Origin of the sequence: Streptococcus parasanguinis (assembly GCF_001074805.1) — a bacterium.
GTDB lineage: Bacteria > Bacillota > Bacilli > Lactobacillales > Streptococcaceae > Streptococcus > Streptococcus parasanguinis_A.
In genome coordinates this window covers 1-57,671 of the sequence record NZ_JUPI01000007.1, presented here as the reverse complement: position 1 = coordinate 57,671, position 57,671 = coordinate 1, and the positions used below count along the sequence as shown (strand labels likewise).

The 57,671-nt window shown below is 43.5% G+C and carries 54 protein-coding genes and 1 pseudogene (1 of these 55 running past the window's edge); 4 read left to right on the top strand and 51 right to left on the bottom strand.

Translation table 11 applies throughout. The features are described from left to right. From groES to ADI76_RS00390, 14 genes are all read right to left on the bottom strand, one after another. Positions 1–243 carry the 5' portion of a co-chaperone GroES gene (gene groES, locus ADI76_RS00455; RefSeq protein ID WP_041818410.1) on the bottom strand. 39 nt of this gene lie to the left of the window's left edge, so 243 of the gene's 282 nt are visible here — the first part of the coding sequence; the start codon lies at positions 241–243; the stop codon falls past the left edge of the window. 129 nt (positions 244–372) lie between these two features. Continuing rightward, on the bottom strand, positions 373–666 hold the full coding sequence (locus ADI76_RS00450) for a hypothetical protein (protein WP_031572673.1): 294 nt from the start codon (positions 664–666) through the stop codon (positions 373–375). 101 nt (positions 667–767) lie between these two features. Then, positions 768–1,622 (bottom strand): PTS system mannose/fructose/sorbose family transporter subunit IID, encoded by an 855-nt coding sequence (locus ADI76_RS00445; RefSeq protein ID WP_037617561.1) that lies wholly within the window; start codon positions 1,620–1,622, stop codon positions 768–770. Then, positions 1,606–2,448 carry a PTS mannose/fructose/sorbose/N-acetylgalactosamine transporter subunit IIC gene (locus ADI76_RS00440; protein ID WP_049513889.1) on the bottom strand — a complete coding sequence of 281 codons (843 nt, stop codon included), beginning with the start codon at positions 2,446–2,448 and terminating at the stop codon, positions 1,606–1,608. The genes ADI76_RS00445 and ADI76_RS00440 overlap by 17 nt, the downstream gene beginning before the upstream one ends. Before the next feature lie 62 nt (positions 2,449–2,510). Beyond that, complete coding sequence (locus ADI76_RS00435) at positions 2,511–3,005, bottom strand: PTS system mannose/fructose/N-acetylgalactosamine-transporter subunit IIB (protein WP_000261775.1); 495 nt, start codon at positions 3,003–3,005, stop codon at positions 2,511–2,513. A 14-nt stretch (positions 3,006–3,019) separates the two neighbouring features. Then, positions 3,020–3,457, bottom strand: coding sequence for a PTS sugar transporter subunit IIA (locus tag ADI76_RS00430; RefSeq protein WP_023919629.1), 438 nt, complete (start codon positions 3,455–3,457; stop codon positions 3,020–3,022). Between the two features lie 140 nt (positions 3,458–3,597). Continuing rightward, positions 3,598–4,896 carry an ABC transporter substrate-binding protein gene (locus ADI76_RS00425; protein WP_049513887.1) on the bottom strand — a complete coding sequence of 433 codons (1,299 nt, stop codon included), beginning with the start codon at positions 4,894–4,896 and terminating at the stop codon, positions 3,598–3,600. Further along, positions 4,893–5,576 (bottom strand): response regulator transcription factor, encoded by a 684-nt coding sequence (locus ADI76_RS00420; RefSeq protein ID WP_049513896.1) that lies wholly within the window; start codon positions 5,574–5,576, stop codon positions 4,893–4,895. The genes ADI76_RS00425 and ADI76_RS00420 overlap by 4 nt, the downstream gene beginning before the upstream one ends. Before the next feature lie 5 nt (positions 5,577–5,581). Next, positions 5,582–6,898 carry a sensor histidine kinase gene (locus tag ADI76_RS00415; protein ID WP_049513885.1) on the bottom strand — a complete coding sequence of 439 codons (1,317 nt, stop codon included), beginning with the start codon at positions 6,896–6,898 and terminating at the stop codon, positions 5,582–5,584. Continuing rightward, positions 6,898–7,881, bottom strand: coding sequence for a substrate-binding domain-containing protein (locus tag ADI76_RS00410; RefSeq protein WP_049513883.1), 984 nt, complete (start codon positions 7,879–7,881; stop codon positions 6,898–6,900). The genes ADI76_RS00415 and ADI76_RS00410 overlap by 1 nt, the downstream gene beginning before the upstream one ends. 188 nt (positions 7,882–8,069) lie before the next feature. Then, on the bottom strand, positions 8,070–8,465 hold the full coding sequence (locus ADI76_RS00405) for a single-stranded DNA-binding protein (RefSeq protein ID WP_003004675.1): 396 nt from the start codon (positions 8,463–8,465) through the stop codon (positions 8,070–8,072). Positions 8,466–8,565: 100 nt separating this feature from the next. Then, entirely contained in the window at positions 8,566–9,192 is a 627-nt protein-coding gene (gene ytpR, locus ADI76_RS00400) for a YtpR family tRNA-binding protein (RefSeq protein WP_049513880.1), read from the bottom strand. A gap of 9 nt (positions 9,193–9,201) precedes the next feature. Then, positions 9,202–9,519: a thioredoxin family protein gene (locus ADI76_RS00395; RefSeq protein WP_049513879.1), complete on the bottom strand. Its 318-nt coding sequence runs from the start codon at positions 9,517–9,519 to the stop codon at positions 9,202–9,204. Continuing rightward, entirely contained in the window at positions 9,516–9,806 is a 291-nt protein-coding gene (locus tag ADI76_RS00390; protein ID WP_003004245.1) for a DUF4651 domain-containing protein, read from the bottom strand. Before ADI76_RS00390 ends, ADI76_RS00395 begins: the two co-directional genes overlap by 4 nt. A gap of 142 nt (positions 9,807–9,948) precedes the next feature. Here ADI76_RS00390 and pepA point away from each other — a divergent pair, with 142 nt between their 5' ends. After that, a complete protein-coding gene (gene pepA / locus ADI76_RS00385; RefSeq protein ID WP_014712788.1) occupies positions 9,949–11,013 on the top strand; it encodes a glutamyl aminopeptidase in 1,065 nt (354 codons plus the stop codon). Between the two features lie 446 nt (positions 11,014–11,459). Then, complete coding sequence (locus ADI76_RS00380) at positions 11,460–12,944, top strand: DUF1846 domain-containing protein (protein WP_021154294.1); 1,485 nt, start codon at positions 11,460–11,462, stop codon at positions 12,942–12,944. A gap of 64 nt (positions 12,945–13,008) precedes the next feature. Here ADI76_RS00380 and folK read toward each other — a convergent pair whose 3' ends face one another. The 23 genes from folK to pbp1b form a co-directional block, all read right to left on the bottom strand. Beyond that, positions 13,009–13,818 carry a 2-amino-4-hydroxy-6-hydroxymethyldihydropteridine diphosphokinase gene (gene folK / locus ADI76_RS00375; RefSeq protein ID WP_049513878.1) on the bottom strand — a complete coding sequence of 270 codons (810 nt, stop codon included), beginning with the start codon at positions 13,816–13,818 and terminating at the stop codon, positions 13,009–13,011. A gap of 25 nt (positions 13,819–13,843) precedes the next feature. After that, the gene (gene folE / locus ADI76_RS00370; protein WP_031572633.1) at positions 13,844–14,398 is read right to left on the bottom strand and encodes a GTP cyclohydrolase I FolE; all 555 of its coding nucleotides are present in this window, start codon (positions 14,396–14,398) and stop codon (positions 13,844–13,846) included. An 8-nt stretch (positions 14,399–14,406) separates the two neighbouring features. Continuing rightward, entirely contained in the window at positions 14,407–15,717 is a 1,311-nt protein-coding gene (locus ADI76_RS00365; protein ID WP_049513875.1) for a bifunctional folylpolyglutamate synthase/dihydrofolate synthase, read from the bottom strand. Continuing rightward, a complete protein-coding gene (folP, locus tag ADI76_RS00360; RefSeq protein WP_049513872.1) occupies positions 15,718–16,668 on the bottom strand; it encodes a dihydropteroate synthase in 951 nt (316 codons plus the stop codon). 162 nt (positions 16,669–16,830) lie between these two features. Continuing rightward, entirely contained in the window at positions 16,831–17,562 is a 732-nt protein-coding gene (locus ADI76_RS00355; RefSeq protein ID WP_049513870.1) for a CPBP family intramembrane glutamic endopeptidase, read from the bottom strand. Between the two features lie 72 nt (positions 17,563–17,634). Continuing rightward, positions 17,635–18,828, bottom strand: coding sequence for an acetate kinase (locus ADI76_RS00350; protein WP_049513868.1), 1,194 nt, complete (start codon positions 18,826–18,828; stop codon positions 17,635–17,637). A gap of 51 nt (positions 18,829–18,879) precedes the next feature. Further along, complete coding sequence (locus ADI76_RS00345) at positions 18,880–19,833, bottom strand: class I SAM-dependent methyltransferase (protein WP_049513865.1); 954 nt, start codon at positions 19,831–19,833, stop codon at positions 18,880–18,882. A gap of 30 nt (positions 19,834–19,863) precedes the next feature. Continuing rightward, complete coding sequence (comGG, locus tag ADI76_RS00340) at positions 19,864–20,322, bottom strand: competence type IV pilus minor pilin ComGG (protein ID WP_049513863.1); 459 nt, start codon at positions 20,320–20,322, stop codon at positions 19,864–19,866. Next, positions 20,288–20,740, bottom strand: coding sequence for a competence type IV pilus minor pilin ComGF (gene comGF, locus ADI76_RS00335; protein ID WP_049513861.1), 453 nt, complete (start codon positions 20,738–20,740; stop codon positions 20,288–20,290). Before comGF ends, comGG begins: the two co-directional genes overlap by 35 nt. Further along, positions 20,730–21,017 carry a competence type IV pilus minor pilin ComGE gene (gene comGE, locus ADI76_RS00330; protein ID WP_049513859.1) on the bottom strand — a complete coding sequence of 96 codons (288 nt, stop codon included), beginning with the start codon at positions 21,015–21,017 and terminating at the stop codon, positions 20,730–20,732. The genes comGF and comGE overlap by 11 nt, the downstream gene beginning before the upstream one ends. Then, positions 20,983–21,387 carry a competence type IV pilus minor pilin ComGD gene (comGD, locus tag ADI76_RS00325; RefSeq protein ID WP_049513894.1) on the bottom strand — a complete coding sequence of 135 codons (405 nt, stop codon included), beginning with the start codon at positions 21,385–21,387 and terminating at the stop codon, positions 20,983–20,985. Before comGD ends, comGE begins: the two co-directional genes overlap by 35 nt. Then, positions 21,377–21,694 carry a competence type IV pilus major pilin ComGC gene (comGC, locus tag ADI76_RS00320; RefSeq protein ID WP_049513856.1) on the bottom strand — a complete coding sequence of 106 codons (318 nt, stop codon included), beginning with the start codon at positions 21,692–21,694 and terminating at the stop codon, positions 21,377–21,379. Before comGC ends, comGD begins: the two co-directional genes overlap by 11 nt. Beyond that, a complete protein-coding gene (gene comGB, locus ADI76_RS00315; protein WP_193390711.1) occupies positions 21,691–22,722 on the bottom strand; it encodes a competence type IV pilus assembly protein ComGB in 1,032 nt (343 codons plus the stop codon). Before comGB ends, comGC begins: the two co-directional genes overlap by 4 nt. Continuing rightward, positions 22,655–23,596, bottom strand: coding sequence for a competence type IV pilus ATPase ComGA (comGA, locus tag ADI76_RS00310; RefSeq protein ID WP_049513854.1), 942 nt, complete (start codon positions 23,594–23,596; stop codon positions 22,655–22,657). The genes comGB and comGA overlap by 68 nt, the downstream gene beginning before the upstream one ends. 87 nt (positions 23,597–23,683) lie before the next feature. Continuing rightward, positions 23,684–24,073, bottom strand: a complete 390-nt coding sequence (locus tag ADI76_RS00305) for a DUF1033 family protein (protein ID WP_049513852.1) — start codon at positions 24,071–24,073, stop codon at positions 23,684–23,686. A gap of 220 nt (positions 24,074–24,293) precedes the next feature. Next, entirely contained in the window at positions 24,294–25,397 is a 1,104-nt protein-coding gene (locus ADI76_RS00300; protein WP_049513850.1) for a glycosyl hydrolase family 8, read from the bottom strand. Positions 25,398–25,405: 8 nt separating this feature from the next. Next, positions 25,406–26,716: a glycosyltransferase family 2 protein gene (locus tag ADI76_RS00295; protein ID WP_023919655.1), complete on the bottom strand. Its 1,311-nt coding sequence runs from the start codon at positions 26,714–26,716 to the stop codon at positions 25,406–25,408. Beyond that, complete coding sequence (locus ADI76_RS11515; RefSeq protein WP_003004308.1) at positions 26,709–26,849, bottom strand: hypothetical protein; 141 nt, start codon at positions 26,847–26,849, stop codon at positions 26,709–26,711. The genes ADI76_RS00295 and ADI76_RS11515 overlap by 8 nt, the downstream gene beginning before the upstream one ends. Positions 26,850–26,858: 9 nt before the next feature. Continuing rightward, entirely contained in the window at positions 26,859–27,647 is a 789-nt protein-coding gene (locus ADI76_RS00290) for a hypothetical protein (protein ID WP_049513848.1), read from the bottom strand. Further along, entirely contained in the window at positions 27,648–28,802 is a 1,155-nt protein-coding gene (wecB, locus tag ADI76_RS00285) for a non-hydrolyzing UDP-N-acetylglucosamine 2-epimerase (protein WP_049513846.1), read from the bottom strand. Positions 28,803–29,124: 322 nt separating this feature from the next. Continuing rightward, positions 29,125–32,778 (bottom strand): DNA-directed RNA polymerase subunit beta', encoded by a 3,654-nt coding sequence (gene rpoC, locus ADI76_RS00280; RefSeq protein ID WP_049513843.1) that lies wholly within the window; start codon positions 32,776–32,778, stop codon positions 29,125–29,127. Between the two features lie 159 nt (positions 32,779–32,937). After that, positions 32,938–36,507: a DNA-directed RNA polymerase subunit beta gene (gene rpoB, locus ADI76_RS00275; protein WP_049513841.1), complete on the bottom strand. Its 3,570-nt coding sequence runs from the start codon at positions 36,505–36,507 to the stop codon at positions 32,938–32,940. A gap of 351 nt (positions 36,508–36,858) precedes the next feature. Further along, positions 36,859–39,315 carry a penicillin-binding protein PBP1B gene (pbp1b, locus tag ADI76_RS00270; protein WP_049513839.1) on the bottom strand — a complete coding sequence of 819 codons (2,457 nt, stop codon included), beginning with the start codon at positions 39,313–39,315 and terminating at the stop codon, positions 36,859–36,861. 182 nt (positions 39,316–39,497) lie between these two features. On the opposite strand from pbp1b, the gene tyrS reads away from it, so the two are divergent. Further along, positions 39,498–40,754 (top strand): tyrosine--tRNA ligase, encoded by a 1,257-nt coding sequence (gene tyrS / locus ADI76_RS00265; protein ID WP_049513836.1) that lies wholly within the window; start codon positions 39,498–39,500, stop codon positions 40,752–40,754. Between the two features lie 62 nt (positions 40,755–40,816). Here tyrS and ADI76_RS00260 read toward each other — a convergent pair whose 3' ends face one another. The 5 genes and pseudogenes from ADI76_RS00260 to ADI76_RS11810 form a co-directional block, all read right to left on the bottom strand. Then, entirely contained in the window at positions 40,817–41,230 is a 414-nt protein-coding gene (locus ADI76_RS00260) for a DUF3021 domain-containing protein (RefSeq protein ID WP_049513833.1), read from the bottom strand. Positions 41,231–41,239: 9 nt separating this feature from the next. Further along, entirely contained in the window at positions 41,240–41,695 is a 456-nt protein-coding gene (locus tag ADI76_RS00255; RefSeq protein ID WP_049513831.1) for a LytTR family DNA-binding domain-containing protein, read from the bottom strand. 18 nt (positions 41,696–41,713) lie between these two features. Then, complete coding sequence (locus ADI76_RS00250; RefSeq protein ID WP_049513829.1) at positions 41,714–42,556, bottom strand: ABC transporter permease; 843 nt, start codon at positions 42,554–42,556, stop codon at positions 41,714–41,716. Further along, positions 42,556–43,422, bottom strand: a complete 867-nt coding sequence (locus tag ADI76_RS00245; protein ID WP_049513826.1) for an ABC transporter ATP-binding protein — start codon at positions 43,420–43,422, stop codon at positions 42,556–42,558. Before ADI76_RS00245 ends, ADI76_RS00250 begins: the two co-directional genes overlap by 1 nt. 125 nt (positions 43,423–43,547) lie before the next feature. Continuing rightward, a pseudogene (locus tag ADI76_RS11810) lies at positions 43,548–43,688 on the bottom strand (winged helix-turn-helix transcriptional regulator); the annotation flags it as partial. A gap of 43 nt (positions 43,689–43,731) precedes the next feature. Here ADI76_RS11810 and ADI76_RS00235 point away from each other — a divergent pair. Further along, complete coding sequence (locus tag ADI76_RS00235) at positions 43,732–44,586, top strand: putative RNA methyltransferase (RefSeq protein ID WP_049513821.1); 855 nt, start codon at positions 43,732–43,734, stop codon at positions 44,584–44,586. A 40-nt stretch (positions 44,587–44,626) separates the two neighbouring features. Here the strand turns inward: ADI76_RS00235 and ADI76_RS00230 are convergent, their stop codons facing one another. From ADI76_RS00230 to ADI76_RS00190, 9 genes are all read right to left on the bottom strand, one after another. Then, complete coding sequence (locus ADI76_RS00230) at positions 44,627–45,931, bottom strand: response regulator transcription factor (RefSeq protein ID WP_024055441.1); 1,305 nt, start codon at positions 45,929–45,931, stop codon at positions 44,627–44,629. A 10-nt stretch (positions 45,932–45,941) separates the two neighbouring features. After that, a complete protein-coding gene (locus tag ADI76_RS00225) occupies positions 45,942–47,588 on the bottom strand; it encodes a sensor histidine kinase (protein ID WP_049513819.1) in 1,647 nt (548 codons plus the stop codon). Positions 47,589–47,590: 2 nt separating this feature from the next. After that, a complete protein-coding gene (locus tag ADI76_RS00220) occupies positions 47,591–48,202 on the bottom strand; it encodes a DUF624 domain-containing protein (protein WP_049513818.1) in 612 nt (203 codons plus the stop codon). A gap of 171 nt (positions 48,203–48,373) precedes the next feature. Beyond that, entirely contained in the window at positions 48,374–49,855 is a 1,482-nt protein-coding gene (locus ADI76_RS00215) for an ABC transporter substrate-binding protein (RefSeq protein ID WP_049513815.1), read from the bottom strand. A gap of 79 nt (positions 49,856–49,934) precedes the next feature. After that, complete coding sequence (locus ADI76_RS00210; RefSeq protein ID WP_003004100.1) at positions 49,935–50,867, bottom strand: carbohydrate ABC transporter permease; 933 nt, start codon at positions 50,865–50,867, stop codon at positions 49,935–49,937. 13 nt (positions 50,868–50,880) lie between these two features. Next, a complete protein-coding gene (locus ADI76_RS00205; protein ID WP_003009701.1) occupies positions 50,881–51,810 on the bottom strand; it encodes an ABC transporter permease in 930 nt (309 codons plus the stop codon). 226 nt (positions 51,811–52,036) lie between these two features. After that, positions 52,037–53,917: a beta-N-acetylhexosaminidase gene (locus ADI76_RS00200; protein ID WP_049513813.1), complete on the bottom strand. Its 1,881-nt coding sequence runs from the start codon at positions 53,915–53,917 to the stop codon at positions 52,037–52,039. Further along, a complete protein-coding gene (locus ADI76_RS00195) occupies positions 53,911–54,780 on the bottom strand; it encodes an ROK family protein (protein ID WP_003009697.1) in 870 nt (289 codons plus the stop codon). Before ADI76_RS00195 ends, ADI76_RS00200 begins: the two co-directional genes overlap by 7 nt. A 90-nt stretch (positions 54,781–54,870) precedes the next feature. Continuing rightward, complete coding sequence (locus tag ADI76_RS00190; RefSeq protein ID WP_049513811.1) at positions 54,871–57,516, bottom strand: alpha-mannosidase; 2,646 nt, start codon at positions 57,514–57,516, stop codon at positions 54,871–54,873. Positions 57,517–57,671 lie beyond the last annotated feature (155 nt).

Below are 57,671 nucleotides of genomic sequence, written 5' to 3'. Positions count from 1 at the left end.
TGTGTAGGTTTCTTCCCCATCTTTAACTTCAATTCCTGCATGGCTTTCAACCAAAACTTGGTCTCCTGCTTTTACAGCCGGGGCGATGAGTTCACCACTTAGGGTACGCACGCCTTCACCAACAGCCACTACTTCAGCTGTTTTTGTATCGGCCTTGCTCGCACCTGCGAGGACAAAACCTCCAACAGTCTGTTCTTTTTCTTCTACTTTTAAGACCACACGGTCTCCTAATGGTTTTAACATGTTCATTCCTCCATACGTGTTTTTAGCACTCTTCGCACCCAAGTGCTAACTTATGTTTCTATTGTATCACTTGGTCAGAAATAGTCAAGAAAAAAACACCTCAAAAATAGATGAGATGTTTCTAAAATTTCAATTTAAAATTGTCAATTTTTGATTGAAATCATCGATCACTTTTTGAAGATTGATCCGCCCACGGTAGATACCATATCCAAAAACAATCATGCCTAAAATTCCAATCAAGGCTAGTAAAATCCCGAGGATCAAGAGTGGGAGGAAACTTTTGTGAAAGAGATAGATCAAGACCACACCAATACTGGCAATGATAAAGAGTAAGCTAAACCAACGACCAAGATTTTCAAGCATGTGACGTTGGTACTTGATTTCTGTTTCATATCCATTGACAAGTTCTTGTTTTGTAACCATGGGATTCCTCCTGATAAAAATTGAGAATGAAGTGCAAGTAAAGGAGGTCCATTCACTTCATTCTCAAAAACTCCTACTAGCAAATTCGTTTTTTCTTTACCTTAGTATTTAAGATGTGGGTCAAAGATACCAAGGGCAACACCAATCAAAGCAACTACAACGAGAAGTAACATGACTTTGTTTGGTGAAATTTTTTTCTTAGACATCAACCACCAGCAAAGAGTGATGAAGGCCGCTGTCAAGAGACCTGGATAAACACCATCAATCTTTTCTTGGATGTTCAAGAAGACTTTTCCTTCAGAATTCTTGAATTGAAGGGCTGTTGTAACAGATACCCAAGTAGCCGCTACGGCACCGATAACCATACCACCGACAACGCTGATCGCTTTACGAAGAGCTTGTCCTTTTGGTCCTACAAGGAATTCAACGGCTTTATCCCCTAATTGGTAACCTTTGAAGAAGGCAAAGCGCATACCAAAGTAAACCAAGAGATTCCATACGACGATGTAGAAGAGAGCACCAGCGATGTTCCCACCCTTAGAAAGGCCAAGGGCAATCCCTAAAAGAACGGGAATCAAGGTACCAACGACCAACGAGTCACCAATACCAGCGATTGGTCCCATCAAACCGGCACGCATACCGTTGATGGTTTCGCCATCTACTGCATCTCCGTTTGCACGCGCTTCTTCCAAACCAGCTGTGATCCCTACAACAAGAGATCCAAGTTGTGGTTCAGTGTTGAAGAAGGCCGTATAGGTTTGCATCGCATCTTTTTGTTCTTCTTTGGTGTCATACATTTCTTCTACGATTGGAAGCATAGAAGTCAAATACCCGAAGGTTTGCATATGTTCTTGAGAGAAACAAGTCAAATGACCATAATACCAATGATGGAATGCTTTTGCTAATGTTTTCTTTGAAATTTTCTTTCTATCAGCCATTTTAAATATCCTCCTCATCATCGTCTAGGTCCACCACTCCGGCTGGAGCAGCTTTCATCGATTTGATCACTTCAAGTTCATAGTAGATTACTGCAAAGATTAATGAAACAACGGCACTAGCTACCAAGTTCAAACCGAGAGATTTCGCCAAGGTAAATCCAACAAAGAATGGAATAAAGTCAGTTGCTTCTGTAACAATTTGTTTCAACAAGATGGCAATACCGACACATGGGAGGAGAGCACCGACTGTAAAGAGGGCTTTCATCCAGTAACCATCCATAGGAAGGTATTGTTTCATCAAATCAACCATGTTTTCACCATATTTGGTGATAATCATTGTTGGAAGGAAAGAGAAGAGGAAGTGAGAGATCCAAGGGTAAACCCAGTCAACTGCGTAGAGTTTTTTGAAGTTTCCTTCTGCAACGGCTTTCCAACCAATATGTTGCCATACCAAGTTCATAGTAGCGGTACCGTAGAAAAGAACGGTACCGATGGTCCCAACGGCTGCACCGATTGGTGCTGCAGCTGCGGCGATTCCAGCTTCATCTGTGATGTTATTGGCATGCACAAACAAGATAGCAAGAGGAATTCCGATATAAGAGATAGCCCGCACATCGGCAGATACGGTACCACCAGGTGTTACCAAGGCGATATAAACGACTTGAAGGGCAACCCCAACCATAATACCAGTTGTCACATCTCCAAGAATTAAACCTGAAATCAACCCACCGATCAAGGGACGACCGAGTGTATAGTTCCCGATACTGGTACCTCCCATACCAGGCATTGAAGACAAGCTGGCGAAAATACCAAGCAAGATTGCTTGAATCCATGAAATTGTCATAACAAACGCTCCTTTTGTTTGTAAGTATAGTTTAGTGACGAAGAGCTAGGATGCTCTCCCCCCTAGAATCCGAATTTTGATTTAAAATCATCCCAGTAACCGATGGAAACATCTGGCAGCAACTGGAATTTCACCTTGTAGCCTGCTGCTTGAATGGCTTGGAAGGCTTCTGCTTCTTCCTGAGTGATGGATTGGTTATTTCCCAATTTTACAGCTCCAGGACGATCATTTGCAGGGCCAACAATGATTTCTTTAACATCACCTGGGACAAACCCTTGGTCGACCAAAATTTCCTTCATATCGATTGGATTTTTGGTAATCAAGAAGTAACGACTATCTGATTCTGTTACTTTTGCTGATTTTTCTTTAAAAGCTTCCTTTGTCCATACAAAGGTTTTCTTGTCTGATGCGCCTTTGTAAGCTTGGATCAAAACCTTGTTTGATGCTGCCGCATCATTTACGGCAATCAAACCATCACATGGTTTTTCCTTTGCCCAGCGTGTGACTGTTTGACCGTGAATCATGCGGTCATCAATCCGTACAAATGTTACTACCATAAGGTACCTCCCTATTAAATATCGTCATCATCTTCTTCAGCACCAGCGGCTGAAATTTCAAAAGGCTGTAGTGCAGATCGTGCTTCTGATAAGATGGTGGCTGACAAATCGTCTCCATCCAACACATCCTTCATCACAACTGCCGTCAAGGCCATGGTAAGGTTCATCCCACCAAGGATCAAGGCTCCATCGAGCTTTCCAGCTTCTTCTAGAACCGTGGCTGCAGTGGTTAATGGACTACCACCTACGATATCTGCCAAGACCAAAACAGAATCATCAGCTGTCAATCCTGAAATGCTCTCTCTGAAATCAACTGCGAAGTCATCGACCGATTTTCCTTCTTTGAGTCCAACTGCGATGACCTGATCCAGCTTGTCACCAGCAAACATGGCTAGTGATGTTTTTAGACCTTCTGCCAGTCCACCATGACTGACCAAAATGAGGTATTTCATTTTGCTACGCCTCCTTTATTTGACTCTATTGTAGACTATTTGAAAGCGCTTTTACATTGTCAAATGTCACATTCCCAATATGACATTTAGCAATAAAAAAATGACATCTGTCACTTGACAAAATGCCATCTTATTTTACTCTAAACTCCTACCTGTAGACTACTTTCAATCTCCCTCTGAATTTGAGGCAAGCGGTTCTCGACATCCTGATCGCGCAAGGCATTGCCAATCAAGTAGTCCAGCTTTTCTAACACCTCTTTTGAGACATTTTTCGGACTACTTTCAACAGCTTGTTCCATGATGCGGTTCAAGGTCTGATTGGTCAAGGAATCTGTTCCAAAATCATCCACCTGCAGAAGGTTTTTACTAGAGCGACTCTTGACTACCTGTGGCATGACAGAGATCCCTTGGGATTGAGCAAAGAGGGTTTGTTGAATGTCTGGATCCTCTGTCAAAACTTGCATCAGCTCCCAAGCCAACTTGGAATGAGAAGTCCGAGCGGACATAGCAAAAGAAGTCGTCGTGACTAAGGTTGCCTTGGTCGTTTTTGACTTAGCAGGCATCGGGATACAGGTCCAGGTGAAGTTTGAATATTTTGAAACGTGGTAGGGATAAGGTTTATAGGTCCGATATTGGGCCAAGGTCATGGGATAGAAGGCGACTTTTCCCTGGTCAAAATCTTTGGAGCTCACCTTGTAATTTTTATTTAAATCTTCCAATTTTTGAAGAAAAGTCAAAGACTCTTTGACTTTTGGAGCTGTCAGCTTGAGCATGCCTCCTTGGAAGAGATGACCTCCATTTGCCGCCAAGGCTTCTTTCCAGGTGTATTCTGTGCTCCCAAATTGGTCCAATTGCCCATCTCCATTGGTATCTTTGGTTAGTTTCTTGCAAATCGTATAGAACTCTTCAAGGGTCCAACCTTCTTTAGGAACCGCGATGCCTTCTTTATCCAAGAGATCTTTGTTGACACACATCAAAATCGGATTACTTTCATAAGGTAAGGCATAGGTTTGCCCCTGATAGACACCTGATTCAAAGGCAACGGGGTAAAAGGCAGCTTGATCTTTTCGATCCATATAGCCGTTTAACTTTTCTAATACGCCACGCGCCGCTAATAAGGAAAGATCTTGCTCAGAGACCATAAACACATCTGGTGTCTTTCCTGAGACAATCTTTTCAGAGAGCCAGTCTGAATAATCTGACTGCGGGATCCCATTTTCATACTCCACACGAACGTGGGGATGAGACTTTTCAAATTTTTCAATCGCACGATCCAAGGCATGGGAACGTTGACTGGTCGGCACATCCCAACTAGAACCTGCATAAAGGCCGATATGGAGCACAATTGGCTGCTGTTTCCACCAATAGAAACCCGCACTTATACAGAGCACAGAAAGGAGTCCAATTCCCCAAGAAAGATACTTTTGCTTCAATTTCATTCCGAATTTCCTTTTGAAAAATCACGTCTGGTCACTCCTGTTTGGACTGACCAGATCGCTAATTGCGTTCGATCTCTTAGGTTTAATTTCGCCAAAATCGTTGATAAGTAATTGCGCACGGTTCCTTCTGACAAGAAGAGTTTGGCCGCAATTTCTTTATTGGACTCCCCATAGCCAACTTCTTGGATAATGCGCCATTCTGTTGTGCTCAAATCCTTGACATTGTCCTCATCTACAGCAATAGAGAAGTTGGTTTTGGCCATTTGTGAGAAAATTTGAAAGACTTTACTAGCGATATTCGGGTTGATCATTGCTCCGCCTTGATACACCACCTTAATCGCTTCATAGAGTTCCTCTGTCGAGGCTCCCTTTAAAAGATAACCTGAAGCACCATACTTGAGTGCACTATAGATAAATTCATCATCGTCAAAGGTCGTTAAAATAATAATTTTGATATCCGGATAGTGCTCTTTGACTTCTTTTGTTGCCAAAACCCCATCCATGCCTGGCATCCGAATATCCATTAAGATCAGGTCAGGATGTGTCTGTGGAATGCTAGACAAGACGTGATTCCCATCTTCCACTGTGGCCACCACTTCGATATCGGGGTGGGCTGACAAAATAATTTTCAGAGATTCTCGAATCAAGGCCTGGTCATCTGCCACCATTACTTTTATCACCATCTCTATCTCCCTTCTTTATATTTCGGTAAACTGACGTGCGTGAAAAATCCATCGCGGCTTTCAAATTGAATCTGTCCTCCTAGGATAGAAATTCGTTCCATCATCTGCTTGAGCCCATAGCCATAGGTCAAGGTTTCAAACCCACCCCCATTGTCCTGCAACTCGATCAGATAATCTTCTTCGTCCTCAAAAAAATGAAGACTCATCTGACTGGCATGGCCGTGGCGAACCGCATTGGTCATGGACTCTTGGATGACACGAAAGATCGTATCCTCAATCATGACATCCATATCGACATCAATCCATTCATAGTGTAAATCAACCTGCAAGTTTGAAAGCGCCTGATACTCGCGGATCGTCTTTTCTAAAGCATCTTTGAGGGTCCGTCCCTCAAGAGCTCCCGGTCTAAGACGGTTGAGAGAGCCCCTCACATCTTGAATCCCTTCACGGACAACTTCTGATACGCTTTTCACTTGCTCCTTTGCCCGATTGGGATCGATATCAATCAAGACTCCGACAGCATCTAAACCGGCTGAGATCCCTGTTAGCGCGTGCCCCAAGGTATCGTGAATCTCCCGAGCAATCCGCTTACGCTCCCGATCTTCTGCAATCTTCTCAGACAAGGCCATATAGTTATTCAACTCCGTATTGACCTTCGAAACCATGGCCAACTCTTCTTCAACCTCGTGGTTTTCTGCAAGAACATTCATAATATAGAATAAAAGCGAAATAATAAAGAGCACCATATTCAAGGCATAGAGGGAATTCTTCATGAAAAAGGCTAGGATTCGGATAGAGGCAGGGTAAAAATGAATATAGACATCAAGAGAAGGAATCGGAAAGAAAAGGGAAAAGACGTCTGAATTGGTCACGAGGAGCATCAAGAAACTCACTAGGATAAAAGCAAACCAATACTTGCGGTCTCGCTTGGTATTCAACTCTTTGGAACCATAGAAGATATCCGCAAAAACCAAGAGAATCAGCCCGTTATAAGCTACATTTTGGACCCACATCAAGAGCAACATCAGGAGGATCTCCAGAATGTTCCACTTATCAAAAATGGACCATCGACTCGTTTGAGACCGATAACGACTCATGGAAATCAAGGCAATCCCAGCAAATAAGAGTGCAGACAACCAAAAAGTTGTAGAGGGCGCAAAAGGAATGCGCTCTAAGCGTTCTACTAATAGGGAAGCTTGTCGTTGAGCAATGATATAATTGGTTGCTTGAAGATAGATGATACTGTTGAGCATCACAGCGATAAAATTCACGACCATCAGAATGGCCAAACTGTATCTCACACCTCTAAATTTTCTCATTACTGCCACCCATTCACATCAAATTGATCGATGTTTTCCTTTGTCATCATCTGAACCGGAATGGTTATTTCTTTTTGGTAGCTCTTCCCAGCCGTCATATCTTGGATGACCTCCATCACGCGGTCTCCCATCTTCAAAGGAGACTGGGCAACGGTCCCCTCTACATCATCGGTCGAGTGTAGCAAGGCTTTCATATCTGGTGAGCCATCAATCCCATAGATCGCAATGGGATGGGTGATCCCTTGCTCCTTGATGGCCGCTAGAGCTCCAATAGCTGAGCGATCATTCAGAGCGACCAGGGTATCGATATCCACCCCTGACTGCAAGAACTTCCGGACAGCTGGCATGGCAATCTCCGTCTGACCCTTGGTTTCTAGTTCCGAGATAATCTCATATGACCCATATCCTTTGATGGTATCCTTAAATCCCTGAATCCGCGTATCTGCTGAAACAGTCCCCTTATGCTCCAAGAGAAGGATCCGAGCATTTGAAGAGCGTTTCATCAACTCTTTCGCAATCAAGACTCCTGCTTGGTAGTTGTCGGAGACAATGCTGGCATCCGGCTTAAAATGCTTGAGCTGGGTATCAACTGCAATGATCTTAATTCCTTGTTTTCTAGCTTTTTTAAGAGCCCTTAAAATGGGCTGACTATCCCCTTTAACCGGATTAATCACAATCACATTTACTTTTTGGGCGCAAAAATCATCGATCTGCTGGCTCTGCCTTTTTTCGTCCAATTCTGGATCTCGGACATAAACAAGAGCCCCTTTCTCATCGGCAATTCGACTAATTTCCGAATGAATACTTTTATAGAACTCATTGTTCATGGTCATATAGGTAACACCGATCTTGGTCTGTCCCTTCATGCTACTGGTTTGACAAACAGCATAGATCCATAAGAGGATGCAGGTCACTGGAATCAACAGTAGAACCCGTTTTATCAGCCATTTCAACCGTTCTTTTCTCTCTTCTTTTCCTTTCAAGCTCCGTTCCTTTTCTGAATTTTTTGAATATATATTAGTTTATTTTACTACTTTTTCAAAAAAAGTGCTTGTTTTTATTGTACAGATGGATTTATTTGATTCATTTTAAAAAGAGTCGTTCCCGAATAAAATCCCTCATAAGTATCAAAAAAGCTAGTCTATGAACGAACTAGCTTTCTTTTTTACTTCTAAAAGGGAAGATCTTCCTCTTCTAAGATAATATCGGCCAAATCTCCTGTTCCACCATTTTCACGCATAGCCCGCTGAGCCCGACTCTCTAGCAACTGAAAACTTTGGCAGAGGACCTCTGTCACATACTGCATGACGCCATTTTTCTCGTAGCGGCGCGTCCGAATCTCTCCATCCAAAGAGATCAAGCTTCCTTTACTGGCATAACTAGCCATGGTTTCAGCCAATTTCCCCCAGACAACGACATTGACAAAATCAGTCTCTCGCTCCCCGTTTTGGTCCTTGTAGCGACGATTGACCGCAACGGTCACTCGGGCAACGGATTTGTCTGTGCTGGTTTTATGCAATTCTGGAGCCGCTACTAGGCGACCGATTAAAATAACTTTATTATACATCATTTACCTCCTATCTATTTATTCGAAAAAATTTCAAAAAATGGAGGTGGCAAACCAAAATCAAAAAAATCTAGGATTCAAAACATCCTAGATTCTTTCCTTATTCGTGCCAGTGACGAGCAGGATCAAAAGGTGTCCCTGCTACTTCTGCGTCATCTAATTCAATAATGCCTCGTTTTTGAGGAGCATTTGGCAAGTGCAATTCGCGCGGACTGCACATCATCCCATAGCTTTTTTCTCCACGAAGAGCCCCTGGGAAAATCAAGCTACCATCCGGCATCATGGCACCTGGAAGAGCGACAATGGTCTTGAGTCCCACTCGCGCATTTGGAGCCCCTGCTACGATCTGAACTGTCTTGTCTGGTCCAACTGCTACCTGGCAGATATTCAAGTGGTCACTATCTGGATGGGCCACCATTTCAAGGATTTCGCCGACCACAAATTTTGGTTCCTGATCATTGACCAATCGTTCTGCGAAGCCTTCTGCTTCCAATTCTTGATTTAAACGAGCTACTTGCTCATCTGTCAAAAAGACTTGGCCCTTACCTTCGATGGCGAAGAAAGATGAGGCATCAAAGATATTCCAGGCAACGGTTTCTTGGTTGTCCTCACGGTAAACGCGAGCCACTTTTCCTTTTCTCTCCACCGCGAGCTTTGCTTCTCCACTATTTTTCAAGGTCAGCATCAATACATCGCCGACTTGTTCTTTGTTGTATGTTACAATCATGTTTTTCTCCTATTTTAATCCTGCTAAGAATGCTGTAATCTGCGCTTTGGTTTTCCGATCCCGATTGACAAACCGACCGATTTCCTTATCCTTTTCCAGAACCACCAAACTAGGGATCCCATAAACATCCCAGACTTTCGCCAGATCCAGATAGGCATCTCGGTCAATCAAGATAAAGGTAAATTCGGGATTTTCAGCCTCAATCTCCGGCAAAAAAGGCTTGAGGTAACGACAATCCCCACACCAGTCGGCTGAAAAGACAAACACTTTCTTGCCATCTTGCTCTACGTATGAAGCAATTTCTTCTAGAGAATTTGGTGTAATCATAATTTTTCCTCTTCGTAATGCAAGAGACCATCCTCATAGACAAAGCGGTAATGGCGCTCATCTTCAAAAATGACACCACCTACTAAGCGCTCTTCACTAGACTCGTAGAGTTCCACGTACAGGGTCGCAATCGTCCCCATGGCTTCCATTTGCTCCCGTACTTCTGCTACCAATTCTTCTTGGGTACGAAGACGCTTTTGATCTTTGGCAATTTTATAAACACCGGCCGCAAGAGCTCCTGCACTTGCTACAGCCAGACTAGACAAAATAATTTTTTTAGCTTTCATAGTGCCTATTGTAACACAAAATAAGCAGAGGGACAACGGTCTAGGCTGGATCTCTCCCTCCGCTTTTAGAGACTGATTTCCATAATAACGCTACCATCCTTGTAGAAAAAGTGTTAAAATAGCATCAGAAAGAAGGTAACCTATGACTGATTTATTTTCTAAAATCAAAGAAGTAACTGAAATCCCTGCTATCTCAGGTCATGAAGCTCCTGTACGGGATTATTTGCGCCAACAATTGACCCCTCATGTGGACGAAATCGTGACAGATGGTCTCGGTGGGATCTTCGGGGTCAAACACTCAACAGCAGCCGATGCTCCTCGTATCTTAGTAGCTGCCCACATGGACGAAGTTGGTTTTATGATCAGCGAAATCAAAGCTGACGGAACTTTCCGTGTTGTCCCAATCGGAGGTTGGAATCCGATGGTCGTCAGCAGCCAACGCTTCAAACTCTTTACACGTGACGGACGTGAATACCCTGCTATTTCAGGATCTGTTCCTCCTCATTTGACACGTGGAACAGGTGGACCAACCGTACCTGCCATTAGCGACATCGTCTTTGATGCAGGCTTTAGCTCTAAAGCCGAAGCTGAAAGCTATGGAGTCCGTCCTGGAGATACCTTGGTCCCAGATAGCTCTGCGATTCTTACTGCTAATGGTAAAAACGTCATCTCTAAAGCATGGGATAACCGCTACGGCGTCTTGATGGTCAGCGAATTGGCCAAGAGCCTTTCCGGACAAGCCTTAAACAATGAACTCTATGTAGGGGCCAACGTTCAAGAAGAAGTGGGACTTCGTGGAGCCCACACTTCAACCACTAAATTTGATCCTGAAATCTTCCTTGCTGTAGACTGTTCGCCAGCAGCCGATGTCTTTGGAGACCAAGGAGCGATTGGGGAAGGAACACTGCTTCGCTTCTATGATCCAGGTCACATCATGCTACCAAATATGAAGGATTTCTTGCTCACTACGGCTGAAGAAGCGGGCATCAAATTCCAATACTATTGTGCCAAAGGTGGTACCGATGCAGGTGCAGCACACTTGAAGAACGGCGGAGTCCCATCAACCACTATTGGTGTCTGTGCACGTTACATCCACTCTCACCAAACCCTCTATGCCATGGATGATTTCTTACAAGCGCAAGCCTTCTTACAAGCATTGGTTAAGAAATTGGATCGCTCTACAGTTGATTTGATCAAACACTATTAAACAACATCGATCTGAAGCCCCGTAAGGGGCTTTCAGATCGAGGATAAAATCCTCTTAAAAACTTTCCTTAGGTGAGTACGGACGTCTGCGAACTTCTCCGAAGTTCCAAGACTAATTATTGAGCCTGAGGTCTCAATAATTCCGAGTGCCTAAAACTGAGTCGTTTCAGGCACTTTTCTCACAGCGGAAAGTTTAAGTGCACCCTGCAATGACCTTAATAGACTACCTCATTTTATTTGTTTAGCATCACTTAGGTCATTTTATGTAAAAAATATGCCTGAACAATCAAATTCTATGATGTCTAACCTCATCTTAGGAAAGTATCTTAGAATATTTTATCTTCCATCTGTTTTCTGATATAATATGAAAGAATGAAATGGTAGGGAACGGAACACTCATCCTTGGATTTGTGTGGCAGACCCTTCCCTTATATACAGGAGTTTTACATGAAAAAACAAGCTTTTAGTTCTGAAAAGTATTTGAACTTGCAACGTGACCACATTATTGAGCGGATCAACCAATTCGATGGCAAGCTCTACCTTGAATTTGGTGGTAAGATGTTAGAAGACTTTCACGCTGCTCGTGTCCTCCCTGGATACGAACCAGACAATAAGATCAAGCTGCTCCAAGAATTGCGCGACCAGGTGGAAATTGTCATTGCCATCAACGCCAACAACATTGAGCACTCAAAAGCCCGTGGGGACCTAGGAATTTCTTATGACCAAGAAGTGCTACGCTTGATCGACAAATTCAATGAATTAGGGATCTTTGTAGGCTCTGTCGTCATCACCCAATATGCTGGACAAGCAGCAGCAGACGCCTTTCGCAAACAACTGGACAAGAGCGGGATCGCCTCTTATCTCCACTATCCGATCAAGGGCTATCCGACTGATATGGACCACATCATCTCTCCTGAAGGGATGGGGAAAAACGACTACATCAAAACTAGCCGCAATTTGGTCGTTGTGACAGCTCCTGGACCTGGTTCTGGTAAGCTGGCAACGTGTATGTCCAATATGTACCATGACCAATTAAATGGGATCAAATCAGGTTATGCCAAGTTTGAAACCTTCCCAGTATGGAATCTTCCTTTGCACCACCCAGTTAACTTGGCTTATGAAGCAGCGACTGCAGATCTAGACGATGTCAATATGATCGATCCCTTCCACCTCCAAACCTATGGAGAAACAACGGTCAACTACAACCGCGATATCGAAATCTTCCCTGTCTTGAAGCGCATGTTGGAACGCATCTTAGGAACCTCCCCTTACGCTTCTCCAACAGACATGGGCGTCAACATGGTTGGCTTTGCCATTGTGGACAATGACGCTGCGATTGAAGCTTCGCAACAAGAAATCATCCGTCGCTATTACCAAACCATCTTAGATGTCAAAGCTGAACGCGTCGGTGAAGGAGCTGTCAAAAAGATTGAGCTTTTGATGAATGATTTGGGCATTACGCCAAATGATCGGAAAGTAACCGTGCTTGCCCGCCAAAAAGAAGAAGAAACAGGTGAGCCAGCCTTAGCCCTTGAATTACCAAACGGCGAGATGGTAACCGGAAAAACCTCTGATCTCTTTGGCCCAACCGCAGCCCTCTTAATCAATGCGATTAAGAAATTGGCGCATATTGATAAAGAAACCAAATTAATCGAGCCAGAATACGTCCAACCTATCCAAGGCTTGAAGATCAATCATTTGGGTAGCCGCAACCCTCGTCTTCACTCGAACGAGATCCTTATTGCCCTTGCCATTACGGCTATGACTAATGAAGACGCTAAGCTTGCTATGCAAGAATTAGGCAAGTTGAAAGGCAGCGAAGCCCATTCAACTGTTATGCTGACAGACGAAGACAAGAACGTCCTTCGCAAGCTCGGTATCAACGTCACCATGGACCCTGTCTACCAGTACGATCGCTTGTATCGTAAATAAATCAAGACAAACAAAAACAATCCCTACTCAAGGGATTGTTTTTTTATGAAGCGAAGAAGAGAGATTATTTGACGGCATCCCATAATTGGCGAATGGGCTTTCTTTGAACAGGGTCCACAAAATGAGGAGCAATTTCATTTAAAGATTCTAATACAAAGGCACGTTCTGCTACATAAGGATGCGGCAAGATCAAGCTCGGGCTGTAACAAATGGTGTCCTCCATATAGAGCAGATCTAAATCAATTACACGCGGTCCCCACTTGACCTCACGGACACGCCCCATTTCTTGCTCAATGGCAAGTAAGGTTTCTAGTAAATCCTCTGGGGTCATCCAGGTTTCAACCTCTGCCACCTGATTCAAAAAGGTATCCTGCTCCACTCCTCCCCAAGGTTCCGTTTCAATCCTTGTGGACGTTTGAAGAAGGTGAATGCCTCGATCCTTGATTTTTTCTAGCGCCGTCTCTAGCTGCAGTTGTTTATCTCCCATATTGGTACCAAGGCCAATAAAGGCTCGTTTTTTCTCTCGCTCGATTGTCACCGAACAAGTCTCGAGTGGCAAGGGAACAGGAGCCCAAGGTTTTTTCAACTCCAGACGAACTTTTTCTACAAAGGCATAACTTTCGAAAATCTTTTGCACCAATTGAAAGGCAACCGTTTCAATCAGATCGATCTTTTCTGCCTGCATCCACTCGGTCAACTGTTCCGCCAAGATCCCGTAATGGATCGAAGCATCCAAATCTCCTGTGCGGGCTGCACGGGTCATCTCATAATCCACCCATAGGTCTAGGACAAAGCGTTGTCCCAATTCTTTTTCTGCCGGAAAAACACCATGATAGGCGTATATCTCTAAGTCCTTGATCCGTAATTGATCCACTCTCTTCACCTCTTATAGCCGGCCATTAGTGGCCCATGAGTTTATAGGCTTCATTTTTCAAGTCTTTATCTGTCGCAAGCAGTCCACGTGCAGCAGTTGTCACTGTTGCAGTCCCAGGTTTACGGACACCACGCATGTTCATACACATATGCTCTGCTTCTACCCAGACAAGGGCACCTTGCGCTCCAAGATATTCCATCAAGGCATCTGCGATTTCTACCGTCAATCGTTCCTGAATCTGTGGTTTTTTAGCATAAACTTCGACCGTACGAGCCAGTTTTGAAAGCCCAGCAACACGGCCATTTGGAATGTAGGCAATGTGCACTTTTCCATAAAACGGCAAAAAGTGATGCTCACACATGGAATGGAAGAAAATATCCTTCTCAACCACCATATTGTTATCAATGATTTCAAATGATTTAGACAGGTGCTCTTCTGCCGTCTGTCCTAGTCCTGAAAAGATTTCTTGGTACATCTTTGCAATGCGGGACGGGGTTTCTTGAAGCCCTTCACGGTTCTCATCTTCACCGACTGCCTCGATGATCATTTTTACTGCTTCTTCAATTTTCTTTGTATCCATATCATCTCCTAGTTGAATTTTTCTGTTTTTAATAAATAAGGTCGTACCTGGCTAAGGAAATAGAGCGATCCCGTTACAATGAGGAGCTCATCATCTCCAGCTTGCCAGTTTTGTAGAAATTCTCGCCAGTTGACTTCCTCAAGCTGGTGGTGGTTTGCAGCAGTTGTCATCTCTTCTTGAGAATAGGCTCTTGGATCTTCAAAGGTCGTGAGGATCAAGCGACTATTTTCCAGTTCCTGCCACTGAATGAGCATCTCTTCTAAGGCTTTGGTCCGGATGCAAGTAAAAAGAATGGTCTTTTTTTGACTTGGGAACAATTCTCGAAGACTTGCGATCAAAGGCGCAACGGCATGGGGGTTATGGGCCCCGTCCAGCAAGATCATGGGTTTTTGAGAGATCACTTCCATCCGACCAGGCCAGACAACCTGACGCAAAGCCTTATCTACCAACTCTTTTGACAAGAGTTCACGCCCTTCTCTTTCAAAAAGTACATCACAGATACTGAGAGCAAGTGCTGCGTTTCTGGCCTGGTGATGACCTAAGAGTGCTACTTGATAAGAAGCTTTTTCTCTTTTAGAACTGTGATAAGAAAAGGATTGGCCCGATAGACAAGAGGCTTCTAGCTCAACTTGGTAATCTCTGTCATAGGCTGTTATCGGTGCCTGCTCTTGAATCGCAATGTCTTCAATGACTCGGCTAGCTTCTGCTTCTAATTTCCCTTGAACCAGAGGAATTCCTGGCTTAATGATACCTGCCTTTTCACGGGCAATGGAAGCCAGATCTGGCCCAAGAAGAGCAACATGGTCCAAGCCAATCGATGTGATCGCAGTCAGAACGGGCTGGCAGACGTTGGTACTGTCTAGTCGTCCCCCCATACCGACTTCCATAATCACATAATCCAGCTCCTCATGAGCAAAATAATCGTAGGCGATCGCCGTCATCACTTCAAATTCCGTCAAACCTTGAAAGATGTCTCTTGATTCTTCAGCTTCCAAGAGCTGTTGGTAGCTATCCAGATAGGTTTGCAGGTTTTGATCGGAAATGGCTTCGCCATTAATGGTGATCTGGTCATTGTAATGGATCAGATAAGGAGAGGTAAAGACTCCAACGCGTAAACCTGCCTGACTCAAAAGTTGGGACAAGGTAGCAATGGTAGATCCTTTGCCGTTGGTCCCCGCAACATGAATGACACGACAGTCTAGGTGAGGATTTCCTCTCAACGCCAAGAGAGCTTCCATGCGCTCCAAGCCAAAATGTGGATCCTGCGAACGATAGGCTTCTAGCCAACGAAGATCCAACTGATGTTCTTTTGTCTTCATTTACTTGTATTGTTTTAAATTGGTATCTGCTGCCTCTTGGGCTTGGAAAATGGCTTGGCCCAGACTGGCTGCCATCTTGTGTAGGGGAATATCATGCACTCGCACCACTTCGACTCCTTGACTAGCTGCAATACTCGTCAAATGGCTCGAAGCCAGGTCCCGATTCCAAAAACCAGTCTCCGTTGCAGGATCTGTCTCAAATCCGGCTTCTTCAATAATATTGACCACAAAACGTTTGCGGGAGACCCCTAGAAAGATCGGATACCCCTTTTGGTGAATCGTCCCGAGTTCTTGTAATAAGAGTAGGTTCTCACGCTTGGTCAAACCAAATCCGATCCCAGGGTCTAGCATGATCCGTTCCGTCCGAACACCGGCTTCTTTTGCGACCGCAAGCGAGCGGTCAAAGAAGGTCCACATCACGTCTTGAATCGGTTCTTGAGCCATTGTTTGAAGCTCTGCTTCTGTAAAAGCTGGTTCGAAACCAAAAGTTGGAAAAATAGTGGAACTTGGATGATGCGGTCTTGCCATCACTGGATTAAACATGAGAACTGCGCTGGCTTCATGCTCTGCAACCACAGTAGCCATCTTAGAATCTCCAAGAAAACCAGTAATATCATTGACAATATCGGCTCCAGCTTCCAGCGCTGCCGCCGCCACCTGGGACTTCCAGGTATCCACTGAGATCAAGACATCACTTTCTTTCCGAATGGCTTCTATCACCGGAACCACACGGTCAATCTCTTCTTGAATCTCCACATAATGACTACCAGGTCTGGTTGATTCTCCTCCGATATCCAGGATCTGAGCCCCTTCTTGGATCAGTTTCCTTGCCTGCTGCAAGGCTGCATCCACACTCGTATACTTACCGCCATCAGAAAATGAATCCGGAGTGACATTTAAGATCCCACAAAGAAGGGTCCCTTGGCCACTCAGCCATTTATTATCAATCATTTTCGTCCTCCTTTGATTCCCTTCCTACAGCATGATTGCGAACAAAAGAGGCTAGAACAAATGTTCTAAACCTCTGAGTTCATTCTCCATACAGATTGCTTATTTTTTCTGACCTTCTGTACGAAGATTCTGCATCAAAACTCATTGGTACCTACCATTTTATCATAATTTATCATGGAAGAAAACTCTCAATACTGGCAATAAACAAAGGAGGAATACAGCCGGATAATAATAAGCTAGCGCATTCAAGGTCATATGGAGACAGATGCTATACTCGATCCGCTTGTAGCGATAAGCCACCCAAGTTAAGATCAAGGACATGCCTCCGTAAGCTATCCATTCCCCTAGGGTACTCGGTCCATGTAAGTAAGTAAAAAAGAGAGCACCAGCTAGGTAACCGATCGGTTCTGCTCCTCGAAAGATCAAACGAGGGATGATGGCCCGACAGAGCAGCTCTTCTAGAATCGGAGCGACAAGAATCACGACCATTCCCATAGCAAGAAAAGGAGCATGAGATTGCAGTTCATTTAGAGCTGCTTGATTTGCCGTCGTACCACCTGCCTCTTGTTTCAACAAGGGATAGGCAAGCAAGTTATTAGCCATCAACAAGAGAAGAAAAAGAAAATTTCTCCCCAGAGCCGGCCAGGTAATCACCCGAACATCTAAGTTCTCCAGAGGGCTCATCTTGATGATTCTATAAAAAGCAAAGAGCACCACAACTGTAGCTAAGGCTGTAAAAACAGTAACCGACTCCGCATTCACTCCTTCTTGAAGGGAATAAACCATGGTGATGAGGGGAAATTGGGAGAGAAAGAATAAGGGCACAAAAAGCAGGAGCCAGAGAACATTCTTACATAATGGGTGCTCTCGAACAAAAGACTGTATTTTTTTCAATGGACAACCTCTTTCTTGTATAAAATAAGAAGACTGGGGCTTTCGCCTCTAGCCTTCTCACTTTATTTCAGTTTACTGATTTTTGAAACGTTCAACGTCACGCGCAATCACCAACTCTTCATCAGTTGGAATAACCAATACCTTCACACGGGAATCGTCTGTAGAAATATCTCCGACAACTCCAAAGACGTTCTTTTCAGGGTCGACCTTGCATCCAAACCAGCTGATCCCATTGATAATAGAAGAACGAACGTTTACTGCATTTTCACCGATCCCTGCTGTAAAAATGATGGCATCTGCACCATTCAAGACAGCTAAGTATTGACCAATGTATTTTTGCAAACGATCGATAAAGATATCGTAAGCTAATTTGGCTTTTTCGTCTCCATTGTGCATCGCTGTATGAATATCCCGCATGTCGCTAGAAGATTCAGAAACACCCAGAAGACCTGATTCACGATTGAAGATGCGGCTGATGTCTTCAGGCTTATTGAAATCCTCTGTATGTTCCATCAAATAAGGAATAATCGCTGGATCGAGATCCCCTGTCCGCGTTCCCATCATGACGCCACCTAGAGGCGTGAAGCCCATCGATGTGTCGACAGAAATTCCCTTATCAACCGCTGTAACAGATACCCCATTTCCGACATGGCAGGTGATCAATTTCAATTCTTCTAACGGTTTTCCAAGAAATTTAGCAGCTTCACCAGCTACATACTGGTGACTGGTTCCATGAGCGCCATACTTACGGACCTTATTTTCTGTGTAATATTTGGTTGGAAGAGGGTAACGATAAGCTTTTTCTGGCATGGTTGTATGGAAAGAAGTATCAAATACTACAACACTGGTAATATCTGGACAAATCTCTCTAAAAGCCCGAATCCCAGCTGCATTTGCAGGATTATGAAGAGGTGCTAACAAAGACAATTCCTCTACTTTTCGAAGGACTTCGTCATCTACCAAGGCAGAATCATTGAAGTATTCTCCACCAGCAACGACGCGGTGACCCACGCCTGTAATCTCATCGTAGGATTTGATAATATCAAAGCGAATCAAATCATCCAACAAAATTTTTACAGCTTGTGTATGGTCCTGGATATCTAATACTTGTTTTTCTGAACGTCCATCAAATTTAACAGTTGAAATAGAATCTTTCAAACCGATCCGTTCAATCAACCCTTTTGCAAGAACAGTTTCCTCTGGCATTTGGTACAATTGCCATTTCAAACTAGAGCTTCCTGCATTAATAGAAATTGTTTTCGACATATATTCACCTCATTAAGCGTTTTCACTGTCTCTATTATATCAGATCTTTGATCAAATTTCACTATCCTTTAACCAGTTTTGGAAACTTTCCATGAAGTGAACCACCTGGTCTTGATCCTGGAGATCGGTAAAAGGATAGACAAAGGGCTGAACAGACTCTTCTTCTTGTTTTCGTAAGATAAAAATCGTCTTCGCATAGGCTGGATTTGAAAAGAGAGATTCTGGCAAGGTCAGCATGGCAAGGATCTGAGCCTTGTCTTTCAACCAAGTCTTTAAAAGATCACTCTGAGGACTCGTCAAGAGATTATTGGGTGCTAAAAAGATGGCTACTCCTTGAGGCTTCAAGTATTTCAATGCTTGTTCCATCATGAGGTGATGGGCATAGGTATGCCCTTCGGAGCTCACTACCTGATAGCGCTGTGCAATCGCATCATCTGGATAATAACCAATCGGTAAGTCGCTAACGATCAGGTCACTTTCTTTCAAAACTTGTGGACGCACCGCGTCTCCTTGTGCAAAGACAACGCTAGACTCCATCACATCTGCGATACTAGCAGATAGGTCAATCAAGAGATCATCCACTTCCAATCCTAAATAATCGATCTTGAGACGGCTATTGTTGACAATGGTCTCAGCGAGATTTCCGGTCCCACTTCCCACTTCTAAGACATCCAGTTGGTCGCTTTTGGCCAACTGATCGATCAAAAATGTAATGATAAAACCAATCGCATCTGGGGTGAACTGGTGATTTGCTTGCAAAGGCTCTGTTTGAGCAGCTTTCATAAAAAGGAACTGGTAGGCTCTGCGCCATTCTTCCTTACTTAAACCTAGTTCTTTTAATTTTTGACTATTATTTTTGACAATGTCTAGATCTGTCTTGCCCTCTAAATACATGGCATTTTGCTCAATCAAGGCGTCATAAAAGTTGGTCGACAATTCATTTTGAATACTTTGAGTGTTTTCTAATAGATAGGTATAGGCTTGTTCAATTTTTTCGAAATTCATGATTTCCTCCGCACCCTATCATACCAAAAATTAGTCTTTTTCGCTATTTTCTGATGGCTCCTTCGTCTCTTTTGGCGTCTCTTCAGAAGGCTTTTCGCTCCCTATCTGCTCTTTATCTTTCTGTGTCTTCTTCTTTTCTTTTTTGCTCTTTCTACTATCTTTTTCTTCCCTTACAGGAAGAACAAACTCATAGCTTTCTCCACCCATCTTAGCCTGGGCATGAAGAAAACCAGGATCCTGCTGTAGCTGAACAACTCCAGACTTTAAGTGAATCTCTGATGCCTTCTCATCACCCTTTCCTTTTTCAAGAGCCAATTGTACCAAAGCATAGGCCCGAAGTCGATCTTGACTCGTCTTTAAGATCCGTTTTTCCGCGACCTGACGGTGAAGATAAAACTGAAGCAAGAGACTGAAAATCGCTGCCATCAAAAGGGCGTAGAGCAAGACACCAGCCTTAACTTTTTTCATTTTGCATCGCTGGTACCACATGATAGACATACTCCCTTTCTAGACCTTCTTCAAAATTCAAACGCAGATGAATCAACTCTCCCTCCTGCCAAATCTGACTAGAGTGAACACCTGAAATCATAGGCTGATAGCCCCTGCCCTTTGCATCTGTTTTTCGAATATCATCTCCTTTAGACTGGCCAATCGCAATTGGTTTTTGATCCTGAATCAAGTAGATATGGTTGTTCTCCACTTTTTCAAAATGACTCCGGTCCAATTCCACCTGCATTTGTTGCTGAAACAAGATCCATTCTTCCTGCTTTTGATGCGCTTGGTAGTCCAATTCAGCATGCAGGAGTTTGGTCAAACCTTGAAAAACTAACACACCTCCGCTGAGCACTAAGAGAGCGACCAAGGCTTCGAGCAAGGTAAAGGCCTTAACCCTTCCTTTATTCCACATGCAATACCACCTTTCCTTGATGATAGACCGTGATTTGATCGGCATCTTTTTCAACATGAACCTGAATGCCATTAGTCTCCAGATGATTTTGCCCTGTCTGAAGCGCCATTTGAGCGACAGATAAGACCTCTACCTCATTGAAATCCGCTAGTCGCTCCTTGCGCGAACGCCGGATCTCCCCTAATAATAGGGTCGTAATCATGGCAAATAAACTCAAAGCTACTAGGGATTCTATGAGAATACTAGCGGGAACGGATGCTCTTTTTAATTTTTCCATTTCCAAGCGAAAGCTGATAGGTCACCACTCCTCTCTGTGTCTGAAAGTGAACATTGGCCAGGGATGAATTGCCACCTGCTCGGTCTAAACGAATAGTTTTAGGATCTTGCAAAATAACAGAATCAGGAATCTCCACCGTCTGATAAGGCGTTTGAATATTCCTCGCAGTCACTTCAACATCCAATTCCGTTTGCCTTGCCAGTGCTATCTTCTGGCTTTCTTGATAGAGATGTTCAAACTCTGCAAAAAATACTTTTTCTTCCACCTGCTGAAAGCTCGTCTTGATCGATCCCGATAAGCCCAGATAGATAAAACTGACGATCATCAAGGTCAGAAGGGTCTCCACCAAGGTGAAGGCCTTAATCTGCAACCGCACGAGTTTCTCCACTATTTTTCGCATAATAGGCACGGTAGGATTCTGCTTGTTTGTTGGTAATATTTCCCTCAACAATCAGCTTGGCTAGAGTGGCTTGGTCATTGGTATGATTGAGTTCATACAATTCAGCCTGGCTTTCGACTACCTTGACAACCGCTGCATTTCCTGTATCTTTTACGGAGTCTTTTTGCTTGGTCAAATTCGGCACAAAGAGCAATAAGAGTACACTGATGATCAATAAGACCACCAACATTTCAATAAGCGTAAAAGCTTTTACCTTGTATGTTTTTAATTTTTTCATAAATGAACCTCCATATTTTGATAAATCGGCAGCAACATGGCTGCGTAAAGTAAGACAATTACAAGAGCCACAAAGACAAAGACCAAGGGTTGTATCACATTCATGGCCTTGTGGACCCGACGAAAGAAGTCTTCCCATGTTTTTTCAGCGTAGATCTCTAGCTCACTTCCAAGCTTTGATTTGACCTCGCCATATTCAATCATAAGCGGCAATTCTTTTTTGAAAAAAGAATATCCCCCGACCGTCTCTGAAAAGGATTGACCGCGGTCTAAAGAAAGAGCTAAGTCTCTTCCAATCTCTTGGAAAAGCTGGGATTTTTGCTCCTGCATCATAGTAAAAATCTGAGACAGCTCCAATCCTTGTCCAATCAGATTGCCCCATTCTCTGGCATAATAGGCTGTCAAATAAGCTTGAATCATGCCTTTCCCGAAAGGAAGATGGGACAAGCTTCTAAAAACTTTGATCTTGCTAGATTTTCGATAATAGAGAAAGCTGAATAAGAAGAGGGCCACTATTCCCGCTACGAGCGCCAAAAAGAGTTGGGGAAAGGAACTGATCAATTGCGTACCAATATTTTGTGCATCTATTTGAGGGAGCAAATAATTGCGCAGGCCTAGCATAATCAAAACTAAAAACCCAAGTAAGATAAGAGGATAAGTGCTAACTTCGATCAACTTTTTCTTGACCTTGCGCATGTTTTCTAGGTAAGCACTGATTTTCTCCAAGCTCAATGCAAGATTTCCATGGAGCTCAGCAAGAGACAGCTGCGTCGTGACCGCATCTGAAAAACCGATCCCCGCCATCATCTCTGAAAAACTCCGCCCCCGAGAGAGATCTGCTCGCATCTGGGAGACCAAATAACTCTCCACTAGGTGGGAACGATCCAAAAAATCAACAATCTCAGACAGATGAAAACCACTCGAATAAAGATTCAAAAACAATTCAATGATTTGCTTTTGTTTAGTTGTAGATAATTTTTTCGGCTTGTGCCTGAGCCAGCTGGATATATCCCGATTGAGCCAAGAGATCCATTTGTTGGTTCCAGCGGCTGGCTGAGTGTTCTTGGTAGTTTTCCGTCGCAAAATCGACAACACCTCCTCCTGCAATTAATCGTTGGTAGCAAATACCTTGTAAAACAATCTTGAGCTCTTCCTCACTCACTCCAAGCTCTAAGAGCCTCTCATAAACACCTCGAACGCTCTTGGCATGAATAGTAGAGAAGACTGTGACCCCTGTCAAACTAGCTCGTACGACTGCACGAGCTGTTTCCTTATCTCGAATTTCCCCAATGATGAGAAGGTCCGGCCGATGACGTAAGGAGAGTTTGATCAGGTTGTCATAGGTCATGCCGATCTGGTCGTTCAGCTGAAGCTGTAACATATTATCCTGCTTGATCTCGACAGGATCCTCAATGGACATGACTTGCTGGTCCGCAAAGCACTCTTGCGCCAAAGCATGCATGAGAGTGGTCTTTCCCGAACCAACAGGGCCCGCAAAGAGATAGAGCCCACGACCAGCCAATTTCTTCTTCAACTCAGGTAGCTGATCAAACCAAAAACGCAATTCGCGTTCCTCATCATGCAAGAGCCGAATAACCAAGCTTTCATAGCCACGATAATCCCCCACCGTCGACAAGCGAATCGAAACCAGCCCATCCTCCAGAGGGTAATCACACGACCCTAGCTGGCTCCGCCTTTTTTCTCCCACATTCATGCCTGCTACGAACTTAAAGTGACTGATCATAGCCATCATCTCCTCAAAAGGGAAGGATTGTACAAAGCGCCTCTCATCTCCAACCCTCATAAAAACCTGGTACTCCTCTCTCCGAGGAATAAAGTAGAGATCCTGGGCTTCTTCTTTTTTTCCCATACGGATCAATTTTTTTGCAATTTCTTGAACCATAGTTCCTCCTCTCACTTATACTATTCGAAAAAGAAGACAAAAAAAGAAGACTTTCTAGATAGCTCTAAAAAATCTTCTAAATATCTCTTATGACAGGGTTGTCCCCTTTTTTGAATCGAGTGTATATTGACAAGAACGATGTTTGCGACTTCCTTTTTCCTTTTCGTAACCTGGACGGAGCTTGCTTTTAGGGATCTTGTGCTCGTCTTCTAGCAGAACTATCGAGTGGAAAAACTGCACATCATCACTGCAGTCCTCACACCACTCTTGCTCGTTGGTATCCCAAAAGATCGTCATGAGATCACTCCGACTCTTATAACTTGGAAAGTGTGCATTCAACTCTAACCATTTCTGCTTGTAGTATTTCAAAGCCTGGTAATAGTCTTCAAACTTCCGACTACTGACAATATCTTCTTCCCAACCTTCTAAAAACCACCAGGGTTCACAGTCCCCATACATTTCAATCACACGATACATAAACTCTTCCATCCTTTGTATCTTCTATTATATAGAAAATCCTTTGAGAATAAAAGTTTTCTGCTCAGAGCATAATTTTTCAGGCAGTTTTCATGTGATTTCCACAGTTATTTTTCAAAAATAGACTACTTGATTTCTCTTGGGTCCTTTTTTCGAGAATCAAAAAAGAGAGTCCCAACAAAATGACGAGCCATCCTGGGAACTCTCTCTTCTCAAGTATTTAGAACAATTCAAGTGCAATCATGGTTGTCATGGTTGCATCATAATAGTTGTTCAGAGGTAGATCTTGTGTGAAGATATACTTATTCTGTTGCACCAACTTCAGATAGCCTTTTTCGTGTTCAGAAGCATAGACTATCGGTGCCAAAAAACTTGCTGCCTGATGATTGTTCAAGGCCTTTCCTTTCAAGTCATAACCCGCGTACAGGTTTCTTTGACTCTTGAAAAAGTTAAGCATCTTTTTCACCAATTTTTGACTGGTTGCATCCTTACTTTGAACAAGGTTATATGGAAGGCGACAAGCATTATACGAGTAGGCTCCATCATACTTGGATTCAATCGTCTTGGGATCTGCTACGCGAGTCCCTTGCTCATCTACCCAGATGAAATCAGGTAGTAAACCTGTTTTTGTTTGGGAGCTGATCGTTTGGAGTTGCTGCAACATCTTTTCTTTGATGTCCAACCACTTCGAATCTTTTGTCACTTCATAAAAGATCTGGAATTGCGCTGGCAGTGTATCAGACGTCCGCATCAAATGATAGAATTCCGAATCCTGATTGGCCCAATTTCCCACCGTTAACACACCGGTTTCTTCATTGTAATTGTGTGCGAGAATATCTTCTAAAATCGCTTTGGCTTGAGCCTGGTAGTCTTTGGCTTGCTTTGGCCATTGCTGAGCAGCTTTTAGAAGAGCATAGGCAATATAGAGATCTCCATCTGTGGCGTTATGGTCCTCATCCTTTGCTTTTCCATTGCTGATGGTTTGTTTCCAAGACATCAATTGGGTACCTTCCAAGCGATGATTTAGATAATATTGATAGAGTCTGTCAAAGTCTGCTTGTTGGGCTTGTCCTTTTTTAGCAGCCGCAACAGTAATGAGCATTCCATAACTTTGCGCTTCAGATAAAACCACCGTTTGATTGCTATCATTGGTGGTTCGAACATAGGATTCTTTCCCTTTTGAAACAACAAAATGCTCATCCCACTGACGGTAAATTCGATTTCGCATCTCCACTTTACTTCTCGTTCTCGCTAAAAACAAGGTCAAACAGAAAATGCAAAGGATGACTAGAAACCATACATATCTCATCTTTTTCGTATTCATAATTTCTCCTATCCTGCGAATCGTTTTGTTTTAACCCATTTAGTTTCTTTCCGGTGCAATAGTTTATCCATCACAATCGAAGAGATGGCATCAATTGATACAATGATAAACAGTTGAGAATAGGTGAAGTAGGCAGCTAAGGCCAACCAAATTTGCTTGGTAGTTGCTTGACCAAATTGTGAGGCAAGAGCCACATTAATCTGAAGTAAGTAGAGCCCAATCATCAAGATCCAATTAAACAACATCAATTGCGCAATATAGATATTTTCTGAATCAAAGGCAAATGGAATTTGCACGCCTGGCACCACTGTATGGAGACACATGGCCAGAATATTGGCAAAAAAGATCAAGTCTGATAACACGATAGCTGCATTGAACCAGAAGAAGATACAGGAATAGTTGGTCACTTCTAACTTCACGCGCCAATTTCCCTTACCAAATAAATGCTTGAAGTTAGAAAGAACCACTTCATAATTCCCTTTGGCCCAACGTTTCCGTTGCATATAATAACTCTTCAGGGTCTCAGGTTCCTGTTGAAATGCTTCTGAATTATAGGCTAGAGCAATCAACTTCCCACTTTGCATAATCTTAAAGGAAATATCCGTATCCTCTGTTAAGGCACCGTTTTTCCATCCCCCAATACTCTTGACAAATTCAGTTTGAATAATGAAGTTGGTTCCTGGAATCCGTCCAATCTTAAAGAGATGCCACATGCCTACATGGTGAACCCGTTGGGTGACGACAATTTCTTGGTTGATACAGCGAGTCAAGAAGTTTTGACCGGCATTCCGCGTTTTATTGCGACCAAAAGAAGCCACATGACGCTCTGGATCTTTGAGCACTTCTTTCACAAGGAAATAAAGAGCATTCTTTTCAGGCATGGCATCTGCATCATAGACACAGATATAGTCTCCGGTCGCCATAGCCAAAGCGTCATTTAACACACCGGCTTTCCCACCTGTCCCACTGCGATTGATAATGGTCAAATCACGTCCTGCATACTCTGGCAATGCTTTAACTGCCAAACACTCTTCATAAGTGCGATCGGAACAATTATCCGCAAACAGTAGTAATTCTACACGATCATGTGGGTAGTTCAAATCAAGGATCGCTTTGGCTGTCTGTGCAATAACCACATCCTCATTATGGGCAGGTACGACGATCGTCACTTTTGGATAATAAGGAAGCGGATCCGTATTGACACGAAAATCACTGTGTTTAAACCAAAAATGAACGGCTGAAAAGAGGATTACTAGGCCCCAGGCTAAGGACAGCCAAATCGAAATCAAGGCAATAATCATCACAATTTGACTAATCATGGTCCACCGCCTTAAAGTTTTTATTGACACGGCGGTAAATCACCGTATAAGCTACAAATAATACAATAAAGCACAAGGCAAAAAATACACTAATGCCTACAGCTATATTAAAAAATATATTTGTAAGAGACATGTTTTCCTCCTAATATTCCACAATAATATCTGTTTCAAGTTGACGTTTTAAGTAACGAATCATTTCTTTATAGCGATGGTATTTGGTGCGATTTGATTGATCTACTACAAGAAAGCCGGACTGAAATTGGATGGCTTGCACCCCATCTTCTCCTTGGAACACCAGTCCTTCCAACTGTGGTTTTAAGACTGTCATATAATCGCCCTTCAGATCCCGCTCGCTATCAGAAGATAAGATCAAGAAATTACCATCTGATACATAATACAAGCTTTCATTTGGCTTTAGATGATGCGTTACCAAATAGTTGATTTGGTTCAAGGTCCGATTGTACTCTCTCGGTTGCAATTGGAAGAACAATTCCTCGTGCGACCAGTGAATGAGTAAGGCTTGAATCGTATCATTGGTTTCCCCACCATAAGAAGCGATGCGGTTACGGTAATCTGCGTAAGCTTCTGGCTCTTGATCCTTCACTTTTGCAATCTCTTTAAAGAGGTGGTAGCGAATTTGGGTCAAAATTCCAATCAAGATTGGAAAACTAAAGAGCAGAAGCAAGGCTTGATGAAATGGGATATAGACAACACCCGCCACCAAAAAGACAATCCCTAGGGCAAATGACAACAGGATGGTCCATGTCAACAACAAATCTGATAAAACAATAGCAGAAAATAATCCTAAAACAAAGAATAATCCTTCTTCAATCAGAATCTCTCTTGCAAAAAACAAGCAGTAAAGTAAAAGAAGTACTTCGAAAACAATCAAAATTAGCAACCATTTACTTAACTTTTCCGTTTTTTTCATTTATTCTTTCTCTCCCTCATGAAATTCTTCAGCAGCATCTCCCTGGCCAAAGTAATGTTTAATAGCTTGCACGATTCGCTCAGAAGCTCTTCCATCTCCATAAGGATTTCGGGCATTTGCCATTTCTAGATAAAGATGTTCGTTGGTTAAGAGCTCCGTCATCGTGGATTTGACGACGGCAGGATCCGTACCAACTAATTTCAAAGTTCCTGCTTTGACCCCTTCTGGGCGTTCTGTTGTATCACGCAATACCAATACCGGTTTCCCCAATGATGGTGCTTCTTCTTGTACCCCACCTGAATCCGACATGATAAAGTAACTTCTCGAAGCCAAGTTGTGGAAGTCAAGCACATCTAAAGGTGCAATGAGATGGATCCGATCATGATCTCCTAATAGATCGTTTGCCGCCTCTTGTACCGCTGGACTAAGGTGCACTGGGTAAACCACTTCAATATCCGGTTCTTGATCCACCATTTCTCTCAGAGCTCCAAAGACCGCTCTCATGGGAGCTCCTTGATTTTCTCTTCGATGCATGGTGACAAGGATGATTTTTTTAGCTGGATCTAATTGATCCAGTACTTCGTGATGATAGTTCTCTTGAACCGTGAGTTTCAGTGCATCAATAGCAGTATTTCCTGTCACCACAATAGAGGATTCCGGATGATTTTCTTTTAAGAGATTGGCCTTACTTTCGCCAGTCGGCGCAAAATACAGATCCGCTAGATCATCCGTCATTTGACGGTTCATCTCTTCTGGATACGGAGAATATTTATCAAAGGTTCTCAAACCGGCTTCGACGTGACCAATGCGGACTTGATTGTAAAAGGCAACCAAACTCGCCGCAAAGGTAGTGGTCGTATCTCCATGAACGAGCACCATATCTGGCTTTTCTTTTTTGATAACTGGATCTAATTGATTCAGAATTTTAGAGGTAATGTCTAATAAGGTCTGGCTTTTCCCCATAATATCCAAATCGTAATCAGGTACGATGTTAAAGGTTTCTAAAACCTGGTCCAGCATTTGACGGTGCTGGGCAGTGACCACCGTAATGGTCTCAATGGTCTCCCTCTGCTTTTGCAACTCCAACACCAAAGGGGCCATTTTAATGGCCTCCGGTCGCGTCCCAAACACAACCATAATTTTCAATTTTCCCATAAACTTCCCCCGTTGACATACATGTAATTCGACATTTTTTTAATTTGTGTACATCTTTTTCCATTCTACCGCCAATGACTTTAAATGTCAAACCGATTTTGGGTTTTATAAAGAAATTACTAATAGTTAGTCATTTTATTATTTTGGTGTTTAGAATACATATCCATATAATCACTAATTGTAAGTATTTACAACACGACTTCTAGCAGGCTAATATTTTTGGTAAAAAAATAAATCAATAATTATACAATTATTTTTTAAATAATAAATTTTTATAATTTTTTCAAAAAAAAGCCGGAACATGTAGTTCCGACTTTTTTTCTTATTCTTCTACGACTTCAGCTGTTTGAACTTCATCGACTGTTCCATCTGTTACTGGCACTTCTTCGATGATTTCAACTTCGTTAATCGCTTGTGGTTCCAAGTTACGGTAACGAGCCATCCCTGTACCTGCAGGAATAATCTTACCAATGATAACATTTTCCTTCAGTCCAAGGAGATGGTCTTTCTTACCACGGATCGCTGCGTCAGTAAGAACACGAGTGGTTTCTTGGAAGGAAGCAGCTGACAAGAAACTGTTGGTTTCAAGAGAGGCTTTGGTGATTCCCATAAGGACTGGACGAGCAGTCGCAGGAACTCCACCAGAGATAAGGACATCCTTATTAGCATCTGTAAAGTCTGTAATGTCCATAAGCGTACCCATGAGAAGGTCTGTATCTCCTGGATCCATGACACGTACTTTACGGATCATTTGACGAACCATTACCTCAATGTGTTTGTCGCCGATTTCTACCCCTTGGCTACGGTATACTTTTTGTACTTCCGCAAGAAGGTAAGTTTCAACCGACAAGACATCACGAACGGCAAGGAGACGTTTTGGTTGGATAGACCCTTCTGTCAGAGCTGCACCACGAGAGACTTGATCTCCTACTTCGACTTTCATGCGGGCAGTGTAAGGGACAACGTATTCACCCTCACCAGTTGCTCCGCTAACAAAGACTTTCTTGGTCCGTGTAGAAGCATCTTCTTCAATGGCTGTGACTTCCCCTTTGACCTCAGTGATGACCGCTTCCCCTTTTGGATTGCGGGCTTCAAAGATTTCTTGGACACGAGGAAGACCTTGAGTGATATCGGTATTTGAGGCAACCCCACCCGTGTGGAAGGTACGCATGGTCAACTGTGTACCAGGTTCCCCGATAGATTGGGCAGCGATGGTTCCGACTGCTTCACCCACTTCAACCGCATCACCAGTCGCCAAGTTGATACCATAACAGTGACGGCAGACACCATGGCGGGTGTTACATGTAAAGACAGAGCGGATAGTGACTTCTTCCACACCAGCATTAACAATTTCACGTGCTAGGTCTTCTGAGATCAAGGTATCTGGACCAACGATGACTTCACCAGTTTCAGGGTGTTTAACAGATTTCTTGGTATAACGACCTGTCAAGCGTTCTTCGAGTGGCTCGATCATTTCCTTACCATCAGTAATGGCACGGATCACAAGTCCACGGTCTGTTCCACAGTCATCTTCACGGATGATTACGTCTTGGGCAACATCAACCAAACGACGAGTCAAGTAACCTGAGTCGGCTGTCTTCAAGGCCGTATCAGTCATCCCTTTACGGGCACCGTGAGTTGAGAAGAACATTTCGAGTACTGACAAACCTTCGCGGAAGTTTGAAAGGATTGGCAATTCCATGATCCGTCCGTTTGGAGCAGCCATCAAACCACGCATACCGGCAAGTTGCGAGAAGTTTGAGATGTTACCACGGGCTCCAGAGTCCATCATCATAACGATTGGGTTCTTCGGATCTTGGTTATCCACCAAGCGTTTTTCCAATTTCTCACGGGCTGCACGCCATTCAGCTGTAACGGCATTGTAGCGTTCGTCATCTGTGATCAAACCACGACGGAATTGTTTCGTGATTTGTTCCACACGTTTGTGAGATTCTTCAATGATCTCTGCCTTATCTTCAACGACCGGAATATCGGCAATCCCCACTGTCAAACCAGCAAGGGTTGAGTGATGGTAACCTAAGTCTTTCAAGCGGTCCAAGAAAGCAGACGTTTCAGTTGTACGGAAACGTTTGAAGATTTCGGCGATGATATTTCCAAGATTTTTCTTCTTGAAAGGAACGTTTAATTCCAATTTCTCAATCGCTGATTTGACATCTTGACCAGGCTCCAAGAAGTACTTAGCTGGAACACCTTCTGTCAAGTTGGCATTATTAGGCTCTTGAAGGTATGGAAGCTCTGCAGGCATGATATCGTTAAAGAGAATCTTACCAACAGTTGTCAAGAGAATCTTGTGTTGTTGTGCTTCTGTCCATGGTTTGTTCAAGCTATCCGTCGCAATTCCGACACGTGTATGCAAGTGAACATAGCCATTGCGAAGAGCCATCACGGCTTCATCACGGTCTTTGAAGACCATGCCTTCGCCTTCACGACCAGCTTCTTCCATAGTGAGGTAGTAGTTCCCCAATACCATATCCTGAGATGGCGTAACGACTGGTTTACCATCTTTAGGGTTCAAGATATGCTCAGCAGCCAACATCAAGATACGAGCTTCTGCTTGAGCTTCTTCTGAAAGCGGTACGTGGATGGCCATTTGGTCTCCATCGAAGTCGGCATTGTAGGCTTCACAGACAAGGGGGTGCAAGCGAAGGGCTTTCCCGTCAATCAAGACAGGTTCAAAGGCTTGGATCCCCAAACGGTGAAGGGTCGGTGCGCGGTTCAAGAGAACTGGGTGTTCTTTGATGACTTCTTCCAAGATATCCCAGATACGTTCATCTCCACGTTCGACCAAGCGTTTTGCAGCTTTAACGTTTTGTACGATATCACGTGCAACGATTTCACGCATAACAAATGGTTTGAAGAGCTCGATAGCCATTTCACGTGGCACACCACATTGGTACATCTTCAGAGTTGGACCAACGGCGATAACGGAACGTCCTGAGAAGTCCACCCGTTTACCAAGCAAGTTTTGACGGAAGCGTCCTTGTTTCCCTTTGAGCATGTGACTCAATGATTTGAGTGGACGGCTACCTGGTCCTGTGATTGGACGACCACGACGACCGTTGTCGATCAAAGCGTCAACCGCTTCTTGGAGCATCCGTTTTTCGTTTTGCACGATGATACCAGGGGCATTCAATTCCAACAAACGTGCCAAACGGTTGTTCCGGTTAATTACCCGGCGATAAAGGTCATTCAAGTCAGAGGCGGCAAAACGGCCACCATCCAATTGGACCATCGGACGAAGATCTGGTGGAATAACAGGAAGGATGTTGAGGACCATCCATTCTGGCTTGTTGCCAGATTTGTAGAAGGCGTCCAAGACATCCAAACGACGCACAGCCTTCACACGTTTTTGACCAGTTGCAGTCTTCAATTCTTCTTTCAAGAGAGCAATTTCAGCTTCCAGATCCACTTGTTTCAAGAGGTCTTGGATAGCTTCTGCACCCATCTTAGCTACAAAGGAACCTGGTCCGTATTCACGCAAGCGTTCACGGTATTCACGTTCCGTCATGATGGATTTGTGCTCAAGTGGAGTATCTTTTGGATCGATCACCACATAAGCTGCGAAGTAGATGACTTCTTCAAGGGCACGAGGGCTCATATCCAAGGTCAATCCCATACGAGAAGGGATTCCTTTGAAGTACCAGATGTGTGATACAGGTGCTTTCAACTCAATGTGCCCCATGCGTTCACGACGAACTTTCGCACGTGTTACTTCAACCCCACAGCGGTCACAAACAATCCCTTTGTAACGGATTCGTTTGTATTTCCCACACGCACATTCCCAGTCTTTTGTAGGTCCAAAGATGACTTCATCAAAGAGACCTTCACGTTCTGGTTTCAATGTACGGTAGTTGATTGTTTCAGGTTTCTTGACCTCTCCATAAGACCATGAACGGACCTTGCTTGGAGAAGCTAGGGTGATTTGCATACTTTTAAAACGATTTACATCAACCACTATTTCTTACCTTTCCTTTTTTTCATACTTGTTTTATTTGGATACAGCTTAGGTGGAGGAAGAAAGGAAACTTTCTTGCCACCTCCTTGTGTCTGTATCTTGTTATCGAATCATCCTGCTAGAAGCATTGGTTGCTCACAGGACAATCATTTTTACTGATTATTTTTCTGATTCTTCGGCATCAAAGGCTGCTTTTGCTTCCTTTGCTGCTTTTTCACGTGCTTTTTCAAGGTCATCCACATGAATCACATCATCGTCTTCCCCTTCATCAAGGTCACGAAGTTCCACTTCTTGATCATCTTCGTCCAAGACACGCATGTCAAGACCAAGTGATTGCAATTCTTTGACAAGAACGCGGAAGGATTCTGGTACACCTGGTTTTGGAATTGGTTTACCTTTGGTAATCGCTTCATAGGCTTTCAAACGTCCGTTGACATCATCTGACTTGTAAGTCAAGATTTCTTGAAGGACATTTGATGCACCATAAGCCTCAAGGGCCCACACTTCCATTTCCCCGAAACGTTGTCCACCAAACTGAGCTTTCCCTCCGAGTGGTTGTTGGGTAACCATTGAGTATGGTCCGACTGAACGGGCATGGAGTTTATCATCAACCATGTGGTGAAGCTTGATCATGTACATGACACCGACAGATACACGGTTGTCAAACGGCTCACCTGTACGTCCATCGTAAAGAATCGTCTTAGCATCGCTATCCATACCAGCTTCTTTCACAGTATCCCAGAGGTCTTCTGAGCTTGCTCCATCAAAGACTGGTGTTGCGATGTGAATACCCAAGTTACGAGCTGCCATACCAAGGTGAAGTTCCATAACCTGACCGATATTCATACGTGATGGCACCCCAAGAGGGTTCAACATGATATCAACTGGTGTACCGTCTGGAAGGTAAGGCATATCTTCAACTGGAACAATACGAGACACAACCCCTTTGTTTCCGTGACGACCGGCCATCTTATCTCCGACGCGGATCTTACGTTTTTGTGCAATGTAAACACGAACCAACATGTTGACACCAGATTGTAATTCATCACCGTTTGCACGGGTAAAGATCTTAACATCGCGAACGACTCCATCTCCACCGTGAGGTACACGGAGTGATGTATCACGCACCTCACGAGATTTATCCCCAAAGATAGCGTGAAGGAGACGTTCTTCAGCAGAAAGGTCTTTTTCACCTTTCGGTGTTACCTTACCGACAAGGATATCGCCTTCTTTAACCTCAGCACCAATACGGATAATACCTGTTTCATCCAAGTCACGAAGAGCATCTTCACCGACGTTTGGAATTTCACGGGTAATTTCTTCAGGGCCTAACTTGGTATCGCGTGTTTCTGATTCGAATTCTTCCAAGTGAACAGATGTGTAGACATCTTCTTTCACCAAGCGTTCGCTCATGATAACGGCATCCTCGAAGTTATACCCTTCCCAAGTCATGTAAGCGACGATTGGGTTTTGACCAAGGGCCATTTCCCCTTTTTCCATTGATGGACCGTCAGCGATAAAGTCACCTTTTTCAACGGTTTCACCAACTTTAACCAGAGTACGTTGGTTGTAGGCTGTACCGGAGTTTGAACGACGGAATTTTTGAACATGGTAGACGTCCAAAGAACCATCTTCCCGACGGACTTCCACCTTATCCGCATCTGCATAGGTAACCTTACCACCATGTTGTGCAATAACTGCAGCACCTGAGTCATGGGCTGCTTGGTATTCCATACCAGTACCCACATAAGGGGCTTTTGGATCAATCAATGGAACAGCCTGACGTTGCATGTTGGCACCCATGAGGGCACGGTTGGAGTCATCGTTTTCCAAGAAAGGAATACATGCTGTCGCAACGGCAACTACTTGTTTTGGAGACACGTCCATGTAGTCGACTTGATCAGATGGGAACTCTTGGTTGTTACCACGGTGACGTCCCATAACGATTGGCTCAGCAAAGCCACCCTTTTCGTTCAACTTAGAGTTGGCCTGAGCGACGATGTACTCATCTTCTTCATCGGCTGTCAACCAAACGATTTCGTTGGTCACTACACCTTTTTCACGGTCCACTTTCCGGTATGGCGTTTGGATGAAACCATATTTGTTCAAGTGTCCGTATGAAGACAAGTTGTTGATCAAACCGATGTTTGGTCCTTCAGGTGTTTCGATTGGACACATCCGACCATAGTGGGTATAGTGCACGTCACGCACTTCATATCCGGCACGGTCACGTGTCAAACCACCAGGCCCTAAGGCAGACAAACGACGTTTGTGAGACAACTCAGAAAGTGGGTTGTGTTGGTCCATGAACTGTGACAACTGTGAAGAACCAAAGAATTCTTTGATCGCTGCAGTTACTGGACGAATGTTAATAATTTGTTGTGGTGTCAAGATATCGTTATCTTGCACAGACATCCGTTCGCGAACGTTTCGTTCCATCCGTGAAAGTCCAAGACGCACTTGGTTGGCAAGCAATTCACCAACGGCACGAATCCGACGGTTTCCAAGGTGGTCGATATCATCTACACGGCCAATTCCTTCTGCAAGGTTCAAGAAATAGCTCATCTCTGCCAAGATATCTGCTGGAGTTACGATGCGTACTTTGTCAGATGGATTAGCATTTCCGATGATGGTGACAACACGGTCTGGATCTGTTGGAGCGACAACTTTGAATTTTTGCAATTCAACTGGTTCTGTCAAAACAGCAGCATCATTTGGAATGTAAGTGATTTTGTTCAAACCATTATCCAATTGTCCTGAGATGCTGTCGATGACATCGCGCGTCATCACGGTACCAGCTTCTACAAGGATTTCTCCTGTTTCAGCATCCACCAACGGTTCTGCAATCGTTTGGTTCAACAAGCGGTTCTTGATATTGAGTTTCTTGTTGATCTTGTAGCGACCAACTGGTGCCAAGTCATAACGACGTGGATCAAAGAAACGGGCTACCAACAAGCTACGTGAGCTTTCCGCTGTTTTTGGTTCACCTGGACGAAGACGCTCGTAGATTTCTTTGAGGGCTTCATCTGTCCGTGAATCCATTGGATTTTTGTGGATATCTTTTTCGATAGTATTGCGAACCAATTCGCTATCCCCAAAGATATCGATGATTTCATCATCTCCTGAGAATCCAAGAGCACGCACAAGCGTTGTAAATGGAATTTTACGTGTGCGGTCGATGCGTGTGTAGGCGATGTCTTTTGAGTCGGTTTCAAGCTCTAACCAAGCTCCACGGTTAGGGATAACTGTTGATCCATAACCAATCTTACCATTCTTGTCCACCTTATCATTGAAGTAGACACCTGGTGAGCGGACCAATTGAGATACGATAATCCGTTCTCCCCCATTGATGATGAAAGTTCCCATTTCAGTCATGATTGGGAAATCACCAAAGAAAACTTCTTGGGTCTTGATTTCACCTGTTTCTTTGTTGACCAAACGGAAGGTCACAAAGATTGGTGCTGAGTAGCTGGCATCGTGAATGCGCGCTTCTTCAAGCGAATACTTGGGTTCGCGGATTTCATAACCCACAAATTCCAATTCCATTGTATCCGTGAAGTTTGAGATTGGAAGCACATCTTCAAATACTTCCTTCAAGCCATGATCCAAGAAATCTTTGAATGAGTCTGTCTGGATTTCAATCAAGTTTGGTAAATCAAGAACCTCTTTGATTCTTGAAAAACTACGACGGGTCCGATGTTTCCCGTATTGAACGTCATGTCCTGCCAAAGTTTTTAGCTCCTTTTTCTATACTAGGATAGCTTGGTAACATCACTCCTACCACCTATCCGGTTTTAACTACAATTTTGTGATTTGCATCACGTGAAGAGCTGTCTCTTCACCTTATTCGTCGCTTTTTGTAATTTTTAGAAAAATTAAATTTGTGTAACAAACTAGGGTTTTCCTGAAAAATAGGCACAAAAAGAGCAGCTAAATCGACTTATTCAAGTAAGATTTAACTGCTGTAAGCTCTTATTTGGACAATATTTCAAATAAAGCACACGACAAATTAGTTATCACTATTATATCGTTTTTTGCTCCAAAAATCAAGGCTTTCTCTAGGTTTTCTACTGGATCAGACTAGCGTCGATTGCCGCGATTGGAACTATTTCGATTTGAACTATTGCTTGATGAACTATTGGTTGTCGAATTGTTCTTATTATTCGACTGATTGCCACTGGTATTGCCGAGAATTGCTGCCCAAGCACTTTGATAATCGCTATCCGATCCCCCGATGGCAAAGCGGTATTGAGTGGTTGGCGCTCCGTTTTTAGCCCAAAGACTGGTTACCGTTTGACCGCTCACATCGATATCCCGGCCATTGACATTGACGCGGCCCGGTCTTTCACCAGTCGATTTGAGCACTTCAGAACGGATCACACTCTTATCGAGAGTGAATTTATCCTGAATCCCAAAGAGACTTGGATCTGCTTGGTAGATCGCATTCGCCAACTGCGCCATGTATTGAGCATTGTTGTTGTATCCGGTCAAGGTTTGCATGGAAGCATTGTTGTCATGACCGATCCAACCTCCTAAAGAAACATTTGGAGTGGACAACATCAACCACATATCCCCGTTTGAGTTGGTGGTACCAGTTTTTCCAATCCAGTCAGCACCTGCCAGCGTTGGGTTGACTTGGCTAATCCGTGACTTAAAGGTCGTTGTAGCACCAGATGTGATGACCCCACGCAAGAGATCCTGCATAATCGTTGCTGTTGCTGGAGAGTAGACACGAACCGGATCTGCTTCGTGCTTGTAGACTACATCCCCATCTCGGTCGATGATTTGCTCCACCATGTAGCGTCTGAGGTAGTTCCCATTGTTAGCAATGGTTTGGAAACCGTTGGTATGTTGGGCAACAGTGACCTCAATTCCTCCCCCCATTGGTAGACTCTCAATGCCATATTCAGGGATATCATAGCCCATTTTCTTCATGTAGGACGGGACATCCACACCCTTTTCACGAAGGGTTCGGTAAGTCCAGTAAGCCGGAATATTCCACGAGGTATTGAGGGCCTCACGTAGATCCATCATGGCTGTTCCTCGGCTATCCACGTGCATGATCGGCTCCCCACTTGAGAAATTAGTTGGGTAGTTAGAAAGGATGCTATTACTTCCCATCAAGCCTTGGTCAATGGCAATCCCATAGGCCAACAGCGGCTTGATAGTAGATCCTGGGGAACGTTCTGTATCAAAGGCATGGTTGTTTTGGTTACCATCAAAATTCCGACCACCGATAAATCCTAAAACAGCACCCGTTCGGTTGTCCATCAGGACATTCCCAACTTCTACCAGTCCCGTTCCATCATCCAAGACGCTTCCAAAATTCGCGACTGCAGCCTGCATCGCATTGTGAACCGGTTTGTTAATAGTGGTTTGGATAGTGTAACCACCTTCGCGCAACTCACTCTCAGCTAATTCTTGATAAGCCTTGACGGTTTCATTATTTTTCAGGTCTTGCTTGGTTACATTGTCTCGCTTGATCAAGTAATCATACATGGCCTCTTTTGCTTCTTCCATTGCTTGGAAGTAGAGGTAGTCATGCGGTGTTTTCTCGATGCCATCTGGAGCAATGAAGTCTTTGGTCAAGTCGTACTGAGCATAGGTTTCGTAGTCTTTTTTCGATAAGGCTCCCGTCCGGTACATATTGAACAAGACATCTTTGGCACGCGCCAAACCTAACTCAAGGTTCTCCTTGCTCTTTAGGCTACCGTCTGCAGCATAAGGGGAGTAGACAATCGGACTCTGTGGCAAGCCAGCGATAAAGGCTGCTTGTGGAACAGACAAGTCTTTCGCAGAGACGCCAAAGATCCCTTGAGCTGCGGCTTCCACACCTGCAATATTTTGCCCCCGATTGTTTCGTCCAAAAGGCGAGACGTTTAAGTAGGTGGTTAGGATTTCGTTTTTATCCATTCCCCGCTCTAAAGCTAGGGCATCGACAATCTCTGTCGCCTTACGAGTAAAGGTGGGAGCATCTCCTACGACTTGCTGTTTGATCAACTGCTGGGTTAGGGTCGATCCCCCACTAGAGGAACCCACGCCGGCTACAGAGCCAAGCGTCGCCCGAAGAACAGCTTTGGGCACAACCCCCTTGTGGCTTTCAAAGTTCTCATCCTCAGTAGCGATCACAGCCTTTTTGACATTGTCAGAAATGGCATCTCCAGCTACCGGCGTGCGGATCAAATCACTGTCCACTTCTGCAATCAGGCTCTTATCGGAATAGGTCAGTTTTGAAACACTGCTGACATTACGGACCTGCTGGACCAATTCTTCTGTCTTTGGAACCTTAACATTGCTAAAGAGGCTTGCTGCATAACCAATCCCGATCCCTGCGCCAAATAAAAAGAGGCACACGAACAGGGCGATCATCACATCCCACAAGAGTTTGAGCGTTCTCAAAAAGGTCGCAAAAATATCGCCGACAGACCAGCTACTTTCTTCATTTTTTTCCTTATTCGGAGTTTCTGTATACATATTTGCAAAGAATTTTTGGACTTTCTTCCAAAACTCTTGCAGCTTCTCTTTTAATTGATTCACTGATTCTTTCTCCTTGTTCCCTATATTATAGCAGATTAGCCCCTTTGTTTTCAATCACAAGAGCGTAGAAATCCTCGCTCAATCTTCTTGGGTAAGGACAAGAAAATGACGGAAAGCATTGCCATTTCCGTGGTTTATGGTAGAATAGAGAAATGATAAAACTTATAAAGGAGAAAAGACACATGCACATTTTTGATGAGCTAAAAGAGCGTGGTTTGGTATTTCAAACGACGGATGAAGAAGCCTTGCGCAAAGCACTGGAAGAAGGTCAGGTTTCTTATTATACTGGTTATGATCCAACTGCTGACAGCCTTCACCTTGGTCACTTGGTTGCCATCTTAACGAGCCGTCGCCTTCAACTAGCAGGCCACAAACCTTACGCGCTCGTTGGCGGTGCGACTGGTCTCATTGGAGATCCGTCCTTCAAAGATGCTGAGCGTAGTCTCCAAACAAAAGAAACTGTTCAAGAATGGGTTCGCTCCATTCAAGGGCAATTGTCTCGTTTCCTCGATTTTGAAAATGGTGACAACAAAGCCGAAATGGTCAACAACTACGATTGGTTCGGAAGCATTAGCTTTATTGACTTCCTTCGTGATGTCGGAAAATACTTTACGGTCAATGCTATGATGAGTAAAGAATCTGTTAAAAAACGGATTGAGACAGGAATTTCTTACACGGAGTTTGCCTACCAAATCATGCAAGGCTATGACTTCTACGTCCTCAACCAAGAACACAATGTCACCCTTCAAATCGGTGGATCTGACCAATGGGGAAACATGACAGCTGGTACTGAGTTGATGCGTCGTAAGGCAGATAAAACTGGTCATGTTATGACTGTGCCTTTGATCACAGATGCAACTGGTAAGAAATTCGGTAAATCAGAAGGCAATGCCGTCTGGCTCAATGCAGACAAAACATCTCCATACGAAATGTACCAATTCTGGATGAATGTGATGGACGCCGACGCTGTGCGCTTCTTGAAGATCTTCACTTTCTTGTCACTGGACCAGATCGAAGAGATCCGTAAGCAGTTTGAGGCTGCTCCTCATGAACGTTTGGCTCAAAAGATCTTGGCGCGTGAAGTGGTTACCCTCGTTCACGGTGAAGAAGCTTACAAGGAAGCCCTCAACATCACGGAACAACTCTTTGCGGGAAACATCAAGAACTTGTCTGTCAAAGAACTCAAACAAGGCCTTCGTGGTGTGCCAAACTACCAGGTCCAAGCAGAAGACAACCTCAACATTGTTGAACTCTTGGTTACAGCTGGTGTAGTGAATTCTAAACGCCAAGCCCGCGAAGATGTTCAAAATGGAGCGATCTACGTCAATGGCGAACGCATCCAAGATCTTGACTATGTCTTGAGCGATAGCGATAAATTAGAAAATGAATTGACCGTTATCCGTCGCGGTAAGAAAAAATACTTTGTTTTGACTTATTAAGAAAGTAAAACCACGAAGTTTCGTATGAACTTCGTGGTTTTCTTATACACTTTTTTCTGAGACTATTTCCCTTTTCTGCGATGCAACAAAGCTTGGTTGATTCGTTGAGTTTTTTTATGGAGTTGCCAAATCTGGTACAGCCAGATCAGGCCGTAAATGGCTAGAAAGATCAACCAAGGAATCGGGCTCCGTAAGGCTGTCCCCCAGCCAAAAAACAAGTAGGTTAATGCTAAGATGGCAGCTGTCACAACTAAATGCAAAGCCACACGCAAACTATAGGTCAAAAACTCTTCTTCCTCAAGAATGAATGTCAAGACCCCCATTGTCCCACTCATCAAAAAGATCGCTAGGATGTTGCGGACATTTACAGCGGGATAGACGATGTTGGTATAGACATGGGATAATAACACCAAACACAAATAAAAGAAGGATCCTGTCCTCATACCAGATACAAAATAAGCTATAACTCGTTTCATCACTGTCTCCTATACCCCTAAATAATCCATCAAGGATTTGACATATTTCCGACTGACACTTGATTTTACTCCACGTGTCAGTTTAGCCATCATATTGCCTGAAAAACTATCCGATAGCGATTCTAAATGGTCGATATTCATCACCGCGTGGCGTGATATCTGTAAAAAATTACGACGATTAATCCGATGTTGAAAATTTATCAAAGTATCTCTGATGGTGAACGTTTTGTCTGTCGTATAAATGGTTAGCTGATTCTTATCAATCTCGGCTAGAATAATGTCATCAATTTTCACCATGATCAAATGATCATCTGTTTTGATAGGGATCACTACTTGATTCACTGTCGAAAATTGTTCGAGATACTCCATCACCTCTCGTGCTTGATCAGATAATTGCTTGGCTTGAATGACCACACAGGGGTCGTTTTCTGGGATATCTTGTTTTTCCTCAAAACGAATCTTCATTCCTACTCCAATTCTCACTTACTTTCTTTTACTCGATCTTTTTGCCAAGGAAATCCAAATCCCCAAAGCTAGAAGAATACCTCCTAACACTATAAGGTATGTTTGTTCCTTTGTCAATAAAGTTTGCCATTTGAGCTGAACACCCATTTTTTCTTGAAACTCTTGAAGAAGATTATCTTGACCTTTAAAGGTCTCACTTAATGCTTCTTTCATGAGGACTTGTCGATAAAGTGCAGCAATATAAGTTGCTGGGGTACATTTCATTAGTAGTTGAGCAAAATTAGGTAGAACGCCCAAAGGTACATAAGTCCCTACCAAAAAACCAGAAGCTGTACCCACTATGGTCGAAAACTTCCCAAGACTGTCTACTGATTGGAAAAAATAAACAAAAATGGCATTCACTAAGCTAGAAAGTAGGCTACTAAGTAGCATAATGAGGAGCACTTCAGGTAATAGAGATAAGGTTGGAACTTCTCTAAAATAGCCACACATCAGCACATACATAAGGATCTGCATGGAAAAAGAAATGATGATTGCACTCGTTAGATACGAAAATGCTAACCGCCACTTTCCTTGATCCGATAAATAAAGATCCTGATCTACTTGATGTTCACGGTCCTTTACTAACTGAGTCAGGGCAGCCAGACTTGTCGTAATCCCTGTCACAGCCAGCGTCCCACTCATTAACCAATTATTTAACACAGGAGCACTATTGGGAAGCTGAGCCCAGGCATCTGTTAGATTTTTTTGAAGAAAAATAATATAGAGAATAAAGGAAATCAAGGCTCCCAACAAGGAGAAGAAAACACCTGAACGATTCCTAAAATACAATAAAAAATTTCGCTTTAGTAAGGCTAGCATTAGCGAACCTCCCTTCCTGTTAGTGCAATAAAGGCATCATCCATGGTCCCTGGACGAAATTCAAAATGGGCTAATTTATCTCTAACTTGTACCAGGTAATCAATGGCTTCCCTTTCACTCTCGGGTTGAAGAACATACTCCAATTGACCTTGTTGCTCTACTGACATTCCCGAAACTTTGAGACTTTCTATCTGCTGTCTCTCCTTGAAGCGAATCTTCAAGATATTTTTTGCATACTGGCTCTTAATATCTAGTGCCGATCCTTGAGCAATCACTTTCCCATGGTCTACAATATAAATTTGATCAGCTTCATCTGCTTCGTCAAGATAATGCGTGGTCAATACAACGGTCATTCCCTCTTCTCTCTGCAATTGATAGAGCAAATCCCAAATAGACTTCCGGGTTTGAATGTCTAAACCTGTCGTTGGCTCATCTAAGAACAGAAGATCCGGACCGTGCAGTAGAGCACGCGCAATGTCAACCCGACGCTTTTGGCCGCCTGAAAGCGTCCCATATTTCTGCTTTTGGAAAGCTGATAGGCCTAGTCGATCAATAAGATCAGACACACGATTTGGTTTTAGGCCTTTGTACTGTCTGGCACGAATGGTCAGATTTTCCCTAACCGTCAGCATCTCATCTAAAACACTGGTTTGGAAGACCACACCAATTTTAGTACCGGGTTCATAGATTATTTCGCCTTGCGTTGGTTGTTTCAAACCGATCAACATAGAAATCGTCGTTGATTTCCCCGCCCCATTTGGTCCTAGAATCGCATTAAACGTTCCCTTTTCAAACTGTAGGTGAATATGATCAACCACTAGATGATTTCCATACCGTTTACTGATGTTTTTAGCTTGTAATATCATGTTCTCTCTCCTTTTTGACAGTATCAGTCTAGCAAAAAAGCCGTTTAAAAAACGGCCTTTTGGGATAAGCGGTCAAAATGAGAACCTAAGTGGCAAGATGAAAGTGACAAAAAGAAGAAGAAAATTTAATGCAACCATTCTTTTCCCCATTGATTCAAGTCCTTTAAAATCGGCATCAGTGATTTCCCTTTTTCTGTCAGCTCCTATTCTGTATGAAGAGGCAGAGACTCATAATCATATTTCTCAATCAATTGGAGCTCTATTAAAGCAGCAGTTGCTATCTAGAGGCTCTTTTGTTACACTACTAATATGAATACACCGATCAAACCAAAATTACAACGATTTCAAACAGCCACTGCCTTTGCCTGTCCCATCTGTCAATTGGACCTAGAACTTGTGGGTACTAGTTTTAAATGTCCCAAGGCCCATTCTTTTGATTTGGCGAAATATGGCTATATCAACCTAGCTCCCCAGATCAAGCAATCAAAGGACTATGACAAAGAAAATTTCCAGAATCGCCAGCTGATCTTAGAAGCAGGGTTTTATGAGCCGATTCTAACAGCGATTGGACAAAAAATTCCGACCAGTGATGCCAGAATTCTAGATATCGGTTGCGGAGAAGGTTATTACTCCCGAAAACTACAAGAAGCCTATCCCAAGGCTACTTTCTATGCATTTGATCTTTCCAAGGAATCTGTGCAACTAGCTGCCAAGAGTGACGCTAGCTGGAAGGTCAATTGGTTTGTAGGAGACTTGGCCCATTTACCCATTCAACCCAAGAGTATGGAGGTCATTTTGGACATCTTCTCCCCGGCTAATTACGCTGAATTTGAGCGAGTCTTAAAGGCTGAAGGGGTGATTATTAAGGTCGTCCCAACCTCTTCTCATCTAAAAGAAATTCGTCAGTTGGCCCAAGATCAATTGACCAAGCAATCTTACTCCAACCAGGAAATTTTGGAGCACTTTGAAGACCACTGCCAGATCCTCTCATCCGAAACAGTCAGCCTTACCAAGAGTTTAACTCCCGAAGAACGCCAGGCGCTCCTCGCCATGACCCCCCTTCTATTTCACGTTGATCCCAAAAAAATCGACTGGACCCAACTCACAGAAATCACCATTGAGGCCCAAATATTGGTTGGGAAAATCAAGATACAAAGGACTTAAAATACAAAGTAAAAAGGCTGAGACGATTTGTCTCAGCCTTTTACTCATCTTCTGTATGCTCTGTCATGACTTGTAAGCGATAGGTTTTAGGCGATTTGCCACAGAGTTTGCGGAAAACCTTGTAGAAATAGCCAACATTACTGTAACCGACCTTGTAGCAGATATCTTCAATACTGTCATTGGTCGATAAGAGGAGCTGCTGGGCAGCCTTGATCCGCTGTTTATTGAGGAGTTCTGCGAAAGTCGCATTGGTTTCTCGTTTAATCAATTGGCCCAAATAGACTGGATTAATAAAGAGACCCTGACTGATATCCTTGAGTGACAGCTCTTTTTGGTAATCACGGCTAATCACTTGGAGGACACTCGCTACATTTTCATTCATCCGATAGTGGGATAAGAAACGGGACAACTCTTCCTGGATAAAGCCAATCATCTCGCTAAAAGTGGCAGTTTCTTGGACTTTCTTGACTACATCAGCTAAATTATCACCTTGCAGGTATTCAAACAAATGAAAGACATCCATCAAAAATTGGATAAAGAGCTGCTTGGTCAGTGAGACCTTAGGGGTCTTCTCAAGGATCATTTTTTCTAACCAGTCCAGTTCTTCTAAGATCTGTTGGATATTTCCTTGCATGATCACCCGATAGGCCGGCTCGTAGTAATGGAAGACTTCTTCATCTTGATTGAGAGGGGTCGCCCCATAAAAGAGGCTCCGCTCCACTAGATCCTTAAATTGATGAAAGTGCTCCTTATACGGAGGTTCAAAGGCCTTCTCAATCATGGCTTCTTCTTCCTGATCCGAGATAAAGAGTTGAAGATTTTGCCCAAGAACTTGATAAGACGAGCTGATAAAGCCTTTTTTCTCCTTAGCGACTCCAATCCACAATGAGTTCCGACCTGCGATATAGCGACAAAACTCTTCCTCAGAGATATCATCGTGAATCAAACGGTCGGCCAACTCTTGGCTTGGTTGCTGGATTTTATGCTGAATTTTTTCTAGGATATTGCCCATCTCCACCTTATTGACAGGTTTGAGCAGGTAGTCTGCCACGCGCAAATTGAGGGCTGTCTTGACGTATTCAAAATCCTGATAACCTGACATAATGATAAAAGCAGCATCTGGGATCAAATCCTTCATCTCAGCAATCATCTGAAGTCCAGTTTTCCCAGGCATATTGACATCCGTGATCACCACATCTACCGGATACTCTCGCACATAATCAAGGGCCTGGTCTGCATCTTCTGCAGTTGCGACCACTTCCATATTCCAGTGGTCAAAGGGGATTAATTTTTTTAACCCTTCTGTAATCATATACTCATCGTCTACTAATAAGACTTTGTACATTCTTTCTCCTTTATTCATCTTGAATGGTAATAGTATAGGTCACTCCATGGTGAGGTTGGGAGAAGACTTGGATATGGTAGCGATCTCCAAAATAGAGCAGCAGGCGTTCATGAACATTGACAATTCCGATGGACTGCCGACCACTCTTTTCTTCGATTTCTGAGCGTGGATTGCGATTGGCTAGCATCTCTTGAATGCTTTCTAGCTGTTCTTCTTTCATCCCGCGCCCATTATCAGTGATCAAGATGATGACCTGCCCTTCTCCTTGCAAGACCTTGACACTGATCACATTGTCCTTGCGTTTATGGTCCACTCCATGCGCAAAATAGTTCTCGACCAAAGGCTGGATGGTGAATTTTGGAATCTTCATTTTTTCCAAACCTGGATCGATCTTAAAGCCATAGGCAATCGATTTGGGATAACGTACCATGCAGAGGTAGCTGTATTTGCGACAAAATTCGAGCTCATTTTCAACCGTCGTCACTCGCTCATCTGAGATATTATTGCGCAAAAGACTACTAAACTCATAGATAATATCACCCAATTCATCCTGCTCTTGCATGACGGCATACATCCGGATAAATTCCAGTGTATTGTACATGAAATGGGGATTGATCTGGGCTTGTAGGGCCCGCATATTGGCATCTTTTTGGCTGAGCTGCAGCTGGTAGATATCTCGAATGTTCTTATCCATATTGTCTAACATGGTATTGATCATATTACCAATAACCAGCAGTTCTTGGTCCTTGGTCGAGGTATCAATCCGTCGTTCACTATCGCCTTGGCTGATCAGATTCATGGTATCGACCAAATCGAGGACTTGGCGCCGGTAATTTTTGAAAATCTGACCTAATAACAAGTACAGGATCAAGAAAATCAAGAAAGCAATGGAGAGAAAAGTGGTCAGGTTAGCTAGACCCTTTTTGACCAGATAACTTTCAGAAACAGCCACATCCACCTTGTAGCCATAGATCGTGCTACGGGTTTGCCATTTAACATCTTTTGATTGACCCTTATCCCCTTCATGGTACATTTCTTTCCCAAAGGGCGTGAAGATCCGCACAGCAACCGGTAGATCTCCTCTCGCATTGTCAATCGTTGCCGTCAAAATTTCCTGGTCCAAAGTCATATAAGCAATCCCAACTCCGGCTCCCGTTGTCGGATCTGTCAAAGGAACCGGAATGGCTGTCGCAGGAGCCTTGTAATGGTCCGCTGAAACTTGCTTACCCCCCTTCGATTGCCGGGTAGAGACAAATACTGTCTTGTAATCCGACAAGGTGACATCGATGCCCTCGATGTTTTTATTGCTCAAATAGAGACTGTCAATATTCTTATGTAGGGACAATTGGATATACGAAGGGAACTGGGCATTCAATCGCCAAGTCTCATACTCCGATGGTGACAAGGTAAAATAGCGATAAACCCCTTCTAATTTTGCAGGGTTTTCAACGAGACTACGCCCTTCTTGTGTGACCCGCTGATAAGAGGTCTCGAGATCCGTCACGACTTCAGTCAAGACCCGTTGGGCGATCCGATCGGCTTCAGTTTGCTGGTTTTTCCAAGAGATCCCCGCTACGACGAGACCCATAATGGTCAAAATGACCACCATGACATAGGCGTAGAATTTTAAAAGCGTACTTAACCAGATTTTTTTCATCGTTAGGATACCAATTTTTCGTGGATATTTTGATAAACAGGGTCAAAGATATCATTGACAAAGAAATGCCAGACACCGATCAAGACGAAAAAGAGAAGGGCTGGCATATAGTAGCTAATGACGCCAAGTAGCGCTGTTCCAAGGATGAGCTTGAGAACCGGACGAATGTCCAGCAACATTCCGATCAAACTGAGCTTGATACTGTTGGCATAAGAGAGAGCAAAATGCACTTGCAATTTCAAATAAACGGCGTAAGCTAGAGGCGCAACCAAGAGGAAAACTAGGTTAAACAGGAGAACCAAAATTTGGAAGAAATTTAAGTGAGGAATCTGGATCATGAGGTACATGCCATAGAGGAGGACTCCTTCAATGGCAAAGAAGGTGTAAAAGACTTGATTGGCCGGAACCAGATTTTCTTTGAAGAGTTCCCAAGCGCGTGACCAATGATAGTCTTTGTAGTTCATGCCATTTTCCGCATAGAGGCTCATGATAGTGGCACTGGCTGATCCTACTCCTAGCAGAACACCCCCACAGATCGTCAAAACCCAAAAAATCCCTGTTACCAGCATAGCAACATAGACTCTCGTAAAAATGAACTCGATGATTTTCCCCATCTTTCAACCTCTTTTCCAATTAGTCATTCTATTATATCATAAAAATAAAACGCTTTCCTCATATTTGCATTAGTGAATTGAAATATTGATTTTCATTTCCAGGATTCATTTTCATAAAAACTTAAAAAGGCCTTGGAGACAGCCCCAAAGCCTTTTCACACGACCTGTTTCTTATTTTTTAGAAGCAAGGAATTCGTCGTATTGTTTTTGCATTTCGTCAAGCACTTTTTGGTAAGCACCTTCTGATTTCAATTTTTCAAGCATCTTAGGAACTTCTACTTCAGGATCCACAGTACCAGTATTGATCGCACCTGCGAATTGGTTCAAAGTATTTGTAAGAGCAGTGATTTCTGATTTCACTTTATCTGTGTTAAAGATGAAGCCAAGTGCTGGAGATTCTTTTGCAGTTTCCAAGTCTTTCTTAGATTGTGCAATTTGTTCATCAGTTACATTTTCGTTGATGTAAAGAATCCAGTTGTTACCAGTGTTCCATCCAGACATGTGAGTGTTTCCGTTGTAGCCATCCAAGACTTTGACACGGTTTTCTTTGCCGTCAACTTTTTCCCAGTTCTTGCCTTCTGGTCCATAAACAAGGCCGTTCAAGAGTTCTGGATCAGTGTTCAAGAGGTTCAACACTTCCATTGCTTTTTCTTTGTTCTTAGAGTTGTTTGAGATAACAAAGTTAGCTACTTGAGTAGTATTGTTCTTCTTGTACAGTTCAGTAAATGGTTTGATTTCGATCTTACGGTTTGCTACACGAGAAAGCAAGCTGTTACCGTAGTCAGCTGGCCCTACTGTTTCTTCACGAACCAACCAAGTATCTTGAGAAAGGTCATATCCAGTATCGCTCGTTGCTACGTCTTTTGGAATGTATCCTGCTTCGTAGTATTTGTGAAGAGTCTTCAAGTTTTCTACATAACGAGGAATTGTGTAACGGTCAACGATCTTAGTAGTGTCACCTTTCAAGTCAACAACGAATGGAAGTCCATCAACAGCCACATAGTCAAAGTCATCTGAAGGTCCACCGTAGCTCTTGTTCATTGCAAATGGAACAACGTTTGGATCTTTTTCTTTGATGGCTTTCAAGACTGGTTCAAGAGAAGCATAGTCTTTCACGTTTGAAACGTCGATACCATATTTTTCAAGAAGTGGTCCGTTGAAGGCAAAGTTTTGAGAAGATGCCACGTTAGCTGCTACTGGAACAGCATAGATCTTGCCATTTACAGTGTTCCCTTTGATGTAAGCTGGGTCAAGTGCTTTGTAAAGGTCTTTTCCTTCTTTCTTGTACAATTCTGTCAAGTCAGCATAAGCACCTTTTTGAGCGTTGATAACGTAGTTATTAGCAAAGGCAATATCATAGTTTTCACCAGATGAGATGATAACGTTCATTTTTTGTGCGTAGTCACCCCAACCAAGATATTGGATATCCAATTTTGCGCCAACTTTCTTTTCAATGATCTTGTTGGCATTTTTAAGAAGAACATCCAAGTTATCTGGTTTATCACCGATTTGGTACATCTTGATGATTGGTTTACCGTCTTCAGTTGTTGCAGATTTCTTGTTGTTACCTGTAAGGCTTCCACAAGCAGCAAGAGTAGCTCCAAGAGCGATGACACTAGCAGATGCTAACGCGTATTTTTTCCAATTTTTCATAAGAAAAATCTCCTTTATGTTATTTTCTTTTTAGACTAAGTTATGAGTTGAAAATCCTGCTGATTTTCAATGAACGATGTTATTCTTTCACACCACCGATGGTCAAGCCTTTTACAAAGTAGCGTTGGAAGAATGGATAGAGAATGGCGATTGGCACTGTTGCCACAACCACCATGGCCATACGTCCTGTTTCCCGTGGGATGGATTGTACAGCTCCTGCCAATTGGCCGGATACCCCGACGTTTTTAGCGATGTAATCCATATTGTTTTGGATTTGCATCAAGAGGTATTGCAATGGGTAAAGGTTGTCACTCTTAATATAGAGGAGGGCATTGAACCAGTCGTTCCAGAACCCTAAAGCAGTGAACAAACTGATAGTCGCAATCCCTGGTAGAGACAATGGCAAGCAGATTTGGAAGAAGATCCGTGTTTCACTTGCCCCATCGATCCGAGCGGATTCAAGGATAGCTTCTGGAATGGTCCGTTTAAAGAAGGTCCGCATCAATATGATGTTAAATGGACTGAGCAACATTGGGATAATCAAAGCTCCGATGGTATCACCTAACTGCAAGAGTTGAGTGGTCACAATGTAGCTTGGAACCAACCCTGCACTAAAGAGCATACTAAGGAGTGAAAATACGGTAAAGAACTTGCGGTATTTAAAGGTACTCCGTGAGATTGCGTAAGCATAAGTTGTGGTGATAAAGACATTACATGCTGTTCCCACAATGGTCACAAACAAGGTAATGAAGAGGGCTTGCAAGATTTTGTCTTTGAACTGTACCAAGAAGAGGTAACCATCAAATCCAAATTTTGCTGGCCAGAATTGGAAACCATGGACTGCCAAACTTTGTTCGTCTGTCAAAGAGATCATGACAACGAAGATGAAGGGAAGCACACAGGTCAAGCCGACCAAGGTCAACAACAAGGTAAAGAAGAAGTTGCTCTTCTTACTGAAAGAATGGATCCCGACATTATCAATTTTTTCTTTTTGAATGGTTGATTTTTTCATACGATCCTCCTTTCTAGAAGAGAGCGGCATTCTTATCAATGCGACGGGCAATGATATTTGAGATTAAAACAAGAACCAAACCGACTACCGATTGGTAAAGACCGGCTGCTGCTGTCATCCCGATATCCCCTGACTTGGTCAAACCGTTGTAGACATAAACATCAATAACGTTGGTCACACTATAGAGCGCTCCAGCATTATGCGGGATTTGGTAGAAAAGACCGAAATCTGCGCGGAAGATATTTCCGACTGCAAGAATAGTCAAAACCGTAATCAAGGAAGACAACTGAGGAATGGTGATGTTGCGAATGCGTTGCCACTTAGACGCACCATCCACAGTCGCTGCTTCATAGTAAGTTGGGTCAATTCCCATGATGGTTGCATAGTACATGACACTACTATAACCAAAGCCTTTCCAGATTCCTAAGAAGAGGAGAAGCGCTGGCCAGATCCACAATTCCGAGTAGAAATTGATGGCTTTCATACCAAATGAAGTTAAGATGTGGTTGACCAATCCTTTGTCCACGTTAAGAAAGGCATCGGTGAAGAAGCTGATGATAACCCATGATAGGAAGTATGGGAAGAGCATGGAGGTTTGAAGCACCTTGACCACTCTTTTTGATCTCAACTCACTAAAGATGATGGCGATCCCAACGGAAACAATCAATCCTAAGAAGATGAATCCTAAGTTGTACAATACCGTGTTTCTTGTAATAATGTAGGCATCTTTGGAACTAAAGAGGAACTTGAAATTGTCAAAGCCAACCCACTTACTCTTCATGACACTGTCAATGAAGCCCTCTCCCGTAATATGATAGTCCTTAAATGCTACGATATTCCCAAAAACCGGAATATAGAAGAATAAGATTAACCACGCTGCACCAGGTAAGACCATTAAAAGAAAAATGAAATTTTCTCTCAGAGTCCTTACAAACTTTTTCATTTAACTCCCCCCTTTGAGCCTTGAGCGTGTTTATTTGCTTTGGTAGCGTTTACATCACCTATTATAAGATAGCCCATTTACATTTTCAAACTCCTAATTATAGAAAAAATTCTACAAATTTATGACATAGTTTTAAAAAAGAGTAGAAAAGGGTGGTCGTAAAGACAGCTCCTCTTCTACTCCTAGCCACTGTGGATGAGACTTCTGTCATCCAACTTGGCATTTTTTACGTTGTATAAATGGTTGAAGCCGTCGCAATAGTATGCCACTGGTTAGCCGTTGTGGCTGCGAAGTCCTGATCCCCGTAGAAATCATTAAATGGCAAGATTTCGACTTCTAGTTCGTCGATGCGGTCAATCTGATCAGACAGATAAGCCTCAATGCGGCTTTCTGCGCGCTTGATCCGTTGCAAGAGCCCACCCATACGAATGTCTACTGTATCCAAGCCAAAGACCTTGTTTTCTTTCAACCATTGGTGGCTAAAGAGCTTGTGGAAGGTTTCAATCTGGCTTCTTAATTTTGGTAATTCTTCCCTAGCAATTTGTTGCAAGCTCTCTTTATCACCTTTTTGATAGGCTTGACGAATGCGTCGGCCTACATCCACTTTACTACTTAAAATAGCATTCAACTGTGCCTGAGTTTCAAAGAGATAAGCGTAGATGCCTGCTTTTTCTTTGATAGTAGCAAGAGTCTCAGCTGCTTGGGTAAAGTGTGGTTTGTCCTGCTCAGGAGTCATGTGCTTGTCAAGGATTGGGCAGAGAACATCCTGATAAAAGACATAGCGATTAGGGTTGATACCACTGAGATTATCTGGTAGGTCTGGCAAGAGGTTGGCAAGATCAAGTTGCATAAAGTCCTCAACCGATAAGCCTGTATTGGTCTTGAAATGAGCTGACAAACGGTCTAAATCATTGCGGTAGCTGAGTTCTGCCCAGATTTGCAAGCTTGGCAGAATAGAGAACTGAGCTGTTTCACCACCATTATCTCCCCAACCAGTCACAATGACTTCTTTGATCTGATTGGCACGGCAGGCTTTGTTAGCTTCGACAGCGATGAGACGACTGAAATGGTTGTGTGGTGTGAAACCAATCCACTTCCAAGCCCCACCTGCAAAGGCAATATCCTGGCTAATCTTGTGGTGGTTACTGAAGTTACGATTGTATTTTTCTTCGCTATCCTGATAATAATCCCAGTAAACCAAGGTCACACGGTCTTTGAGACGGTCAAGATAAACACGAGTTTCTTCTGGAATTTCGACATCACGGTCGTACTGGCCATCTGCTGACATGAGTTTGAAGAACATATCGCTCCACATCTGGCAGTGGAAACCATACTTGTCTGCGATATCCAGCACGCGCTCCAAGTGTTGGCACATGAGAAGACTCCGATCCACCACACCGTTCAAGATAAGATAACGACCCAAACCAACCAGGTGAGCTTCATCCATTCCGATATTGACCTTGCGAGTTTGTAGTTTAGATAACGTCGCAAACATACCGTCAATCAGGTCGTAGACTTTTTCTTCACCGATGAGGAGGATATCTTCTACATCGCGGAGCTCTTGCACTTCTTTGACGCCCCATTTGACAAAGGCTGATAAGTGAGCCAAAGTTTGGATACATGGCACAAAGGTCATGTCAAACTGCTGGGCGTAGCTTTCGATTTCCTGTAACTCTTCAGCTGAGTATGCTCCACGGAAATAACCAAAGTAAGGTTGTCCTTCAATTTGATAAGTGTCTTCCATGTAGAGCTCAAAGGTTGAATAACCCATCAGAGCCAAGACTTCAATCATCTGCTTGGCAGATGCGACATTGAGCACGGCATTGCGCGAACAGTCCGCCATATAGGCTAAATCTTCATAGGCCGCCTGCTCTTCAATCTCTACCTTGTCCCCTTCTGCTAAAGCTGTTGCGAGCACAGATAAGGCACGGTAGAGTTGATGAGGTTTACGGTAGGTCAATTGATACTGCCCATTCTCCCCCTTGATAGAGATGGAAGCATGGTCAGACTGAGCGACTGCCACTTCTACATCTGGTAGAGAAATGTGATTTTGGAGCAACTCTAAAGCTTGCGCTTGTTTACTGTTGATTCCGGTAAAACTTACCATTGGTTTTCCTCCTGTAACCAGTTGACAAGGGCACCGTAGAGATTGGCATCTGCCTGATAGGTGCAAGCTTGAATGACTGGAGCGATGGTATATTCTTCATATCTTTCCACAAAGGCATCTACGGCTTTTTGCACGCCTTTGATAAAATCAGGGTTCTGACTGATAGAGCCGCCTAGACTAATCACATCTGGATCAATCAGGTACTGGATATTGAGCAGTCCTTGAGCAAGATTACGATTCATGCGCTCAATAGCTTCTTGGCAAAGGGCATTACCTGCTGCCGCCTCTTGGTACACCTTGCGGCCATCCCAATCGGTTTGACCAGATTTTTCAATCACATAGCGAACCATGTTTCCTGTAGAAGCGAGTTGTGACCAGTTATTGAGTCTTTCTGCGGGCTCGATTGTGGTCATGTAGCCAAACTCACCGCCCAAACCATGACGACCACGGTGTAGCTTCCCATTGATAATCATGGCTCCACCGATTCCTGTACCAATCACGACACAGGCTGCATTTTCAATCTCAGGATGAGCTAGCAGTTCACTGAGTCCAACACAGTTGGCATCATTTTCTAGGTGGATAGGAAGCTTATGATGAGCAAGCGCCTCATACCATGAAAAACCATGGATGTAAGGAATGGCACTGATCCCTTCAATTACCCCTGTTTCTTGATGAACGGCTCCTGGCACACTCATGGCAATCCCACGGTAGTCACGTTCTGACAATCGCTGATCCAACCAAGCTAGCAACTCTTCCAGAGTCTCTGGCGTTGCGGTGCTGGCCTTATCTAAAATCTTTCCATCAGGAGTTAGACTAGCAAACTTAATGCCAGTCCCTCCGATATCAATCGTTGCAATGGTCATTGCTTTTACCTGTAAAAAGGAGCGAGTCAGCAGTCGGTTCTTACTTTTTCGCTCCTCCTTTCCTTTTATTGTTTCTTCAGCTGCAACCAGCTATACTTCTTCTTTTTTAATCCATTCTGTCCGGATTTCTTGCGGTGCCAATAAACCTGTATGGACCGGATACGGTTGTTCCAGAAGATCGACAACCGTTTGTTGTCCTTCTGACACGCGCACATTTTCTTGGCTCATGTTGTAATAGCGAAGGATGTAACCTTCTTCATTTTCTGCTACCTTAAAGGCTGTTGGACAAACCTGAGGATGCGTCAAGGCTGTATGCTTGAGTAAGCTACCAGACGCTGCTACACTTCCTTCTTGTTTTTCAACTTGAAGGCTGGTCATCGGTGTCTGCAAAGCTTTGGCCCGGCGATAAGCAGAGAAGCGCCCCTGAGCTTGATGGCATTCTACTGCATATTCAACCTCAAAGTCCCGCAAACATTGTGCTTCTGGTGTTGGGAAATAGCCCCAGTCACCAAGTTCCCCTGAAGCACGGAGAAGTGTTACAGCTATCGTATCGTCTCCAAGGATTTCGTATTCATGCAATCCTTTATTGGCCACTGTTACCCCTTTGACGTCATCATACAAGCTGACGAAGGCTTGTTGGTGTTGGGGATTTTCAGGATTTTCCCAAGAAGCAGCCGGTTTATTTGGCCGTGTCACAACTTCATAGATACTTTCAGAATCGTTACTTGGACGTGTATTGTGAGTCTTGACCAAGAGACGGATGCGGTGATCCTTAGCTGTATTGGTAAAGCGCGTCTTGAAGCGAATTTGCGGATCATCTACAAAGATGGTCATCTCTGTTTCAAGAGAGAGGGTTGTCAGCTCTTCTGAGCGACTTGCCTTGCGGTTCATAAACTCGATAATGCCTCTTTGCTCCGCATCCAATTGTTCATCCGCACTGACCGGGATCGTCAAGTCATGCTTGAACAAGATTTTGGCATAGCGGGCATTGTTTTCCAAGACCTCATAAGCTGTTAACTCCGCATAGATCGGCTCTGTTCCTTTTGGTTGGAAGTAGATATATTCATTTCCGATATCACCACGATCTTCAAAGCGAAGGAAATCCTCATAAGCCTCATTGGTCGTTTTATCATAGAGGGTCAAGCCATCATCGATACTAAGGGTTACAAATGGCGTATCGATCACTCCATTTTGGAACAGACCATCATGATGAGGTGCTTTGCCTTCCAAGAGCTGGAAGGTCGTCCAAGAAAGAGGCGCTAGGTGAACCGGAACCGTCACGCGCACTTGACGCGCGATATAAGGTTGACGGAATTTATCCTTAGGCAGGGTATAGCCAAAGCTTGCTCCCAAGTCCTCAATCTCTGCTTCTACAAGATGTCCATCTAAATCTTCTACGTGGTAGTCTGGCAAGCTCAAAGCGGCCATTTTCTTGAAGCCCTCTGTCGGATGCAATTCCTTAAATGGACAAACCGCTACATCGACAATCGTGCTGACGGTGTCCACCTTATTGTGCAAGCCAGTATTGATGACCGTAAAGAGGTTCTCACTCTGGGCTTTTTGAGTTGCTAGTTTACCCTTCCATTCGTTGAGAAGGTTGGTCTTGACAAAGTTTCCGACTTGGTTGACCTTGGCAAAACGAACTTCCATTTCACGGTGAACATCATCTACGCTACATCCACAAATACTATCGTGTGGCGCATTTTGTAAGAGTGTCTTCCAAGCATAGGTCAATTGATCCTTATGGTTGTGCCCACCAGTAATGATGGTCAAAGGTTCCACCACTTGCTCGAGCAAGTTGCTGTTTTCTTGGAAGGCTTGTTTGAGGTAAATACGTGAAGAAGAGGTATTAGCAAGAGTGTACCAACCATCGGTTTCCTGACTGGTCAATTCTCCCGTAACCGTTGATAATTGTTCGGGAAGTGCACTTTCCACTGCTTGCACATATTCATCAAAGGAGCTATGAATAAAGGTCACGTCAGGGAACAGTTCGTTGGCCACGCGAATAGCTTCACTCAAGTTTCGTTGAACCGGTTGGTGGTCGCAGCCGTTCATCATTAACCATTGGTTGGTTGAGGCATAGTCGCGAACATCTGCCAATTTTTGTTTCCAGAAAGCCAAAGCTTCGTCTTTATCCACTGGAATTTCGTTCCCATTACTGTACCAGTTGGCAAAGAGAATACCCAGCACACGGCTACCATCCGCCCCTTGCCAGTACATTTCAGAAAATTGAGAGGTGAATTGCTCATCTTCGAGGACCTGGTTGTCAAATCCGATTGGTTTGACCCCACGCCCAAAGGCTGCTACGTGAATCCCTGATTTTTGAAGAATTTGAGGTGCTTGCCCCATATTTCCAAAGGTATCTGGGAAGTAACCAATCTGAGTGGATTTGCCCCATTTAGCGCATTCAGCTTGGCCAATCAAGGTATTGCGGACATTGGCTTCGCTGGAGATCAAGTAATCATCCTGCAAGATGTAGAAGGGACCAATCTTGAGCTTGCCCTCGTCGATATAGCGCTGCACCTTGTCGCGATTTTCAGGGCGAATTTCTAAATAGTCATCGAGGACGATGGTTTGTCCATCTAAGTGGAAACTTTTGAATTCAGGGTCATTTTCAAAAAGATCAAAGAGATTGTCAAAGAGTTCCACCAATTGCATGCGGTGACTTTCAAAAGGTAGATACCACTCACGATCCCAGTGGCTGTGAGAGATAATATGTACAACAACATTTTCCATGAGTAAAACCTCATTCTAACTTAAATTTTTAATGTTTTAAATATAAACTTGTGATTCTAACAAGAATCAGTGAAGCTAAAGCGTGCTCCTTATACTCAATGAAAATCAAAGAGCAAACTAGGAAGCTAGCCGCAGGTTGCTCAAAGCACTGCTTT

Bases quoted from the DNA above. Each gene is read 5' to 3' on its own strand.
- ADI76_RS00405 (WP_003004675.1), bottom strand. From the start codon at position 8,465: ATGTATAATAAAGTTATTTTAATCGGTCGCCTAGTAGCGGCTCCAGAA.
- ADI76_RS00305 (WP_049513852.1), bottom strand. From the start codon at position 24,073: ATGTATCGTGTGATTGAAATGTATGGGGACTGTGAACCCTGGTGGTTT.
- ADI76_RS00450 (WP_031572673.1), bottom strand. From the start codon at position 666: ATGGTTACAAAACAAGAACTTGTCAATGGATATGAAACAGAAATCAAG.
- comGG (WP_049513863.1), bottom strand. From the start codon at position 20,322: ATGTGGTACCAGCGATGCAAAATGAAAAAAGTTAAGGCTGGTGTCTTG.
- comGC (WP_049513856.1), bottom strand. From the start codon at position 21,694: ATGAAAAAATTAAAAACATACAAGGTAAAAGCTTTTACGCTTATTGAA.
- ADI76_RS11515 (WP_003004308.1), bottom strand. From the start codon at position 26,849: ATGTCTCTTACAAATATATTTTTTAATATAGCTGTAGGCATTAGTGTA.
- ADI76_RS00200 (WP_049513813.1), bottom strand. From the start codon at position 53,917: ATGGTAAGTTTTACCGGAATCAACAGTAAACAAGCGCAAGCTTTAGAG.
- ADI76_RS00430 (WP_023919629.1), bottom strand. From the start codon at position 3,457: ATGAAATACCTCATTTTGGTCAGTCATGGTGGACTGGCAGAAGGTCTA.
- comGE (WP_049513859.1), bottom strand. From the start codon at position 21,017: ATGGAAAAATTAAAAAGAGCATCCGTTCCCGCTAGTATTCTCATAGAA.
- ADI76_RS00345 (WP_049513865.1), bottom strand. From the start codon at position 19,833: ATGAATTTCGAAAAAATTGAACAAGCCTATACCTATCTATTAGAAAAC.
- ADI76_RS00255 (WP_049513831.1), bottom strand. From the start codon at position 41,695: ATGAAGATTCGTTTTGAGGAAAAACAAGATATCCCAGAAAACGACCCC.
- ADI76_RS00235 (WP_049513821.1), top strand. From the start codon at position 43,732: ATGAATACACCGATCAAACCAAAATTACAACGATTTCAAACAGCCACT.
- ADI76_RS00415 (WP_049513885.1), bottom strand. From the start codon at position 6,898: ATGAGAAAATTTAGAGGTGTGAGATACAGTTTGGCCATTCTGATGGTC.
- ADI76_RS00300 (WP_049513850.1), bottom strand. From the start codon at position 25,397: ATGAATACGAAAAAGATGAGATATGTATGGTTTCTAGTCATCCTTTGC.
- ADI76_RS00295 (WP_023919655.1), bottom strand. From the start codon at position 26,716: ATGATTAGTCAAATTGTGATGATTATTGCCTTGATTTCGATTTGGCTG.
- ADI76_RS00380 (WP_021154294.1), top strand. From the start codon at position 11,460: ATGAAAAAACAAGCTTTTAGTTCTGAAAAGTATTTGAACTTGCAACGT.
- ADI76_RS00260 (WP_049513833.1), bottom strand. From the start codon at position 41,230: ATGAAACGAGTTATAGCTTATTTTGTATCTGGTATGAGGACAGGATCC.
- folP (WP_049513872.1), bottom strand. From the start codon at position 16,668: ATGATTGATAATAAATGGCTGAGTGGCCAAGGGACCCTTCTTTGTGGG.
- ADI76_RS00220 (WP_049513818.1), bottom strand. From the start codon at position 48,202: ATGGGGAAAATCATCGAGTTCATTTTTACGAGAGTCTATGTTGCTATG.
- ADI76_RS00350 (WP_049513868.1), bottom strand. From the start codon at position 18,828: ATGTCGAAAACAATTTCTATTAATGCAGGAAGCTCTAGTTTGAAATGG.
- comGF (WP_049513861.1), bottom strand. From the start codon at position 20,740: ATGTGGAATAAAGGAAGGGTTAAGGCCTTTACCTTGCTCGAAGCCTTG.
- pepA (WP_014712788.1), top strand. From the start codon at position 9,949: ATGACTGATTTATTTTCTAAAATCAAAGAAGTAACTGAAATCCCTGCT.
- ADI76_RS00365 (WP_049513875.1), bottom strand. From the start codon at position 15,717: ATGAAGACAAAAGAACATCAGTTGGATCTTCGTTGGCTAGAAGCCTAT.
- ytpR (WP_049513880.1), bottom strand. From the start codon at position 9,192: ATGATTGTAACATACAACAAAGAACAAGTCGGCGATGTATTGATGCTG.
- ADI76_RS00205 (WP_003009701.1), bottom strand. From the start codon at position 51,810: ATGAAAAAGTTTGTAAGGACTCTGAGAGAAAATTTCATTTTTCTTTTA.
- ADI76_RS00445 (WP_037617561.1), bottom strand. From the start codon at position 1,622: ATGAGGAGGATATTTAAAATGGCTGATAGAAAGAAAATTTCAAAGAAA.
- ADI76_RS00190 (WP_049513811.1), bottom strand. From the start codon at position 57,516: ATGGAAAATGTTGTTGTACATATTATCTCTCACAGCCACTGGGATCGT.
- ADI76_RS00210 (WP_003004100.1), bottom strand. From the start codon at position 50,867: ATGAAAAAATCAACCATTCAAAAAGAAAAAATTGATAATGTCGGGATC.
- ADI76_RS00245 (WP_049513826.1), bottom strand. From the start codon at position 43,422: ATGATATTACAAGCTAAAAACATCAGTAAACGGTATGGAAATCATCTA.
- ADI76_RS00435 (WP_000261775.1), bottom strand. From the start codon at position 3,005: ATGGTAGTAACATTTGTACGGATTGATGACCGCATGATTCACGGTCAA.
- ADI76_RS00225 (WP_049513819.1), bottom strand. From the start codon at position 47,588: ATGAAAAAAATCTGGTTAAGTACGCTTTTAAAATTCTACGCCTATGTC.
- ADI76_RS00290 (WP_049513848.1), bottom strand. From the start codon at position 27,647: ATGAAAAAAACGGAAAAGTTAAGTAAATGGTTGCTAATTTTGATTGTT.
- comGA (WP_049513854.1), bottom strand. From the start codon at position 23,596: ATGGTTCAAGAAATTGCAAAAAAATTGATCCGTATGGGAAAAAAAGAA.
- ADI76_RS00425 (WP_049513887.1), bottom strand. From the start codon at position 4,896: ATGAAATTGAAGCAAAAGTATCTTTCTTGGGGAATTGGACTCCTTTCT.
- ADI76_RS00195 (WP_003009697.1), bottom strand. From the start codon at position 54,780: ATGACCATTGCAACGATTGATATCGGAGGGACTGGCATTAAGTTTGCT.
- folE (WP_031572633.1), bottom strand. From the start codon at position 14,398: ATGGATACAAAGAAAATTGAAGAAGCAGTAAAAATGATCATCGAGGCA.
- ADI76_RS00390 (WP_003004245.1), bottom strand. From the start codon at position 9,806: ATGAAAGCTAAAAAAATTATTTTGTCTAGTCTGGCTGTAGCAAGTGCA.
- wecB (WP_049513846.1), bottom strand. From the start codon at position 28,802: ATGGGAAAATTGAAAATTATGGTTGTGTTTGGGACGCGACCGGAGGCC.
- ADI76_RS00395 (WP_049513879.1), bottom strand. From the start codon at position 9,519: ATGATTACACCAAATTCTCTAGAAGAAATTGCTTCATACGTAGAGCAA.
- tyrS (WP_049513836.1), top strand. From the start codon at position 39,498: ATGCACATTTTTGATGAGCTAAAAGAGCGTGGTTTGGTATTTCAAACG.
- ADI76_RS00250 (WP_049513829.1), bottom strand. From the start codon at position 42,556: ATGCTAGCCTTACTAAAGCGAAATTTTTTATTGTATTTTAGGAATCGT.
- ADI76_RS00230 (WP_024055441.1), bottom strand. From the start codon at position 45,931: ATGTACAAAGTCTTATTAGTAGACGATGAGTATATGATTACAGAAGGG.
- ADI76_RS00440 (WP_049513889.1), bottom strand. From the start codon at position 2,448: ATGACAATTTCATGGATTCAAGCAATCTTGCTTGGTATTTTCGCCAGC.
- ADI76_RS00215 (WP_049513815.1), bottom strand. From the start codon at position 49,855: ATGAAAAATTGGAAAAAATACGCGTTAGCATCTGCTAGTGTCATCGCT.